The organism is Bradyrhizobium sp. R2.2-H, from assembly GCF_004346455.1.
Taxonomy (GTDB): Bacteria; Pseudomonadota; Alphaproteobacteria; order Rhizobiales; family Xanthobacteraceae; genus Bradyrhizobium; species Bradyrhizobium diversitatis.
The window spans coordinates 560,467-618,137 of record NZ_SMBR01000002.1 but is presented as its reverse complement, the minus strand read 5'-3'; the positions used below and the strand labels follow the sequence as shown (position 1 = coordinate 618,137).

The following is a 57,671-nucleotide window of genomic DNA, read 5'->3' as shown; positions in this document are numbered from 1 at the left end:
ACAGCGCGATCCGCGCCGTTGCGGAATGATCGGGCGATGCCAGCAGGTTCGGCATGCCGATCTGCACCAGCGCCACCAGCCCGAGCGTTGCCGCAAAGGACATCTGGAAACTCGGATGAACCAGCGCCTCCGGCGCGACGGCGAGCACGATCAGCGCGGCCACCGCCAGCGTCCGGAACGTGATGGCGCGGCGATCGACCATCACGGCGATCAAAACCACCGCCGTCATGAAGAACGATCTCTGCGTCGCGACCTCGGCGCCGGACAGCAGCAGGTAGAACGCAGCTGCAACAAGCGCCGCGGCTGCCGACCATTTCTTGATGGCGAAGCCAGCCGCCAGCCCCGGAATCAGCGCCAGCAGGGCGCGAACCGCGAAGAACACGACGCCGGCGACGACCGCCATGTGATAGCCGGAGATCGACAGCACGTGGCCGAGCCCCGAGACGAACATCGCGTCGTTGACGGGCGCGGTGATCGCGTCGCGCCGCCCCGTCAGCAGCGCGGTCGCAATCGCGCGATTGTCGCCTTCGAGCGTCGCACGGATGCGGGCATCGATCGCATCGCGCAGGCCCTGCATGAAAGCCGCGTAGCGCAGCCGCAAGCCGACGGCATCCGGCGGCGGCGCGGCCGTGATCGCGCCCATCACGAAGCCGGAGGCGCCGATGCCCTGGAAGAACATGTCGCGCGAGAAATCGTAGCTGCCGGGGCGCACCGGCGAGATCGGCGGCAGCAGCCGCGCCTTCAATTGCACGAAGCTTCCGACCTCGGGCGCAGTGCCCTTGCGCACCGACAGGCGCACGCGCTCGAGCTTGACGTCGCTGCGCTGCGCTTCCATCGCGCTGACGCGCAGTACGAAGCGATCGGTGCGCTCGCGGATGTCGCGCGCCTCCACGAAGCCGGACAGCGACACCGAATAGAGCGGCCTGGCCAGCACGGTGTGGGCGATGCGCGCCGTCTTCCAGGTCGCGACGGCAAAACCGGCCGCGACCGCCGCGATCATGATCGCCAGGGCAAACAGCCGGCTCCGTCGCAGCAGGACCGCGCCAAGCGCGAGAACGGCCGCCGTCGCGGCAACGACCCACAACACCGGCTCATGATCGGCGGCGAAATACAGCGCGATGCCGCCACCGAAGGCGACCGGCACCCAGGGAAGCAACCGGCCTGGGCCGGCCTCGGCGCGGGCCCATTCGCGCAGCGTTCCGACGATTGCCGGCCAGATGCCAAGGCCCGCCGGGACAAAGCCGCCGGCGGGCGCAGTGCGGCCGACCGGCCACGTCCCGGCAACTCCCTGGGAGCGTACTGGCCGGCCCGCCTCCGCCATTCCCCTGCACCTTACGATACGCGACGGGTACGGAGGCTACTGGAACGTGCGACTGCGCGAATGGCGATTATATACTTGACACCACAAAACGCAAGGGATAGATTCCTTGACATAGATCACGAACAAACCGCGACCCGAGAACAAACCATGTCTCAGTTCAACGCGCCGCACTTCCAGAGCCACGAAGCGGCCCGCGCCTATCTTGAGGCGATCCGCTGGGGCGCTGAGCGCGTTTGCCCGCATTGCGGCACGGTCGGGAAGTCTTACGAAAACAAGAAAAAGCCGGGCGTCTATCGTTGCGCCTCCAAGGAATGCCGCAAGGACTTCACCGTCACGACCAAGAGCGTGATGGAAAGCAGCCATATCAAGCTGCACGTCTGGCTACAGGCGTTCTATCTGATGGCGTCCAGCAAGAAGGGCATCAGCTCCCACCAGCTCCACCGTGCGCTTGGCGTGACCTACAAGACGGCTTGGTTTCTCACCCATCGCATCCGCGAGGCAATGCGCGCGGGCGGCCTGCTTGCCCCTATGGGCGAAGGCGGCAAGGTCGTGGAAGCCGATGAGACCTTCTATGGGTTTCTAGAAGGCCAGCCCAAGACGGGCCGCCGCGCGTGGTCGAATAAGAACGTCGTCTTGACGCTGGTGGAACGCGGCGGTTCTGCTCGCAGCTTCCACGTTGACGGCGTGCGCGTTGGCGATCTGATGCCGATCATCCGCGAGAACTTGAGCCGGGAAGCTCAGTTGATGACGGACGAGCACTATTCGTACAAGTACATCGCGGAAGCTGACGGCCTCGACCACTCGACCGTCACCCACAGCAAGGACGAATACGTCCGCCGTGAAGGTGACAAGGTGATCTCAACGAACACGGTTGAGGGCTACTACAGCATCTTCAAGCGCGGAATGAAGGGCGTGTATCAGCACTGTTCTGAGAAGCACTTGCACCGCTATTTGGCTGAGTTTGATTTCCGTTACAGCAACCGCGTTGCGCTCGGAATTGGCGACGGAGAACGTGCGGACCTTGCCGTCAAAGGCGCGGCTGGCAAGCGTCTGACGTACCGGCAAGCTAACTGAGCGCGATCTATCACGCGTAGCTCGCCGAATCTTGCGCAAACGTGCCAAAATAAATTCGACAAAACGACGCAAGACATTGCGCGACTAAGTATCTAGGGTTACAGGTGGAAGGCTTGAATATGTCAGCAATGCTGTCTATTTAGACTTCCTTAATGCAACTCACGGCGGATTGACGCGTTGCCGCTTGTTTGAGAAGACAACCCCAGAATGAGGGTGAAGCCATGTCGGACGGATTGAAGGTTGTAGTGTTTAAAGAGGCAGAGCAGTGGGTTGCTCAGTGCCTTGACCATGACGTGTGTGTCCAAGGCCCCGACCTTGAGACTGTGCGCTCGCGCATGCATGTAGCCCTCACTGCCGAAGACGACCTGGAATCGCTGCCGAAGGCTCCCGAACATTTTTTTAAGCTTTGGGACCGGAAGTCTGGCTTTAGCGAGAACGGCCGGACAGACGGCATGACCTATGAAATGGCCTTGTGCGCCTAGCCTATGAGCGCCTTCCCCTTTGGCGGGCATCCGCAACTAGGCGCTTACATAGATTGGCTACGTACCAACCATAACGGTACTGCTCAAAGTGGCTACGCCGTCGATCAAAGCGGCGCGCCACATTCCCTGACCAAATTGCGCCTGCCAAACGGCAAGTCTGTCGTCGTGGTGGGCGTTGGTCAGATGGAGTATTTGGTGCCTTCGATGGTTGGATACCTAGACCGTCGCTTAGGCGTTAAATCCCCCTGGTTTAGTGTTTAGCGCGGGCTTTCCCGGGCTTTTTCTTCTTTGGCTTACGAACCTTCGGCTTTTCCTTCAGCGGCTTGGCCGGGGTTATGAGCGCACCGTGAAGCGCATCCTCGAAGCGCTTCTGAGCTTCGGCTTCACTATACTGGTCGTCCGGCCGTGGTTTGCGCACAGGATTCCTTGCATTTTTCCAAGGATTTACCTATAGTATCGGCGTGACGCCGCATCAGTGGGCTAGACCGATGCAGCGCCACGCCTACACTATGGTGGTTGCATAACAACCTCCTTTCGGGGCTTACCGTGACCGCCCCGTTTCGCGCCGCTTATGCCCGGGGTCGCACCCAGACATTCCCCTCTGCATCAGTGTCACGGCCTCATGCAGACGGATTTCAGACGGCGGGCCTAGCCCGCCGTTTTGTTTTGCCACGGTAAGACAAGAGCCTCTTGGGAAGGCCTCGCTTCAGCGCGGATGTTGTCCGCGTTGCGAATGTTGTCCGGCAGGCCGGCCTTGTTGGCGACGAGCCGCCATTTCCGCCGAAACTCATTTCCGGAATACGGGCGGTCGTTTGCCTCGCAGATAATCATCGGACCTGATGTCGGCATGGCCGGAAGCTTTTCGAGCTCTTCCAGCACCATCGGCAACTTGGTTAGATCAACCTCATGCGGAATCTTCCGTTTGACCTTGTCTACAGTGGTGAAGCGCAAAATCAGCTTGTCGTCCACGTCTGACCAGCGCAGCCCGCGAACCCACTTTTCGTTGCCCCATACGATGGTCGAGGGCGTCGGATCTGAAAGCGGAATCCACTCGCCGATGACATCGACCTGACGCAGCTTCAATTCAAACTGAATGGCCTGCGCTAATGCAATCGACGGCCAACCGATCTCATGGGCCTTACGGCGTACAGCCGTAGCGTAGTCGGCCGTCATCGGCACCAAGCGCGCCTGCGCGGCCGGGAAGCGCAGCGTCCGCATAATGTGAGCGAAAGGGATGCAGCGGGCGTCGCCTAAGGTGGTTGCTCCGAAGCCCGACAGAAGTCGCAGCTTGGCCGCTAGAGCGTGGCCCATGGCGATCTTACCGCCTTCGGCCCACTGGTGGTAAAAACCCATGATCCTGTCGGCAGTCAGACCCTCGACTTCATAGTGCCCGAAGTCAGAAACGATCTTGTTGAGGTTGCCGTCGTACCCATTCCGGACCTTGTGCTTTAGCTTGAAATAGGGTGATCGCTCATCGGCGCGATAGCATTTCACTAGCCCGGCAATGGTCCCATCGAAGCAATGCTTGGGGGAGGAGTTTATAGTTAAGGAGGGGTTACCAATGACCGGCGACCCCGTCGTGATCCCCACGGCTGCTAGCGGAATTTTGAGTTCGTGAGCCAGCGCTTTGAACTGCGCAATCTTTTCCAGCCGCGCCCGAAGGGCGGCTTCTTCCTCTTCCAGAGAGGCAAAGGTGGGCTGGGGTTCGCGATCCATGGTTCCAGCTTATAGGCCGGCAACCACGGATCGGTCAAGAGCGCGGACAACAGTGGTGAGGCCACCTATAGCGGCTGTGGTGCCAAGTATATAATCGCCGCGCGAATAGCGGTACAGATCGGGAACAGGCGGCGTAGCGCGCTACTTTTCCTCTTCCATCGTCACCGCGACCGAAGCTTTGGCCGACAGCCGGACCTTGTTGCCTTCGACGTCGGCAACGAGGCCCTTGTCGATGAAATGATGGTGACCCTTGTGGCTGCCCTCGCCGCTGTCCTTCTTGGTCAGCTTGATGCGGTTGCCTTCGACGCGATCGACGGTGCCGACATGGACGCCGTCGGCGCCGATCACTTCCATATGTTCTGCGATGTTCTGCATGGTGGGCTCCTGTTGGACCCACCCCAACGCGCGGACGGAGTTTCGGTTCGCATTTTCTGTCATTCCGGGCTCGCGACTTCGTCGCGCTCCGGAATGACGACACCAATGGAATCGCGCGACCGCTAAATCAGCGGAGCCTGCGACGAGGCGTGGTGATTGACGATCTTCCAGTCGCCATCCTCGCGAATGAGGACCCAGCTCATCTTGACGACGAGATCGTCCCGCTCGCCGGCGAGATCGAACGCGATGGTCGCGGCCATGTTGATCAGATCGGGGCCGGCCTGCGCCGCCTGCACGTCGGAAAAGGCCGCGCTCGGCTTGCGCCACCGCGGCAGCCCGTTGAAATAGTCAGCGACGCCGCCCCTGCCCCGATAGAGTTTCGGGTTGGAGCCGAAGAAGAACGCGTCCTTCGCATAGAGCGACGACAGCGCGGCGGCGTCGAGCTTGGCAAAGCCGGCGCACCATTTCGCGATGACGGCGGAAACGATGGCGTCGGCTTCGCTGCTCATTGCGCATCAACCTTTCGCGACTTCCTTCGCGAACGTGTCGCGCAGGCCGATGGTGCGCGAGAACACCGGCTTGCCCGGCGTCGAGTCCTTGTCATGCACGAAGTAGCCCTGGCGCTCGAACTGCATCGGCGCGGTCGAATTGCTCTCCGCAACGGAAGCCTCGACCCGCGCCTCAGTGAGGATCTCCAGCGAATTCGGATTGAGGTCGGCCGCGAAGTTCGAAGCATCCGGGCTCGGATTTGCGAACAGCTGGTTGTAGATGCGGATCTCCGCCGGCTTCGAGGCAGCCGCCGGCAGCCAGTGCATGGTCGCCTTGACCTTGCGGCCGTCGGGCGCGTTGCCGCCCCTGGTCGCGGGATCGTAGGTGCAGCGCAGCTCCACCACCTCGCCCTTATCGTTCTTGATCACGCCGGTGCACTTGACGAAATAGGCGTAGCGCAACCGCACCTCGTTGCCCGGCGACAGGCGGAAGAACTTCTTCGGCGGGTTCTCCATGAAGTCGTCCTGCTCGATGTAGAGCTCGCGGCCGAACGTGATCTTGCGCGTGCCGGCGCCGGCATCGTCGGGATGGTTGATCGCCTCGAGCTCCTCGGTCTGCCCTTCCGGATAGTTCTCGATCACGACCTTGAGCGGCTTCAGCACGGCCATGCGGCGCTGCGCCGTGCGGTTAAGCTCCTCGCGGATACAGAACTCCAGCATGCCGACGTCGACGACGCTGTTGGCCTTGGCGACGCCGATGCGCTTGACGAATTCGCGCAGCGCGGCCGGCGGCACGCCGCGGCGGCGCATGCCCGCCATGGTCGGCATGCGCGGATCGTCCCAGCCCGCGACATGGCCGTCGCGGACGAGCTGGGTCAGCACGCGCTTGGACAGCAGCGTGTAGGTCAGGTTTAGCCGCGCGAATTCGTACTGGTGCGGCTTCGACGGCACCGGCAGCTTCTCGATGAACCAGTCGTACAGCGGCCGGTGATCCTCGAACTCCAGCGTGCAGATCGAATGCGTGATGCCTTCGATCGCGTCCGACTGGCCATGCGCGTAATCGTAGCTCGGATAGATGCTCCACTTGGTGCCGGTGCGCGGATGATGCGCATGCAGGATGCGGTACAGCACGGGGTCGCGCAAATTGATGTTGCCTGCGGCCATGTCGATCTTGGCCCGCAGCACGCGCGCGCCGTTCGGGAATTCGCCTGATTTCATGCGGCGGAACAGGTCGAGGTTCTCGTCCACGCTGCGGTCGCGGAACGGCGAGTTCTTGCCGGGCTCGGTCAGCGTGCCGCGCGAGAGGCGGATCTCCTCCTGGGTCTGGTCGTCGACATAGGCGAGCCCGTCACGGATCAGCTGTTCCGCCCATTCATACAGGCGGTCGAAATAATCCGAAGCGAAGAACAGGTTCTTGCCCCAGTCGAAGCCGAGCCAGCGCACGTCGGCCTGGATGGAATCGATATATTCCTGTTCCTCCTTGACCGGGTTGGTGTCGTCGAAGCGCAGATGGCAGCGACCCGGAAACTCCTGGGCGATGCCGAAGTTGAGCGCGATCGACTTGGCGTGGCCGATGTGCAAATAGCCGTTCGGCTCCGGCGGGAACCGGGTCACGATCTCCCTGTATTTGCCCTGATCGAGGTCGGCCTGGACGATGTCACGAATGAAATCGCGCCCAACCTCAGTCGCCACCGGTTCTGTCATCACGAAAATCCTGTAGGGAAATCAGCGGCCCTTCTGCCAAATTCGCGTGGCTGAGCCAAGGCCTAGCATCTCCGCCGTCGGGCTTTAGTTATGCTCCGGTCCTGCTATACACCACCGCCTCCAATGCATAGGCCCTGCCAAGAATGACCGATTCCGTCGTCACCCGCTTCGCTCCCTCGCCGACCGGCTTCCTTCATATCGGGGGGGCCCGCACGGCGCTGTTCAACTGGCTCTATGCGAAGAAGCACGGCGGCAAGATGCTGCTCCGGATCGAGGATACCGACCGGGAGCGCTCCACCGAGGCCGCCATCGCCGCCATCCTCGACGGCCTGAAATGGCTGGAGCTCGGCTGGGACGGCGAGGTCATCTACCAGTTCGCCCGCGCCGCCCGCCACCGCGAGGTCGCCGAGCAGCTGCTGGCCGACGGCAAGGCCTACCGCTGCTACGCCACGGCCGAGGAGCTCGCCGCCATGCGCGAGAAGGCGCGCGCCGAAGGGCGCACCCGCCTCTATGACGGCATGTGGCGCGACCGCGATCCCGCGACGGCTCCGAGCGACGTGAAGCCCACCATCCGCCTGCGCGCGCCGCAGACCGGCGAGACCGTGATCGAGGATCAGGTTCAGGGCCGCGTAGTCTGGCAGAACGAGAACCTCGACGATCTCGTCCTGCTGCGCGGCGACGGCAACCCGACCTATATGCTCGCCGTGGTGGTCGACGACCACGACATGGGCGTCACCCATGTGATCCGTGGCGACGACCACCTGATCAACGCCGCGCGGCAGAAGCAGATCTACGATGCGATGGGCTGGGCGCTGCCCAGCATGTCCCACATCCCGCTGATCCATGGCCCGGACGGCTCGAAACTGTCCAAGCGCCACGGCGCGCTCGGTGTCGATGCCTACCGCGCCATGGGATATCTGCCGGCGGCGCTGCGCAACTACCTCGTCCGGCTCGGCTGGAGCCATGGCGACCAGGAGATTTTCTCGACCGAGGAGATGATCGCGGCATTCGACCTCGCCAGTGTCGGCCGCGCTGCCGCCCGCTTCGATTTCGCCAAGCTGGAAAACCTCAACGGTCACTACATCCGCCATGCCGACGATCAAGCACTCGTGAAGATGTTCGAGGATGTGCTGGACCACGTGCCCGGACGCAGCGAGCTCAAGGCCAAGTTGAACGACACCACGCGCGCACAGCTCCTCAAGGCCATGCCGGCCCTGAAGGAGCGCGCCAAGACTCTGATCGAGCTGATCGACGGCGCCCATTTCATCTTCGCCGACCGGCCGCTGGCGCTCGATCCCAAGGCGCAGGCGCAGCTGACGCCCGAGAACCGCAAGCTGATCGGCCAGCTTCATTCCGCGCTGGAGAAAGTCGAGACCTGGAGCGGCGCCGCGACGGAGGCCGCGCTCCGCGCCTTTGCCGAGGAAAACAGTCTCAAGCTCGGCGCCGTTGCCCAGCCGCTGAGGGCGGCGCTTACCGGGCGGACGACGTCGCCTGGTATATTTGAGGTTTTGGACGTGCTGGGACGCCAGGAGAGCCTTGGCCGCCTCAAAGACCAGTCTACGACGTAAGTCGATCATGCGTGCGGCGATCTTGCAGCGCACACAGCAATAATATACCCATCTCCCCCGTACATTCTGGAACTTCCGGCCTGCCCCCATGATCTTCCCAGGGGCCTCCGGCTCCGGCCCGTTTCACCACACATCGGGGACCTACGATGGACGCAAAACCAAGCAACAAGACCGCTACGCTGACGGTAGGAAACAAGAACTACGAGCTTCCGATCCTCAGCGGCAGCGTCGGGCCCGATGTCGTCGATATCGGTAAGCTCTACGGCCAGTCCGGCCTGTTCACCTACGATCCGGGCTTCACGTCGACCGCGAGCTGCCAGTCCAAGATCACCTATATCGACGGCGACGCTGGCGTGCTGGAATACCGCGGCTACCCGATCGAGCAGCTCGCCGAGCATGGCGACTTCCTGGAGACCTGCTATCTCCTGCTCTACGGGAACCTGCCGACCGCCTCGCAGAAAAGGGATTTCGACCACCGCGTGACTCATCACACGATGGTGCACGAGCAGATGGCCCGCTTCTTCCAGGGCTTCCGCCGCGATGCCCATCCGATGGCGATCATGGTTGCGGCCGTCGGCGCGCTCGCCGCATTCTATCACGACTCGACCGACATCAACGATCCGAAGCAGCGCATGATCGCCTCCATGCGCATGATCGCGAAGATCCCGACCCTGGCGGCGATGGCCTACAAGTACACCGTCGGCCAGCCCTTCATCTATCCGAAGAACTCGCTGGGCTTTGCCGAGAACTTCCTGAACATGTGCTTCGCGGTGCCCTGCGAGGATTACAAGGTGAGCCCCGTGCTCGCCGACGCGCTCGAGAAGATCTTCATCCTGCACGCCGACCACGAGCAGAATGCCTCGACGTCGACCGTGCGCATCGCCGGCTCTTCCGGCGCCAACCCGTTCGCCTGCATCGCGGCGGGCATCGCCTGCCTCTGGGGCCCGGCGCATGGCGGTGCCAACGAAGCCGCGCTCAACATGCTCTACGACATCGGCACGGTCGACAAGATCCCCGAGTTCATCGCCAAGGTGAAGGACAAGAACTCCGAAGTCCGCCTGATGGGCTTCGGTCACCGCGTCTACAAGAACTACGATCCGCGCGCCAAGATCATGCAGAAGATGTGTCACGCCGTGCTCAAGGAGACCGGCCATGGCGACGATCCCATGCTGAAGGTGGCGATGGAGCTCGAGAAGATCGCGCTCAGCGACCAGTACTTCATCGACCGCAAGCTCTACCCGAACGTCGACTTCTATTCGGGCATCACGCTGAAGGCGATGGGCTTCCCGGTCTCGATGTTCACCGTGCTGTTCGCCGTCGCCCGCACCGTCGGCTGGATCAGCCAGTGGAGCGAGATGATCGAGGATCCGCAGCAGAAGATCGGCCGTCCGCGCCAGCTCTACACCGGCGTGACCAAGCGCGATTACGTGCCGATCGGCGATCGCAAGTAAGACCTGAGCCGGTACGGCTCACGAAACGGCGCCATCCCAGGATGGCGCCGTTTTTGTTCGTGACGGTGCTCGCAGAGCGAATGTGGGAGCGTACCCTTCACCCGTTGGCACGCTTCGCATTGCCCACGCGACGAGACCGGTTGTTGTCGCGCACTTGCTGCGGCGCCTTCGTACGGGCCTTCGAACAGAGCGCGCGTCGCCCTCTCCTCAACATCGACCAGAGAGCAGACCGAGCGCCGATCGACGACGTGTCTGCAGCGGCGGGCGCAGCGCCGTTGTTCGTGCCTTGCAAACTCGTGGACATCGAGGCCTGCTTTGGAATTGACGCCGGCCTCGCGGAGGGCTTCTTCCTCGGGTCCGCGCCGCTGTCTGCCTCAGCAGATGGCTAGTTGACAGTCCTTCGCAAAAGAAACTAGTGTGATTGCGACGGTTCTCCCTCGGGAGATCAATAGGGAATACGGTGCGGGGATGCCCCAACGCCGTGGCTGCCCCCGCAACTGTAAGCGGTGAGCCTTCGCCAAATGCCACTGGGCCCGCGGGCTTGGGAAGGCGGCGACAGGCAACGACCCGCGAGCCAGGAGACCTGCCGTCAGTCGTGGTCACACGCGAGCACATTGGGCGGGGTGTCCTGGTGGGTGTGGGTAGCCGTCTTTCGGGGCAGCGACCAGACTGCGTTCGCGGTGACGTGCCACGTTATCGCGAGCCAATCGATGACCTCCCGTACCATTGTCTCCCCGCGCCATCGCCGCGCGTTGCTCCGTTCAGTTGCATTCTCCTGTCTCGTGCTGTCGACCGAGGGCTGGGCACAGTCCGCAGGGCCGGCCCAATCGCTCGACCCCGTGGTGGTGCAGCCGCCAGAGAGGCAACCGAATGCCAGCAACAATCGAAGCAGGGACGCAATGCGCGCTGTGCGCTCACGCCAGCAACGCGGCGCGTCCGTCGACGCGCGGGCTCCGACCGCGAGCCCGGCCGGACCCGCGTTCGCCGCACCGACGCTCAACCTCACCGGAGCGAGCACGGCCGGCAGCCGGCTTGGGCTGACGCGCCTGCAGACGCCGGCCAGCGTGGAGGTGATCTCGGCTGAAACCATCGCCGAACGCGGCCAGCAGAGCATCCTGGACGCGGTGACGCAAAACGCCACCGGCTTCACCGCGAGCCCGGCGCCGGGCAACGGCGGCGTCTCGTTCAATACCCGCGGCTTTACGGGCCTCGGCTCCGTGATGACGCTCTACGACGGGACTCAGCTCTATATCGGCGCCGGCACGGTGACCTTTCCGTTCGACACCTGGTCGACCGAGCGTATCGAGGTGCTGCGCGGCCCTGCATCGGTGATGTATGGCGCGGGTGCGGTCGGCGGCGCCATCAACATCGTGTCGAAACTGCCGTTGTGGATCCCGCGCAACCAGGCCGAGATCTCGCTGGACACCAACATGGAGCGGCGGATTGCGGTCGACAGCGGCGGTCCGATCAGCAAGGACGTCGCCTATCGCATCACCGCCACCGGCAACATGTCGGACGGATGGGTCGATCGCGACAACACCTCGAACGTCGCGCTTCATGCCGTGGTCCAGGTCAGGCAGAACGAAGACGTCACCTGGACGCTGTCCACGGATTACGGTGATCGCAACCCGTCGCGCTACTTCGGCACGCCGCTGATCAACGGCAGGCTCGACGAGTCGCTACGCTTCAAGAACTACAATGTCAGCGACAGCCACATCCGCTACCAGGACAGCTGGAACCAGGTGAAGACCGACTGGCAGGTCGCCGATGGAATCTCCATCCACAACACGCTCTACTACCTGAATTCCAAGCGTCACTGGAAGGACGTCGAGAGCTACGCCTATGACCCCGCCACCGGCCTGATCAACCGCAGCGATTACATCGAGATCTTTCACGATCAGCAGCAGGTCGGCAATCGCATGGATGCGAAGTTCCGCGGGCATGTTTTCGGGATGGCCAACGAGTTCCTGGCAGGCTTTGACGTCAACAGCATCAATTTCACCCACATCAACAATTCGCCCTACGGCGGCTCGTCATCCGTCAACCCGTACAACGTCGTTTCAGGCGTGTTCAACAGCACGAACGCTACGACTCCCGGTTACGGCAGCGTGACCAACCAGTACGCTCTATTTGCCGAGAACAGGCTGTCGGTCACAGAGCAACTCTCCCTGATTGCCGGCATCCGTCAGGATGAGCCGACGGTCACGCGCACCGACTATCGGGTGCCCGCGAACAGCTTTGAAAAATCGTTCTCCTCGACGACCTGGCGCGCGGGTGCGGTCTATACGCCCGTCAAGGATCTCGCCTTCTATAGCCAATATTCCACCGCGGTCGATCCGGTCGGAGGGATCATCTCACTCTCGTCCGCCAACAGGAATTTCGATCTCTCCACCGGCAAGCAGATCGAGATCGGCGTGAAGCAATCGTTTTGGGGCGGCCGCGGCGAATGGACCTTGGCCGGCTACGAGATCGTGAAGAACAACCTGCTGGCCCGCGATCCCAACATTCCTTCGCTGACCGTCCAGGTCGGCCAGCAATCATCGCGCGGCGTCGAAGCAACGGTCGGATTTCTGCTCGATTACGGCTGGCGGATCGATGCCAACACCGCGTTCCTGCGCGCGAGGTATGACGACTTCGTGCAGTCGGTTGGCGGCGTAGCCGTGAACTATGCCGGCAACGTACCGGTCAACGTCCCGCAGACCGTCTCCAACATCTGGGCGACCTGGGCTTTTGCGCCGAATTGGTCGGCCTATGCCGGCGTGCAGATCGTCGGCAAGACCTATGCGGACAATGCCAACACGGTGACGCGCCCAGCTTATAATGTCGTCAATGCCGGTGTGCAGTGGAAGCCCGATCTCAACACCACCGTGTCGTTCCGCGTCTACAATCTGTTCGATGAGGTCTACACCACGTCGGGCGGCACCAACCAATGGCTGCTCGGCATGCCGCGCACGGCGCAGCTCGCGGTCAACGTGAAGTTCTGAGCGTGGCACGCTCCCTGAGACGCGTCCTCCGGCGGTGGCTGTATATCGGCCATCGCTGGGTCGGCATCGTCACCTGCCTGTTCTTCGCTATGTGGTTCATATCGGGCGTGGTGATGATGTACGTCGCCTTTCCGAGCCTTTCCGAGAAGGAGAGGCTGGCAGCGCTCCCTGACATGCAGTGGGCGAAAGTGGCGCTGTCGCCGGACGACGCGATGAAAGCGGCGGGCGCCACCCACTATCCGCGCGATCTCCGGCTGTCCATGCTGGCGGACGAGCCGGTGTATCGTATCACCGGCTGGGAGGGCAAGCGGCAGGCGATCTCTGCAGCCGACGGCCGCGTCATCACGGGTGTTTCCGAACAGCAGGCGCTCGCCGTCGCGCAACATCATCCCGCGAGCAGATCACCGCGTCTCGAGGAGATCGTCGATCGCGACCAATGGAGCGTAACGGCGCGTTACGATCCACTGCGCCCGCTCTACTTGATTGCGCTCGGCGACGATGCCGGCACCAGGCTCTATGTCTCCTCGCGCTCCGGGGAGATCGCGCTCGACACCAACCGCACCGAACGCACCTGGAACTGGCTCGGCTCGATCCCGCACTGGATCTACCCGACCGTGCTGCGCAAGGATGGCCCGCTGTGGCGGCTCGTCGTGCTCTGGATCTCCGGCATCTGCCTCATCGTCGGCGTCACCGGCATCTGGATCGGCATCCTGCGCGTGCGGCTGAAGCGGCGCTATGCGAGCGGCAGGATCACGCCCTATCGTGGCTGGATGGCGTGGCACCACGTCACGGGCCTGATCGCGGGCATCTTCGTGCTGACCTGGATGTTCTCCGGCTGGCTTTCGCTCAACCCCGGCGAATATTTCGCAAGCCGCAACACTAGCCGCGAGGTGCTGCAACGCTATGCCGCCCATGATGCGCCGACGATTGCGACGAAGCTGCCGACGCCGCAATCCCCCGCGGTCGAAGCGCGCTTCGTCTGGCTCGATGGCAGCCCGATGATGATCGTCGCATCGCGTGATGGCACGCAGAGGCCGCTGGATGTGACGTCGGGCCAGACGACCGCAATCCCGCAGGATCGCCTTTGGACCGCCGCAGCGAAGCTGCTGCCGCAAGCCCGCCTGGCGGAGCGCAGGGTGCTCGAAGAACACGACTCTTACTGGTACGCGCATCATCACGACCGCGAGTTGCCGGTGCTGCGCGCCGTGTTTGATGATGACGCAAAAACATGGTTTCACATCAGCCCTGTCACCGGCGACGTCATCGGCCGCGCCGACAACAGCCGTCGCACCTATCGCTGGCTGTTCAACGCGCTGCACAGTTTCGATTTCCGATTGCTTCTGATGCATCGCCCGGCCTGGGACATTGTGGTGTGGCTGCTGTCCATCCTTGGCACCGTCGTCTCTGTGAGCGGTATCGTCGTCGGCTGGCGCTATCTGCGCCATTGAAGCAAATCAGACTATCGGAAATGTCGGCTTCGGTTCATCAGCCGTTGATTGTGAGCCAATTGAGCTTCCGCTGGGCCGTCGCAAGCAGACAGTTGACGGCGTCCGCCTAACTCGTTCGCCGCCCCTTGCACATAGTCGCCAGCACGATGTCGGCGGCGAGCACGCTCGGCGATGTGTTGCCGGTGGACATGATCTGATCGAGCCGGGCGAAGGCCTCGACCTGCTGCCGGCGCAGCGGAGACTCCGTCAGCAAGTCCCGAAGCGCAGGTGCCAGTTTCTCCGGCGTGCAGTCCTCTTGCAAATATTCGGGAATGACATCCTTGCCGATGACGAGATTGGCGAGGATTACCGAGGAGACACGGATCGCGCGGCGCAGGATGAACGCCTCGATCGCGCCGACGCGATAGGCCGTCACCATCGGAATGCCCGACAGCGCGAGCTCGAGCGTCACCGTGCCGGATTTCGCCAGCGCCGCATGGGCGATACGGAAGGCGGCACGCTTCTCGTTCTCCCCGATCACGATCTCCGGCTTGACCGGCCAATTCGCGACGCCCTCGCGGATGGTGGCTTCAAGATGCGGCATGGTCGGCAGCATCAGCTCGAACGTGCGCCCCTGCGCCTGCAACCGGTCGAACGTCGCACCGAACACGTCGAGGTGATGCCGGATCTCGCTGCGGCGGCTGCCGGGCAGCACCAGCAGCACCGGCGGCGTGCCCGCGCGGCGCTTCTGCTCCTCTGCGTTCGGCCGCAGCGAGGACAATTGCTCGATCAGGGGATGACCGACATAGCTGCAGGGCGGCCCACCGAGCTTGCGGTATTCCTCCGGCTCGAACGGCAGCAGGCCGAGCACATGGTCGACATAGCCGAGCATGGTTCGTGCGCGGCCCGGCCGCCACGCCCAAAGCTGCGGCGAGACGTAATCGACGATCGGGATTCCCGGACTGCGCGAACGCACGCGCCGGGCGACGCGATGGGTGAAGTCGGGGCTGTCGATGATGACGAGGACGTCCGGCGCGGCCTCGGCCACGGCGTCAGCGGTCTTTCGGATCAGCCGCAGGATCTTCGGCAATTGCTGCACCACCGCGGCAAAGCCGACGATCGACAGCTCCTCGATCGGAAACAAGGATTCGAGCCCCTCGCGCGCCATGGTGCGGCCGCCGACGCCGACGAACTGCACGCCGTCACCGAGCCGCTGGCGCAGCACCTTCATCAAGGCGCTGCCGAGCCGGTCGCCGGATTCCTCCGTGGCGATCAGGAAGATCTTGCGCATGGGATCGCGCCCCTGCATCACGCGGGCAAGCCGATGATGAAGAGATATTTTGCGTCGGCAAGCGCGATCATCGCTTGCGGCTCCGCAGCGATGGTGTTGCCGGCGATGACGGCGATGCCCGCAAGGCCGGCGGCCGCGACGCCCTCGATCGTGCGCGAGCCGATCGTCGGCAGGTCGAAGCGCAGATCCTGGCCGCTCTTCGGCGCCTTCACCAGCACGCCGCGGCCCGTGGCGGCGCGGATGCGGCCCTCCTCACGCAGCCGCGCGACGCGGGCGAGCAGCGCGTCGGTGCCCTCGATGTCCTCGACCGCCACGACATGGCCGTCGATCACCACCGCGGCCTGGCCGATGTCGAACGGACCGAGCGCGGTCAGCACCGCGCGCCCGCGCTCGATGTCGGCCTTGCTGTTGTCGCTCGGCCATGCGCGGCTGATGCAGCCCTCGGGCATCAGGAGATCCGGTGCGACGTCCTTGATGCCGACCATGCGAAAGCCGTCCTGCTCGAGGATGCGGCCGACACCGGACAACAGATGATCGTCGCCGCCGCGAAAGGCGCGGATGACGTTGCCGAGCAGGCGCAGCGTCTTGACGTCGAAACGGATCTCCGACAGCGAGGGCCGCACCAGCGTCCCGATGAAGATCAGGTCGCGGCACCCCTCCTCGCGGAACAGCCGCATCGCGCGGCCGAGCTGGCCGACCGAGATCCAGCGATGGCGGTACTTCTCCACCCGCTGGGGATCGCAGGCCCCGCGTAGCGGAAACAGCACCGGCGTGATGCCGTGCGCGGCGAGCGACTCGGCGACCGCGAACGGCATGGCCCCGCCGCCGGCGACGATGCCGACCGGCGACGAAATCTCCGGAGCCGCCGATGTCATGTCCGCGGCCATCCCGAACTCACTTCGCGATGGCGGGAAGACAGAGCGGGCGCTTGCCCTTGCCGATGAAGTCGAGGATTTCGGCGATCGCGGGGTCTTCGCCAGCGAGCGGACGCGCCGCCTCCAGACGCTCGGCGAACGTGCCAGCCCCGTGGAAGAGCTTCTGGTAGAACGCGCGCACGGTCGCGAGCCGCTGCTTGGTGAACTTGCGACGCTTCATGCCGATCAGGTTGAGGCTCTCCAGCACCGCATATTGGCCGTTGACCAGCCCATAGGGGATGACGTCGTCGCGCACACCGCAGACACCACCGACCATGACATAGGAGCCGATGCGGGTGAACTGGTGCACCGCAGACAGGCCGCCGATGTAAACGGCATCGCCGATCTCGCAATGCCCGCCGAGTGTTGCTGACGTCGCGAAGATCACGTTGTCGCCGACCACGCAGTCATGGCCGACATGGCTGTTGTTCATGAAGTAGCCGCCGCTGCCGACGCGCGTCAGTCCGCCGCCCTTGATGGTGCCGACATTCATCGTCGCACCTTCCCGGATGGTGCAGCCAGAACCGATCTCGAGCCGGGTCGGCTCACCCTTATAACTGAGATCCTGCGGGGCGCCGCCAAGCACCGCGAACGGCGAGATCACGCAGCCATCGCCGAGCGAGGTGTGGCCGATGACGGTGACTTGTCCGATCAACCGGCAATTCGCGCCGATCACGACGTTCGGGCCGATGATGCAATAGGGTCCGATCTCGGTGCCCTCGCCGATCACGGCGCCGTCCGCGATCCGTGCGGTGGGATCAATCTTGCTCATCAAGCCAATCTTACTCGTCAAGAAGGTCTGGTTATATGTTGAAGTCGCTTGGTTTTCCGGTGGTTAGCGCGACTTTGCCCGATCTGTCCAGTGACGTATCATCTCGGCGTATTTCAAGTGCCGGATGAAGGGGTCGGGCCGGATCATCAACACGTTCATGCGGAGCTTCAACTATCGTGGTCAGGGCTCTGGTCCTTCTGCTTGTGCAGCTCGCCGGTACATCGATCGTGTCCGAGACGGTCGAGACCGGTGAACGCCGGCTCATCGATCTCGGCACGTTCGAGTGCCGCGACATCACCAGGAGCACGGTGCTTCAGCGGGTCTGTTACGATCGCGCGCGGCAGGATCTCGTCGTCGCGAGCCACGGCGCCTATGACCGCTATTGCGGCGTGACGGCCGACACGGTCGAACGCCTCCTGGGCGCGCCGTCCATGGGCCAGTTCTTCAACCAGAATATCAGGCGCGGGACGGCCGGCAGCCGCTACGATTGTCCCGCCTGAAGTGCCTGCGGGAGCACTTGGCCGCTCAGTCCGTCAGCATGGCGCCGACGTCGGCCTCCGCGACGACCTGCCCGTTGACCTTGGCGTCGCCGTGAAACCACCACATGGCCTTGCGGCGCCCGAGCGAGCGCATGTGATATTCGATGGTGTCGCCGGGCAGCACCGGCTTGCGGAACTTGCACTTGTCGATGGTGAGGAAATACACCGCCCGCGGCTTCTCGGTGCCTTCGACCGACTTGATGCCGATCACACCCGCGGTCTGCGCCATCGCCTCGATCATCATGACGCCGGGATAGACCGGCCGCTCGGGGAAATGCCCCTGGAACGCCGGCTCGTTGAAAGTGACATTCTTGATGCCGATGCCGCTGTAATCGGCGCGGATGTTGATCACGCGGTCGATGAGCAGCATCGGAAAACGGTGCGGCAGGGTCTGGAGGATCGCGTTGATATCCACCAGCTCGAACTTAACAGGTGATTCCGCCGTCATTCCCGTCCCTCGTCCTTCGGATCGGCCTTGCTGTCGCGTACCAGGCGCTCCACCGCGATGATCTCCTTGAACCACTGCTTGGTCGGCTTGGCGAAATGCCCGCCCCAGCGACCGCCCGGCGGAATGTCGTCCTTCACCGCGCTCATGGCGGTGACCTGAGCCCCGTCGCCGATCTTGAGGTGATTGTTGATGCCAACCTTCGCTCCGAGCGCCACGTTGTCGCCGATGGTGAGGCTGCCGGCGAGGCCGATCTGGGCCGCCAGCAGGCAGTGCCGGCCGATCGTCACATTGTGGCCGATCTGGACCTGATTGTCGATTTTGGTCCCCTCGCCGATCACGGTGTCCCGCAAGGACCCGCGGTCGATCGTCGTGTTGGCGCCGACCTCGACATCGTTCTGGATCAGCACCCGTCCGGTCTGCGGCACCTTCAGATGGCCCTCGGGGCCGAAGAAGATGAAGCCGTAGCCGTCCTGGCCAATCGAGCAGCCGGGATGGATCAGCACGTTGTTGCCGATCAGGGCGCACTGGATCGCCGTGCGGGCACCGACATTGCAGTCCCGGCCGATCTTGACGCCGGGGCCGATCACCGCTCCGACGCCGATCACCGTGCCGCTGCCGATCTCGGCGTCCGGGCCGATCACGGCCAGGGGATCGACGATCACGCCGTCCTCGAGCCGGGCCGAGGGATCGATGATCGCCGAGGGCGCGATACCGTCATTGCCGACCCAGGATTGCGGCCGCAGCGCGTCGCCGTGCCATTCCCGCGCGATCCTGACGAAGGCGCGGAACGGCTGCGCCACCCGCAGCACGGCCACATGTCCGGGCACCTCCGCCTCGAAACGCGGACTGACCAGGCAAGCGCCAGCCCTGGTTGCCTTGAGCTGATCGGCATATTTGAGGTTGTCGAAGAATGCCAGATGCATCGGGCCGGCTTCGTCGAGCGACGCGAGGCCCGTAATGACATGGCCGCCCCTTTCGGGGTCGACCAGCTGCGCCTTGGTCAGCGTGGCGATATCGGCCAGCGCTGTGGCAGGCGGTTTCGTGAAGAAGATCGGCTGCGCCATTCCACCCCGTCGCGGTCCGGCTTCGGCATGAAGCGGTCTGGCCGCATCATGCCTCATGTCTTGGATTGGCACGATCCCTTTCGGAAACCGGCTCCAGTGATCCGGATCGTGCCGTGCTGATCGAACTAGAACGTGGTGCCGCCGCCGAACCGGAACTCCTGCGTGCGGTCATACTTGCCCTTCGTGAGCGGCACGGCGTAGTCGAACCGCAGCGGACCGAATGGCGACTGCCAGATCAGGCCGACACCGACCGACGTGCGGACCACGCTGCTGTCGTCAAACACGAGGCCGGTGCAGGTGCCCGCTGATGACGGATTGATCGTCGACGGGATACAGCCGGGCGCATTGACCTCGTTGGTCGTGGTCCAGCTCGTTGGCCCCTGGTAATCAAAGAGGCCGCCGGCATCGGCATAGACCGCACCCTTCAGACCCACTTCCTTGGGCAGGAACCAGAACGGCATCTGCAGTTCGAGCGAAGCACCCCAGTACTTGGTGCCGCCGAGCGCGTCCTGGGTGCCGAAGGGATTCAGGTCGCGCGGGCCGATGCCGTTCGGGGCAAAGCCACGGACGAGGTTCGGGCCCATCTGGAAGTGGTCGAGCATGCGCAGGTCGCTGCCCACCTTGGTCAGAATACCGCCCTGGAGACGGACGATGCCGACAATGTCCGACACCAGCGGAGTGTAATACTTTCCGTCCGCCACGGTCTTCAGATAGGAGACGTCGCCGCCGACGCCGGCGAAATCCTGCCGGAAGTCGATGAGCAGACCGTCGGTGGGGTTCTTGTTGTTGTCCAGCGTGTTGTAGGTGAGCGTATAGCCGAGCGCTGAGGTCAGGGTCTTGCCGTTGGCAAGCTCCTTGCGCACCGGCAGCGAGGCTTCGCCATCGTTGTAGCAGCCCAGGCCGTTCGTCGACGCAAGGCTGATGCCGTTGGCATTGGCAAAGGCCGGGCTCGGGTTGAACAACGGATTCGCGCTGCCATCAGGCAGGAACTGCACGTTGTTACAGTTCGCCAGGTAGCTCGGCAGCGTGATTTCCTGCTGGTAGATCGAATAGCGCAGCTGGAGCGCCAGATCTTCACGCAGCGAGAAGCCGAGGCGCGGCGAGAAGCCGAGCGTCTTGGTGCCGTAGGAGATGTAGCTGTTGGCCAGCTGCTCGCGCTGATAGAGGTCGAGGCCGAGCGCGACGCGGTAGTCGAGCAGGTACGGCTCGACGAACGACAGCGAGTAGCCGCGGGCGTACTGGCCATAGGTCACCGACGCCTTGGCGAACAGGCCGCGGCCGAGCAGATTGCGCTCGGAGACCGACACTTCGGCCAGCGCGCCGTCGGTGGTGGAGTAACCGCCCGAGATCGAGAAGTCGCCAGTCGATTTCTCTTCCATGTCGACGATCAGGATGACGCGGTCGCTCGACGAGCCCGGCTCGGTCGTGATCTTCACGCTCTTGAAATAGTCGAGGTTCTTCAGGCGCCGCTCGGCACGGTCGACCAGCGCGCGGTTGTAGGCATCGCCTTCCGAGATGTCGAACTCGCGGCGGATCACGTAGTCGCGCGTGCGGGTGTTGCCGCGCAGGTTGATGCGCTCGATATAGGTGCGCGGGCCCTCGTCGATGTTGAAGACGACGGACACCGTGTGCGCCTCGAAGTTGCGGTCGCCGCCGGGCCGGACCACGGCGAAGGCATAGCCGCGGCGCGAGGCCTCGATCTGCATCTCCTCGACCGACTTCTCGACCGATTCGACGTTGTAAAGCGAGCCGACATTGACGCGCGAATAGGCGCGCATCGAGGTTGGATCGAAGTTCGGAATGCTCGAGCGGAAGTTGACCGCGCCGACGCGGTACTGCGCGCCTTCCTCGATCTTGAAGGTGACGTTGAAGCCCTTCTTCTCCGGATCGTATTCGGTGAGCGCGGCGACGACCTGGACGTCGGCGAAGCCGTTCTTGAGGTAGAAGCGGCGGATCAGGTCGCGGTCGGCCTCGACGCGGTCGGGATCGTAGATATCGCCGCTGGCGAGGAAGCTCAGCAGGTTCGATTCGCGCGTCTTGATGACGTCCCTGAGGCGATAGGACGAGAACGCGTTGTTGCCGACAAACTCGATGGACTTGACGCCGGTCTTGGCGCCCTCCTCGATCACGAAGATCAGGTCGACGCGATTGTTCGGCTGCTCGATGATCTCGGGCGTGACGCGCACGTCGTAGCGGCCGGACCGGCGATAGATTTCGGCAATTCGCAGCGTGTCGGACTGCACCATGGCGCGGGAGAAGGTGCCGCGCGCCTTGGACTGGACTTCAGCTGAGAGTTGCTCGTCCTTGATCTTCTTGTTGCCCTCGAAGGCGAGGCGCCCGATCACCGGATTTTCCACCACGGAGACGATGATCTGGCCGCCGGGGCCGCGGTTGATCCTGACATCCTGGAACAGGCCGGTCTCGATCAACGCCTTGAGGCCGTCGTCGACGGCAGCCTGATCCAGACGGCCGCCCGGACCCGGCCTGAAATAGGAGCGGATCGTCTCCACCTCGACTCGTCGATTTCCTTCGACGGAAATCGACTGGACGGTCTGAGCGAATGCAGACGAAGACACGAAAACAGCCCCAACCGGGGCAATCACCGGCGCGCCGAACATGATCAGGGTTGCGAGCAAGCCCCCCCGGAGTCGCAGTCCAAACTTCATCGCGCAACGCGCCCTTATCATTCCCTGCCAGACCCAACCCCAACGCCGGTCTGGAGATTCCCCAAGTTCAGGCCGCTTGTAGCCAATTTCACCGACGGCGCAAACGGCCGAAAGCGCCGTGATTTCAATTTCATTCCGGGACGTTGCTGATCAGCAACGCCACAAAAAAGCCTCTATCAGGAAGCGGCCATCCGCAGGATGTCGTTGTAGGTCGCAAACACCATCAACATCAGCACCAAGCCCAGCCCGATTCGGAACCCCATCTCCTGGGTTCGCTCGGACAGGGGCCGGCCACGGACCACCTCGGCCGCGTAGAACATCAGGTGGCCACCATCGAGCAGCGGGATCGGGAACAGGTTCAAAAGGCCGATCGAGACCGACAGCACCGCGCAGAGATTGATCACGAACTGGAACCCGGCGCTGGCCGCCTGCCCCGACATCTTCGCGATTCCCAGGACACCGCTGACCTCGTTCGGATTGCCCTGCCCGACGAACAGGGAGCCCAGGAACTTGAAGGTGCTGGTGATGATGAACCAGACCTGCTCGACCCCGATCTTGAGCGCCTCAGCGACGCCGACCGGCGCGGTCGAGGCCTCTCCGGCCTGCGACTTGTGCTCGATACCGAGCACGCCGAGACGATGGCTGTTGCCGAACGGATCCTTGCGCTCCAGCAGCGCCGGGGTCGCGGTCAGCGAGACGATGGCGCCGTCGCGCTTCACCTGGAACGCAAGCGCCGAACCCGCGTTCATCGCAACGATTCGCTGCATGTCGGCAAAGCTCTCGATCGGCTTGCCGTCGATCTGGATGACGACGTCCCCGACCTTGAAGCCGGCCGCAGCCGCCGCACCATCGGCGACGACGCCATCGACACGCGCGATCGTGCTCGGCTTGCCGTAATAGAGGGCCATGCCGGCGAAGATCAGCGCGCCCAGGATAAAATTCGCGATCGGTCCGGCCGCGACGATGGCCGCGCGCGGGCCGACCTTCTTGTGATGGAAGCTGCCGGCGCGCTCCTCGGCCGTCATCGCCGCGAGCGTCTGTGACGACGGTGTCGAGGCCTCGCTCTCGTCGCCGAAGAACTTGACGTAGCCGCCGAGCGGGATTGCCGAGATCTTCCAGCGCGTGCCGTGGCGGTCGTTGAAACCGACCAGTTCAGGTCCGAAACCGAGCGAGAAGGTCAGCACGCGAACACCCGCCCAGCGCGCGACCAGGAAATGGCCAAGCTCGTGGAAGAACACGACGATGGTCAGGACGAACAGGAAGGGAACTGCGTAACCGAGGAGCCCATGGCTCAACGTATTGAAACTATGGACGAAAAAGTCGATCATCGATTTCCCTCACCCAGCGCCGCAAGGCCCTGGCACCGAACCAACTAGGATGCCTTTAAGGCAATTTGAGGCAATAGGGCGGCAGCCCTATTTCGCGCAACATGGTCAACGGAAATTGCATCGTCGGCGGACGTCAGGGGCGCCTGGTTCCCACCTTTGATCCAATCGTCAAGGGTCGCCTCGACCAGCCGGGCAATCGCGCCGAACCGGATCTTGCCGGCGATGAAGGCGGCGACCGCAACCTCGTTGGCGGCGTTGTAGACGGTGGTCGCCCCCTTCCCTGTCCGGAGCGAATCGTAGGCCAGCCGCAGTCCGGGGAAGCGCTCGAAGTCCGGCGCCTCGAAGGTCAGCTGACCGATCTTGGCGAGGTCCAACTTCGCCGCCGGTCCCTTGATGCGATCGGGCCAGCCGAGGCAATGCGCGATCGGGGTGCGCATGTCGGGCGCACCGAGCTGGGCCACGACGGAGCAGTCGGAGAACTCGACCATGCCGTGAATGATCGACTGCGGATGAACGAGGACATCGATCTCGTCGGGCGCAAGCGCGAACAGATAGGATGCCTCGATCACTTCGAGCCCCTTGTTCATCATCGAGGCGGAATCGATCGTGATCTTCTGGCCCATGCTCCAGTTCGGATGCTTCAGCGCCTGCTCGAGCGTGGCCTGCTCGATGTCGGCGGGCTTCCAGGTCCGGAACGGACCGCCCGAGGCCGTGATGATGACGCGGACCAGTTCATCGCGATTGCCTGAGCTCAGCGCCTGAAACAGCGCATTATGCTCGGAATCGGCCGGCAGAATGCAGGCGCCAGCCTTTGCCGCGCGCTGCATGAAGAAATCGCCGGCGCAGACCAGACACTCCTTGTTGGCGAGCGCGACATGGGCACCGCGATCGACAGCCGCCAGCGCCGGCTTCAGTCCCGCAGCACCGCTCACGGCCGCCATCACCCAGTCGGCCGGACGCGCGCCCGCCTCGATCACCGCGCTCTCGCCGGCGCCGCATTCGGTGCCGGTGCCCGCCAGCGCGGCCTTGAGTTCGGCGAGCTTGGAGGTGTCGGCAATCGCGACATAGCGCGCGGAGAATTCCCTGGCGAGCTTGGCCAGCGCCGCGACATTGCCGTTCGCCGTCAACGCCTCGACACGATAGCGCTCGGGCGAGGCGCGCAGCAGGTCCATCGTGCTGTCGCCGATCGAGCCGGTGGCGCCGAGAACCGTGACGCTGCGGACGTCGGACGCCGCAAGCCTGTTGTTACGCAATGGGACCGCGCTCATATCCTCACCAAACCATAAGACCGCTTCCGGCGCTATGCACACCGTGGCGGAGAAAGCCGATAATCCATGCCGCCAGGATGGCAGCGACGAAACCGTCCAGGCGGTCCATAAGCCCGCCATGGCCGGGAATTAAGTGACTGGAATCCTTGACCCCGAAGCGCCGCTTCACCGCGGATTCGAAGAGATCGCCGAGTTGCGATACCACCGACAGGACGGCGCTGACGAGCAGCAGTGGAACCACCTTTCCGATGCCGCAGGCAGCAAAGCCGGCCGCAACCGCAAGGCTCGCCGCAAAGCCGCCGAGCGCTCCGGACCAGGTCTTTTTCGGGCTCACGCGCGGCCACAGCTTCGGCCCGCCGATGCTGCGGCCGGCAAAATAGCCGCCGATGTCGGTCGCCCACACCACGAGCAGCACGAACATCAGCGCGGCGAAACCGTTGACGAGATCCTGCCGCAAAAGGATCGAAGCCAGTAGCGCCGCCGACGCATAGGCAAACCCGGTCGCCGCCCAGAGGAACTTCCTCCGCGCAATCAGCGTCACGATCGCGCCGCCGATGAAGCCGCTGATGACGGCCGTCTTGAGGGCGCCGAAGGCCGTGCAAAATCCCACGATGGCAATGACGATCGTCCCCGCGCCCGTCAGCGCGACCGAGCTCGCGCCCACCACCATCAGCCATTCGGCGAACAGTCCGATCGAGACCAGGGTGACGAGAAGGGCCCAGAGCCAGCCGCCGGCATAGGCGAGCGCAATCGCGAGCGGCGCCAGCACCAATCCTGCGAGGACTCGCAGCACGAGATTGCTCGGGGCAGCCTGAGAGCCCGCCGGTGCGGCGTCCGGTTCGCTCACGAGGCGGTTTTCGCGACCAGGCCGCCGAAACGGCGTTCGCGCCTGGCAAATTCGGCAATCGCGCTTTCCAGCGCCGCCTTGTCGAAGTCGGGCCAGTGGATCGGCACGAACACGAGCTCGCTATAGGCGGCCTGCCACATCAGGAAGTTGGACAGGCGCTGCTCCCCGCTGGTGCGGATGATGAGATCGGGATCGGGAATGGCGGGCGCGTCGAGATGCGCCCCGAGCGTCTCGGCGTCGATCGTGGCTGGGTCCCGCTTGCCCTCAGCGACTTCGCGGGCAAGCCTCTGCGCCGCTTTCGCGATCTCCTGCCGCGAGCCGTAATTGAAGGCGACGACGAGCGTCAGGCGCGTGTTGTCGCGTGTCAGCTCCTCGGCCTCGTTGAGGAGCCCGCAGATGTCGCTCTCGAGCCCTTCGCGCTCGCCGATGATGCGAACCTTGACGCCGTCGCGATGCAGGCTCGCCAGATCGTTGCGGATGAAGCGCCGCAGCAGGCCGAACAGGTCGCCGATCTCGCTCGCCGGTCGTGACCAGTTCTCCGACGAGAACGAGAAGATGGTGAGATAACGAATGCCGAGCTCGTGCGAGGCGCGCACCACACGGCGCAGCGCGTCCACACCGCGACGATGCCCCTCCGCGCGCGGCAGTCCGCGCGCGGCCGCCCAACGGCCGTTGCCATCCATGATGATGGCGACATGCGCAGGCACCTCGGACCGGTCGGGCCCTTCCGTTGCTGGCGCGGCGGCGTTGGACATTATGGCGGCCTCAAAGCATGATCCGGAAAAGTGCGAAGCGGTTTTCCGAAAAGATCATGCGCAAACAATAACCTAAAGCGCGATGACCATTCATCGTGCTTTAGACGGTGAGGATTTCTTTTTCCTTGGCGGCCAGCAACTGGTCGATCTCGGCGATGGTACCGTCGGTCGCCTTCTGCACCTCGTCGGCGTGACGCTTCTGATCGTCCTCCGACATCTCGTGATTCTTCTCGAGCTTCTTGAGCACGTCGAGACCGTCGCGGCGGACATGGCGCGCGGCGACCTTGGCAGCTTCGGCGTATTTGTGCGCGACCTTCACCAGCTCCTTGCGCCGTTCCTCGTTGAGCTCGGGGATGCGCAGGCGCAGCACCTGGCCCTCGGTCGCGGGCGACAGGCCGAGATTGGAATCGACGATCGCCTTCTCCACCGCCTTGACCATCGACTTGTCCCAGACCTGCACCGAGATCAGCCGCGGCTCCGGCACGCTGACGGTGGCAAGCTGGTTCAGCGGCATGTGGCTGCCATAGGCCTCGACCTGAACCGGATCGAGCATCGAGGCGGAGGCGCGGCCGGTGCGCAGGCCGCCGAGCTCGTGCTTGAGGGACTGGACGGCGCCCTGCATGCGGCGCTTCACTTCGTTGAGGTCGAAATTACCCGTGGGCATCACGTTTCTCCTTCAAAATCCCGGCGACCGCTCCGCGCCCTTCCCTCGGGGCCCGCAAGACGAGCCGTCAGCCGGCGACGATGGTTCCGTGGCCGACGCCACGCAGAATCGCGCCGATCGACCCCGGCTCCGCGATCGAGAATACGATGATAGGCAGCGATGTCTCGCGGGCAAGCGCGAAGGCGGTCGCATCCATCACCTTGTAGCCGCCCTCGATCGCCTGCGAGTGCGTCAGACGGTCGAACCGCGTGGCGGTCGGATCCGTCTTCGGGTCGGCGGAGTAGACGCCGTCGACATTGGTCGCCTTCAGGACCGCCTGCGCCCCGATCTCGGCGGCACGCAGCACCGCGGTCGTGTCGGTGGTGAAGAACGGATTGCCCGTCCCGCCGCCAAGCAGCACGATCCGGCCCTCGGCCAGGTATTTGTGTGCCGCAGTGCGGGTAAACAACTCGGAAATCTCTGGCATGACGAAGGCCGACAGCGTCCGCGCCGGCGTACCCTTGCGCTCGATCGCCGCTTCCAGCGCGAGGCAGTTCATCATGGTGGCGAGCATGCCCATGGTGTCGCCGGTTGTGCGCGACACCCCGCGGGAGGAGACCTCGACGCCGCGGACCATGTTGCCGCCGCCGATCACGACCGCGACCTCGGTGCCGAGATGGCGGGCCGCGATCAGATCGTCCACAACCCGGTCGACGGTCGGTTGATCGATGCCAAAGCCTTGCTGTCCCGCGAGATATTCGCCGGACAGCTTGATCACGACGCGACGGTAGACCGGATCAGTCATGAGCACCTTCCTTGTCCGGGCGCCGCTTCCGGCGGCACGCCGGAAGGAACGTTCCGGCGCTTACTTCTTGCCGCTGGCCGCGGCGACCTCGGCCGCGAAATCGCTTTCCTGCTTCTCGATTCCCTCGCCGAGAGCATAGCGCACAAAGCCGGCGATCTTCACAGCGCCGCCGACCTTGCCCTCGGCCTCCTTCACCGCCTGCGCCACCGACTTGCCGGTGTCGTGGATGAAGGCCTGCTCGAGCAGGCAGACTTCCTTGTAGTAGGTCTTGAGGCCGGACTCGACGATCTTCTCGATCACGTTCTCGGGCTTGCCCTGCTGGCGATACTTGTCGGCGAGCACGTCCTTCTCGCGCTTGACGACCGCCGGATCAAGACCGGACGGATCGAGCGCCAGCGGGTTGGCGGCGGCGACATGCATCGCGATCTGGCGGCCGAGCGCGGCGAGCTCGTCGGCCTTGCCCGGCGATTCCAGTGCCACGATCACGCCCATCTTGCCGGCGCCGTCGATGACGGCCCCGTGGACATAGTGCGACACCACACCCTGGCTCACTTCGAGCTGGGCGGCGCGGCGCAGCGTCATGTTCTCGCCGATGGTGGCGATCGCGTCATTGATGGCGGTTTCGATCGTGACGTCGCCGACCTTGGCGGCCTTGATCTTCTCGACGTCGGCGCCGACGTCGAAGGCAACCTGGGCGATCATCTTGACGAGGCCCTGGAACTGGCCGTTGCGCGCGACGAAGTCGGTCTCGGAATTGACCTCGACCACGACGCCCTTGGTGCCCTTGGTGAGCGCGCCGATCAGGCCCTCGGCCGCGACCCGGCCCGACTTCTTGGCAGCCTTGGACAGACCCTTCTTGCGAAGCCAGTCCTGCGCCGCTTCCATGTTGCCGTCGTTCTCGGTCAGTGCGGCCTTGCAGTCCATCATGCCTGCGCCGGTCGACTCGCGCAGATCCTTGACCATCGCCGCTGTGATCGTTGCCATCGTTGAAATCCTTTGTGCCTGCCGGTTTGCCGCAGCGTGGCATCTTAGCGCCCCGCCGCGGTCCATCTCAGCAATTTGCGTCAACTGAAATGGTGGCCGGATCCTATCCGGCCAACCCATCGCTCTTTTTGACTATTCCGCTTCCGCGGTCAGCGCCTTGGCCTTGGCCACCCAGGCGTCCGCACGGCTCGGCAGACCGACCTCTTCGCCGATCGTGTGCGCGGTGTCGTGGTCGAGCTCGGCGAGCTGCCAATAGTGGAAGATGCCGAGGTCGTTGAACTTCTTCTCGATCGCACCCGACACGCCCGGGAGCTTCTTGAGGTCGTCGGCGGTGCCGCGGGGACCCGCGAGGCCCTGGAAGCCGCTCGACGAGGGCGCCGGCAGCTCCTCGGCGACCGGCTGAGCCGCGGCGCCGATGTCGATGCCCGAATCGCCCTGGGCGCGCGAGATGCCGTCGATCGCCGCACGCGCGATGAGATCGCAGTACAGCGAAATGGCGCGGCCCGCGTCGTCATTGCCAGGCACCACATAGGTGATGCCCTTGGGGTCCGAATTGGTGTCGACGATCGCGGCGACCGGGATGTTGAGCCGCTGGGCCTCCTGGATCGCGATGTCTTCCTTGTTGGTGTCGATCACGAAGATCAGGTCGGGCAGACCGCCCATGTCCTTGATGCCGCCGAGCGAACGGTCGAGCTTGTCGCGCTCGCGCTGAAGCGTCAGGCGCTCCTTCTTCGTGTAGGAATTGGCTTCGCCGCCCGAGAGCACGTCGTCGAGGTGACGCAGGCGCTTGATCGAGGCCGAGATCGTCTTCCAGTTGGTCAGCGTGCCGCCGAGCCAGCGCGAATTGACGAAGTACTGCGCGCAGCGCTTGGCCGCGTCCGCAACACCGTCCTGCGCCTGGCGCTTGGTGCCGACGAACAGGATGCGGCCGCCCTTGGCCACCGTGTCGCTGACGGCCTGGAGGGCCTGGTGCAGCATCGGCACGGTCTGGGCGAGGTCGACGATGTGAATGTTGTTGCGGGTGCCGAAAATGAACGGAGCCATTTTCGGATTCCAGCGGTGAGACTGGTGACCAAAGTGCACGCCAGCTTCGAGCAGCTGACGCATGGTGAAATCGGGTAGCGCCATCGTTCTAATTCTCCGGTTGGTTCCTCCGGAAACGTGTGAGCAAAACGGAGCGTTCTCGCCCCGGTTGCCACCGGACGGCCTTGCGAGCCATGTTTCCGTGTGAGATGGCGCGCTATATAGCGCCATTTCGGCCAGAAGCAAGGAAATAAGGGGCCGTCCGCAAGCTCCTGTCGCTTCCGGTCGTCCCTACCCGTTCAGCCTCCTAGCATTTCGGCTGGCCAGGCGGACAGGTCTTTGGTGGCGGGCCGGCTGGCCGTGCCGGCGGATGCGGCGCCGCACGCGGCGGCGCGGCCGCCATGGGAGGCGGTGCAGGCCGCGCGACCGGAGGTGGCGGCGGCGCGGGCCGTGCCATCGGAGGCGGAGGTGGCGCAGGACGCGCCATCGGAGGCGGCGCCGGTCGAGCAACGGGCGGCGGTGGCGCCGGTCGGGCCACGGCCACGGGCGGAGGCGCAGCGCGCGGCGGCGGGGGTGGCGCGACTCGCGGCGGAGGCGGCGGCGTCGGCTTCGCCAAGGCCTGAGGATGCGGTGGCGGTGCGACAGGCCTGGCGGCCTGCGGCGGCGGTGCGGGCCGGTGATCCCGAACTCCGGACGGCCCCCGCGCCGCCACTGGCGGCGGTGGCGGTGCCGCGGGTTTGACCGTGGGCGGGACAACCGGCTTGCCGTGGGCCGCGCTCGGCGGCAAAGCGCCCGACTGGGACCCGGCCGGCCTGCCGCGCAGGTCAACCTCAGGTGGCGTCGTCGGCCCCGGCGGCCTGGGCAGGCCTGCGGACGGCGGCGTCGAGCTTCCGGGAGCCGGTGGGTGGTTGGGCGCCGTAGCGGTTGCCGCGTTCGGTGGTGCCGGCGGGGCGTTGCCGGCGGGCGGCGTCGCGGTGGCAGCGGATCTGCCATGAGGCGGAGCAGCGCCGGGCGCGCCCCCTGCCCCGGCCGGAGGCGGTCCGCCCGGAGTTCCCGGCACCGGCAGCGTGTTGGCCTGCGGCAGCTTGGTGGCCGCCGGTGCTCGAGGTGTCGCAGCAGGGACGTTGCCGGCGGGTGCCGTCGCTTCCGGACTGGGCGTGCCGCGCGGCATGACGGCGCCGGGCGCCGGGCCCGCCGGGGGACCGCCAGGAGTTCCCGGCAGGGTATTGGGTGCCGGCAAGGTATTGGCTTGGGGCAGCCTGGCCGCAGCCGGCGGCTGCGCTGTCGTGGCAGGAGCGACATTGGTTGGAGCCGGTGCCGCGATACCCGGTCTCACCGTCGGCCGGATCGTCGCGCTCGGCGGCATCGGCGCCTTGCCCTGCTGGATCAGTGCGGCGCGCTGCACGACTGCCTGCGGCACGGCGGCACCTGCCGGCGTGGCGCGGCCGGCAACCGCCGGGGCCAGATTGCCCGGACCGGGCGCCGGCCCCGCGGCCGGCGGCGGCGCGGGCGGACGGTTGATCACGGTGTTGATGACCGTGGTGTTGTGGATGTTCTGAAAGATGATGTTGTTCGGCGGCGGCGCGACATAGACCGGCGGCCTGACGAACACCGGGATCGGCACGAACACCGGCTGCGGCAGCACGAACAGGCCGACCACAGGCAGCGGCGGCGGCAGCACGACGAAATCCGGCGGCGGCGGCGGCAGATAATAGACCGGCGGCGGCGGTGGCGGCGCGAAGCCGAAATCGGGATCGCTGAAATACAGCACCGGACGGTCGACATAGATGACCTCTTCCGGCGGCGGTGGCGGGACGTCGTAGTCCAGCATCGTGAAAGTCGGCGGCGGCTCGAGCGGCGCAGTCAGGATCGCCAGCCTGCGCCGGGCATCGCCTGCATGCGGCCCCCGCGGGTAGCGGCGCAGATACGACCAATAGGCGTCCGGCGTATCGGCGCGATAGGTTCGTCGCCAAGTGATCGCCTCGCGGCGCGCCGCCACGATCGCCATGACGCGCTTTGCGAGCGGGTCATTCGGATAGGCCGCGAGAAACTCCTCATAGGCCGCCAGCGTGTCGCGCTCGAGCGCGGCGGCATAGGCATCCTGCACGCCGAGATCGCGGATCGGCTTGTTGCGGATCGCGGCGACCTGGTCGGGCGTGGTCTCCGGCGGCGGCGCGTCGGGCCCACGCTCGAAGAACGAGAATTGCGCCGATATCTTCTGCTCGTTCCAGGGCACCTGCGCGCCCTTGGAGGCCTCGTTGACCCGCAGGCGGACGCGGTCGAACACCTCGGGCAGCGGCAGGCCGCCGGTGCGGATCATCTCGGCGAGCGACTGGGCATAGATGCCGTAAGGCCCCGGTTCCTCCGGCGCCACCGTGCCGGGCGCGGCGTTGAAGGCTATCAGCATGTTCGCCTCGGGCTCGACCAGCGCCAGGCCGCTCGCGATCGGCTGACCGCCTTCGATGAAGGGCTGCGCGCGCGCCGCGTCGAGCACGACGATGCCGGCCTTGAGCGGAACGGATGCGAGCTGGCGCGCATAGTCGCTGATGCGCAGGGCTTCGGTCGGTATGTCGGTGTCGCGGGTGATGCTGGAATCGACCGGGATGAAATAGTTCTCGCCGGCAAGCTGCACGCCGTAGCCGGCGAGATAGATCATCGCGACCGTGCCCGGTCCCGACGCCTGGGCCTTCTGGATGAAATCGCGCAAGCTCTTGCGCAGCGTGTCGCCGTCGAGATCGCGCGCGCCGACCACGTCGAAGCCCGCCGCCTGGAGCGTCTGCGCGATCAGGCCGGCATCGTTGGCCGTCGTCGCCAGCGGCGATTTGGCGTAGGCGCCGTTGCCGACCACGAGCGCGAGGCGCTTTTCCGGCTGCTGGGCGCGCGCCGGTTCCGGTACGCCCGCGGCGAAGGCCAGGATCGGCAGCAGAAGGCAGATGAAGGCTCTGAGCGTCCCACGCATGGCTTGCTCGCCCGCTATTGTTGTCGAGGTCCGGCACGCATGAGGCGCGCAGCCGGCTGAACGGCGGTTGAACGAAAGGCTTGAACGACGAAAAGCTTGGATTGAGGCGGTGCCATGGCCGCCCCGTCGCCGGCGTCAGCCTCACCGCGACGATCTCGCGACACGGCCCCTCGCCCGCGGATCACTCGGCCAATTTCAATTCGGCGACGGTCGCCCGCGCGGCCGCCTCATCAACGGAGACCGGCCCCGGATTTTTATACGCCGACGTCATCGCGAGGGGGAGCCCGTATCCCAGCAGTCCGGTGCTCGCATTGGCGATCACCGCATTCTTGCGGTTGCGGTTTCGGGCTCAGCCCTGGGCGACCAACTCGACGCTTCCCGTCCTCAGCCGATAGATACCGCCGACAACCTTGAGCTTGCCCTGCTCGGCCGCTGCGTTGAGGATCGGGGCGGCCGATTTCAGCTTGGCGACGTTGTCGAGGACATTCTGGCGAATGGCGTTGTCGAGCGCATTCCCGCTCTGCTGAGCCGCCGTCTTCACCGCCGGCGCGATCGCGGAGACCAGCGTGGGGATGTGCCCTGGCAGCGGCTTGTCGTCCTTCAGCGACTTGATGGTCGCATCGACGGCGCCGCAATTGTCGTGGCCGAGCACCAGGATCAGGGGCGTTCCGAGCACCGCGACGGTGTATTCCATGCTGGCGACGGTTTCGTCCCCCGCAAAGTTTCCGGCGACGCGGCACACAAACAGGTCTCCGCGTCCACTGTCGAAGGCATATTCGGGCGCGATACGAGAATCGGCGCAGCTCAGCACGGCCGCGTAGGGATTCTGGCCGCCGACCAATGCCTCGCGCTCATGCTTGAAGTCGTGGCGGCGCGACACGCCCGACACGTAACGCGCATTGCCTTCCATCAGCCGCTTCAGCGCCGCATCGGGCGACAGCACGTTCTGCGGTTTCGGCGGCGCCTTCTTCTCCTTGGCGAAGGCGGCCCCGCCGAACGCCGCCGCCGCAAGCGCCGACGTGGCAAGGAGCATCATGGAGCGTCGGGAGGGAGCAACAGGTTGATGCAGATTATCGGAGCATTTGTCGCACATGGTTGTTGTCCTTCCAGGTTTCTCGTCAAACGAGATCGTCGAGCCGACAACTGATAGCTGCGCTCGAGCGACTTCGAAACCACACGCGGCCCAAATAGTTAAGCTTTGGTTTGCGGCGGTGCCGGCGACCTCAGAGCTGCTGCACGTCCACCACGCCCGCGACCGCCTTGATCGCACCGGCGATCTGCGGCGAGACCTTGAAGCGGCCGGGCAGCTTCATCTCGACCTCGGTCTCGAGGTCGAGCATCATCACCAGCGAGACCTCGCCGTCGCCGTTGGAGCGCGGTGCAATGCCGGGACTGCCGACCTTCGGCGCGCCACCGTTCGAGGCCGCCATGTCGGGCCCGGCCAAACGCTTGGCGATCGAGTCCAGCGGCTTGGTGTCGCGCAGGAAGATGCGCAGGCCCTTCTGCGTCTTGGCCGCGGCGTCATCGAGCGGCTCGGCATGCAGCACGCGGGCGCGCACGTCCTCGCCCTGAAGCTCGGCGCCCAGTTGCAGCAGCACGGCCGCGCCCGGCTCCAGCACGTCGCGATATTGTGCAAGGCCTTCCGAGAACAGCACCGCCTCGAAATGGCCGGTGGGATCGGACAGCCCCATGATGCCCATCTTGTTGCCGGTCTTGGTGCGCCGCTCCATGCGCGAGACCACGGTGGCGGCGACCTTGCCGGCGGTGGCGCCGGTCTTCACCGCGCGCGAGAATTCGGCCCAGCTCTGCACCCGCAGCCGCTTCAGCACGGTCGCGTAGTCGTCGAGCGGATGTCCCGACAGGAAGAAGCCGATCGCGTCGTATTCGCGGCGCAGCCGCTCCGCCGGCAGCCACGGCTCGACCTGCGGCAGCATGATGGTCGGCGCGTCCGCCGACATGCCGAACATGTCGTTCTGGCCAATGGTCGCGGCCTCGTGGGCGCGCTGGCAGGCGGCGAGGATCGAGTCGGCACCGGCAAAGACACGCGCCCGGTTCGGCTCAAGCGTATCGAAGGCGCCGGCGGCAGCGAGACTTTCGATGATGCGCTTGTTGATCGCGCGCGGCGAGACCCGGGCAGCGAAATCGGCGAGCGAGGTGAACAGGCCGCCTCTGGTCCGCTCCGCGATGATCTGCTCGATCGCCTGGATGCCGACGCCCTTGAGCGCTGCGAGCGCGTAATAGATGGTCTTCTCGCCGACCTCGAAGGTCGCGCCCGACCGGTTGATGTTGGGCGGCTCGACCTTGATGCCGAGACGCTGCGCCTCGGAGCGGAATTCGGAGAGCTTATCGGTGTTGTTGAGATCGAGCGTCATCGACGCGGCGATGAACTCCACCGGATAATGCGCCTTCATGTAGGCGGTGTGGTAGGACACCAGCGCGTAAGCCGCCGCGTGGCTCTTGTTGAAGCCGTAGTCGGCAAACTTCGCCAGGAGTTCGAAGATGGTCTCGGCCTGCCCCTTCGGCACGCCGTTCTTCACCGCGCCCGCGACGAAGATGTCGCGCTGCTTGTCCATTTCGGCGCGGATCTTCTTGCCCATGGCGCGGCGCAGGAGGTCGGCGTCGCCGAGCGAATAGCCGGACATCACCTGCGCGATCTGCATCACCTGTTCCTGGTAGATGATGACGCCGAAGGTCTCTTTCAGGATCGGCTCCAGCACCGGATGCAGATATTCCGGCTCCTCGTCGCCGTGCTTGCGCGCGCAGTAGGTCGGGATGTTCGCCATCGGGCCCGGGCGATAGAGCGCGACCAGCGCGATGATGTCCTCGAAACGGTCCGGGCGCATGTCGATCAGCGCCCGCCGCATGCCCTGGCTTTCAACCTGGAACACGCCGACGACGTCGCCCCGGGCCAGCATCTGGTAGCTCTCAGCATCGTCGATCGGCAGCGTGGCGAGATCGACATGGATGCCGCGCGGCTCGAGCAGTTTGACTGCGACGTCGAGGACTGTGAGCGTTTTCAGGCCGAGGAAGTCGAACTTCACGAGCCCCGCCGGCTCGACCCATTTCATGTTGAACTGGGTCACCGGCATGTCGGATTTGGGATCGCGGTAGAGCGGCACGAGCTCGCTCAACGGGCGATCGCCGATCACGATGCCCGCCGCATGGGTCGAGGCGTGGCGCGTCAGGCCTTCGAGGCGCTGCGCGATGTCGAAGGCGCGCGCCACGATCGGATCTTCATCGCGGAACGCCTGGAGCTTCGGCTCGCTCTCGATGGCGGCAGCCAGCGTCACCGGTGCCGCCGGATTCTGCGGCACCAGCTTGGTCAGCTTGTCGACCTGGCCATAGGGCATCTGCAGCACGCGACCGACGTCGCGCAGCACGCCGCGCGCCTGCAGCGTGCCGAAGGTGATGATCTGCGCAACCTGGTCGCGGCCGTAGCGCTCCTGGACGTACTTGATCACCTCGCCGCGGCGGTCCTGGCAGAAGTCGATGTCGAAGTCCGGCATCGAGACGCGTTCGGGGTTGAGGAAGCGCTCGAACAGCAGGCCGAACTTGATCGGATCGAGGTCGGTGATGGTCAGCGCCCAGGCGACCAGCGAGCCGGCGCCGGAGCCGCGGCCCGGCCCGACCGGAATCCCTTGCGACTTCGCCCATTTGATGAAGTCGGACACGATCAGGAAGTAGCCCGCATATTTCATGCGGGTGATGACGTCGAGCTCGAAGGCGAGCCGCTTGGCGTAGGTCTCTTCCGTCGTGCCCTGTGACAGGCCGTGGACGCGCAGGCGGTTCGCGAGCCCCTCCTCCGCCTGGCGCTTCAACTCGGCGGCCTCCACCGCAGCCGCATCCGAGCTCGACGCGGCGCCGACGGTGAAGAACGGCAGGATCGGCTTGCGCGTCATCGGCCGGAACGAGCAGCGCTCGGCGATCTCCACCGTCGAGGCCAGCGCCTCCGGGATGTCGGCGAACAGCACCGCCATCTCGGCGCGCGTCTTGAAGCGATGATCCGGCGTGAGCTGCTCGCGTTCGGTCTCGGCGATCAGCCGCCCGCCGGCGATGCAGAGGAGCGCGTCATGCGCCTCGTAATCGTCGGTCGCGGCGAAATACGGCTCGTTGGTCGCAACCAGCGGCAGTCCCTTGGCGTAGGCGATGTCGATCAAGCCGCTTTCGACGCGCCGCTCCTTCTCGGTGTTGTGGCGCTGCAATTCGACGTAGAGGCGGTCGCCGAACAGGCCGGCCAGACGCTCGCAGCGCTGCGCGGCGAGCTCGGCATGACCGCCGGCGAGCGCCAGCGAGATCGGCCCGTCCGGTCCGCCCGTCAGCGCGATCAGCCCTTCGGTCTCGCCCCCGAGCCAATCGAACTTGATGAACGGAGCATGGCTGTCCGGCGATTCCAGGAACGCGCGCGAATTCAGCCGCATCAGGCTGCGATAGCCGCGCTCCTGCGCTCCCAGCAGCACCACCCGCGACGGCCCCATCGCGTTGCGCGCATTCGGATCCTGATCGCCGAAATCGATGGCCAGCTCGCAGCCGACGATTGGCTGGATGCCGGAACTCGCCATCTTGTCGGAGAACTCCAGCGCACCGAACAGATTGTCGGTGTCGGTCAGCGCCAGCGCGGGCTGGTGGTCCTTCTTCGCAAGCTCGGCGAGCTTGGCGATCTTGATCGAGCCCTTGAGCAGCGAATAGGCCGAGTGAACGTGAAGGTGAACGAATCCGGCGCTCGGCATGGTCGCGTGACGGCCTCTTGCAGATGAAATGGAGCGGTCGCCAACGCCGGGAGATGTCAGGCAGATCAAACGAGGATCCTGCATCGCCCGGCCGACTCGCCTCGCAATGGTGGGGCGTCACTGCTCCAGAGTCCACGCCGGAGCGGCCGATCGGCCAAGTCGTCCCGCTTTTCCCCAAGCGGCAGCGGCACGCTCGCCGGCCTAGAGCTGGGGGATCACCTGCGCCCAGATCGCGATCATCCCGACGAACAGTGTGATGGACGCCAGTGCGGCGGCTTCTTCCACGAAAACCCTGAACATGGCCTGCTCCCTTGTTGGAACGTATGAAGAACATTGTTCTTCTTTTGTTCAGGGGAGTCAAGCGGTCCGAGACCGCGCGAAACGGGATGGTTAACTCGCTGAATGTACAAAATAAAAAAAGCCCCGGCCGAAGCCGGGGCTTTCGTCAGCCGCTCGCGTTGAGCGAGCTGTCTTAGTAGCGAGCCAGCATCGGACCGCCGAACTTGTAGTTCAGGCGGACGAGGCCCATGTCGACGTCCTGCTTGATGCGGTCGACTGCACCACTGGCGAAGGTGACATTTTGGTCGCCGAGGAAGATGTGGTTGTACTCGACGCCGACTGTCCAGTTCGGAGCGAAACCGAACTCCAGGCCTGCACCAACCGTGCCGCCCCAGCGGGTCTCGTCCGCGTTGTCGATGTTTGCTCCCGTGGCAACGCTGTAGACGTCGTACTTGTTGCTGACAACAGCCGCACCACCCTTCACGTAGAGCAGGACGTTGTTCCAGGCATAGCCAACCTGACCGGTGATGAGCCCAAATGCGTCCATCTTGGTCCGGTTACGATTGCCGGGGGCGATCAGGCTGATGTTGTCGCCGGAGAAGTCGGCCCAGTTGCCCTGGCCTTCCACACCGAAAACGAACTGGCCGGTCTGAAAGCGGTAGCCGATCTGGCCACCGACCGTGCCGCCGGTCGAGTTGTGCGAACCTTCAGGACCGAAGTTGACGAGGTCCCACGACGTATCCGCCGAACCGCCACCGCCGTTGACGCCGATGTAGAAACCGCTCCAGTCGTAAACGGCAGCGATCGCCGCCGGCGGAGCTTTGGTGTAGGGCCGCGCCGCGAGGTCAGCAGCCATCGCCGGTGCAGCCGCGCTGAGCGCGACGAGGCTGACAGCGGCAAGCAACAAACTCTTCTTCATTTGATTCCCGTTCCAGTTTCTTCAGTAGGCCCCCGGGCCGTGCGCAATGTCTTAGCAGTGGACGACGGAATTGCTGTAACCGCGACGCAACAGTTTAGTCGAAAGGACCTCGCTCGTTAACGAATGTTTATCAGCGGGTGTGCGGAAACCCTATGAAACAAGTGTTTTCACGAGTTCCAATGTCGACTAGAGGACATAAGCTGCATGTGCGCGTAACGGCACCGCGCGCACATTCGCGTGATTGGAGAATCGAAATGCGCGATCGAGTTCCCTTGCCTATTGTCGCCACATTTTCGCTCGCATTCGTCACATTTGCATTCGCATCTGGTGCAAGCACACCGGCGCACGCATTCGGCAAAAATCATCCATTCTGCCTCACCGGTGATGAATGGCCGGGACTGAGCAATTGCAGGTTCGACACCTACGCGCAGTGTCAGGCGAGCGCATCCGGTCGCGCGCTGACCTGCATCGCCAATCCGTATTTCGTCGGACAGAGCGACGATCCATACGCGTATCAAAATCGTCCGCGCGCACAGACGCCGGGCTACTTCCTGCCACGCTGAGATGCGCCGCGCCCACCTCGCGCTCATCGCGATCGCCCAGCTCTCGGCCGGCGGACTTGCGCATGCACAGACCTACGATCCGAGCTATCCGGTCTGCATGCAGATCTACGGCCCCGTCGGCTATTTCGACTGCAGCTACGCATCGCTTGCGCAGTGCCGCTATCTCGCGGTCGGGCGCTCCGCGAGTTGCGTGGTGAATCCGTATTTTCCGTCGCACAAACCGGCGTCCCCTCACCGCCCGAGACGCCCCGCCGTTCGCGCCGGATGATCAAAGCCGTTCGGCTGATGCCGGGCATCCCGTGACGGAGCCCGTTGCATCCCCTCAGCTCTGCCAGGGCGTGCTGCGGATGCGCGTGCACGCGTTCGGCTTGCGGAAGCCCGGATCGTGATCTTCGATGTAATCGAAGTTGACCGTCCCGAACGTCGTCTGCGGTTTCTTCAGCGCTGAGCAGGTCTGCACCTTCAGGAACTCGTTCTTGAAGTCGCCGCGCGGGAACGCGGAGATCACCTGGTCGCGCTGCTCCGGCGTGTACTCGTCATATCCGATGCCGACGACGTCGACCAGGACGCCTGCGTTGGTGAGCGCGATCTCCGGTCTCATATATTGCGGAATGCCGGGGGTGGTGTGTAGCGCGATCGCTTCCCACACCAGGTCGGCTTGCGGCTCGGCAATACCGCGGGCCCGCAGAAAGTCGCGCGCGGCGTCGGCGCCGTCGACCTCAAACCGCATGGTCTCGGTGTGGTAGTGATCGACGAGACCGAGGTCGTGAAACAGCGCCGCGACATACAGCAGTTCGGGATCGAACTTCAGCTTCTGACGCAGCCCCTTGATCGCGCCGAACACGTAGACGCGAACCGAATGGTTGAACAACATCTCGCCTTCGTAGCTGCGCACCAGCTCGGCAGCCTCGCGCGCCAATTGACTGTCGGGAATTTTGACGCCGGAAATCACCCTCGTCATTTTCAGGCTCCTGCTCTCTGTTTCGGCTGATGCCATTCGCCGTCAGGCGGCACTCTCGAGCACGGCCTGCGGCGTTTTCCGGAAGCTGATCGACATGCGATTGTACGCATTCATCAGGCTGATCGCGATCGTGAGATCGACGAGCTCGCGCTCATTGAAGACCTTGCGGGCGGCTCGAAAGGCATCATCCGGAACATTGGTCTCGGCGACGCGGGTAACCGTCTCGGCCCATGCGAGGGCGGCGCGCTCGCGTTCGTCGAAGAGATTGCCGGCCTCCGCCCACGCCTGGACCAGCGCGAGCTTTTCGGTCTTCACGCCGGCCTTGAGCAGGTCGCGCGTATGCATGTCGAGGCAATAGGCGCAGTTGTTGATCTGCGACACGCGGAGATAGACCAGGGTGACCAGCGTCGCGGGAAGCCCGCTTTGCATGACATAGCCGTAGACACCACCCAGCGCCTTCGCGCCTGCCGGAGCAACGTGGTTGTAGTCGAGACGTTCACTCATCTGCTTGCTCCTTGATGATCGGAGGGATGAACACTCCCCGTTACCCCCTTAGGTGTCCCTGCTCTGGTCTACGAAAAAGTACCAAAAATGTGCAAAAATCGTGTACCATGCAGGCATGACCAAGCCGCTGCGCCTGGAGCTGGATCGATCTGCGAAGACGCCGTTGGCCGAGCAGATCCACAGGGGAATCAGGGCCGCCATCGAGAGCGGCGTGCTCGCCCCGGGCGCGCGCTTGCCCTCCTGGCAGGATCTGGCCGCCCAGCTCGGCGTCGCGCGCGGCACCGTGCGGGTCGCCTACGAAAAGCTCTCATCCGCCCAACTGATCGTCGCAAGGCGCGCGACTGGAACGCATGTCGCGGACCGGCCACGGTTTCCGGTGCGGCGGGACAAGGCCCCGGCCCCAGGCTCGTTCATGGAGATGTACCAGGAGCTCACGGCCGGGCCGGCGATCTTCCAGATGGGCGTGCCTGCGCAGGAGACCCTTCCTGCGACGTTGCTGGCGCGGATACGCGCGCAGGCGGTCCGCATCGAGATGAGCGCACCGGCGATCTATCCTGATCCGCGCGGTGAGCCGGCGTTGCGGCGCGAAATCGCGGCCTACCTTGCGCTGGCGCGCGGGATCGAATGCGCGCCCTCCCAGATCATCATCACCGGCGGATTCAGCGGAGGCCTTGGCCTGACGCTTCGCGTCCTCGGCCTCGAGCAGAAGAAGGCCTGGATGGAGGATCCGGGTTTTCCCTTCACCCGGCACGGCCTCAAGCTCGCACGAACATCGATCGTGCCGATCCCCGTTGACGCCGACGGCATCGATGTCGATTTCGGCCTGAAGCATGCTCCTGATGCGGCACTGGTGGTCGTGACGCCAGGGCAGCAGGCGCCGCTCGGAGCGACATTGTCGCTGGCAAGACGCTCACGCCTGCTCGACTGGGCCACGCGAAGCAAGGCGTGGGTGATCGAGGATGACTATCTGAGCGAGCTTCAGCTCAAGGGCCGGGCGACACCGGCGCTCGCCTCGCTCGACCGCGCCGGCCGCGTCATTCACATCGGCTCTTTCAGCAAGACCGTGACTCCTGCGCTGCGTCTGGGCTTTGTCGTTGCACCGGCCGCTCTGGCGGCGCGATTTGCCGAAGTTGCGGCGTGCCTCGCGCCGGCGCCTGGACCCGCGGTGCAGCTCGCGCTGGCCGATTTCATCAGCGACGGCCATTATCTGCGGCATCTTCGGCGCACGAAACGGGTCTACGCAGCACAAGCCGATGGCTTGCTGAAATACCTGCGCCCGCGCACTGCCAACGTTGCGATTGCCGGATTGGCGGCGGTCCTGCGGTTGCCGGAGGGAGCACCCGATCTGGCCATCGCCAGGGAAGCGGCACCGCTTGGCCTCGCGCCTACGCCGCTATCGCTCTGGTCTGCGTCAAAGGACACAGCGCGCCCAGGACTGTTGCTCGGTGTCGCAATGTCTCCTCCTAAGAAGATCGAGGCGTCCTGCGATCGGCTCCTTCGGATCATCGATCGACTGACGTGATCAACGCGCGTCGGCAACGACGGAGGTGCACTCCCTCTCCCGCTCGCGGGAGACGTGAACACCCTGCGGCGACGTGCTCAACACTCGTCGAGCAGATTGCGAATTTTGGCGGCCAGTTCTTCGATCGCGAAGGGCTTCGACAACAGATGCTTGCCGGCGTCGAGCATGCCGTTGTGAACGATCGCATTGCGCGTGTAGCCGGTGGTAAACAACACCTTCAGGCCGGGATGTCGTTTCGACAATTGTGCCGCGAGTTCAGCGCCGGTCATCTCGGGCATGACGACATCCGTAAACAGCAGATCCGGAACGGTGCCGTCTTCGATCGTCCTGATCGCCTCCATGGCGCTCGCAGCTTCGATGACGGTATAGCCGAGCTCGCGCAGGCTTTCGGATGAAATGCTGCGAACGCGCTCGTCGTCTTCCACGACGAGAATCGTCTCGTTCTGATGGCTTGCGCCGGGATGGATGACCCCGCGCGACGAGTCCGGGATTGCCTCCTCGCCGATGAAACGTGGAAGGTAGATCTTCACGGTCGTGCCAACGTCGACTTCCGAGTAAATTTTGACATGGCCGCCCGATTGCCGCACGAAGCCGTAGACCTGACTAAGTCCAAGGCCGGTGCCCTTGCCCACGACCTTGGTCGTGAAAAACGGATCGAAGACCTTTCCCAGCATGTCCTCCGGAATTCCTGTGCCGTTGTCCGTAACAGCAATGAGAACATACTGCCCGGGCGCCAGTGCATATTCGCGGGCATATTTTCGATCTATCGACGCGTTGCTGGTTTCGATCGTCAGCCTGCCGCCTTTCGGCATCGCGTCGCGCGCATTCACTGCGAGATTGATGACCGCGCTTTCCAGCTGGGCGGGGTCGGCCTTGACACGCCAGAGACCCGCAGCGAGGACCGTTTCAAGGTGGACCAGTTCGCCAAGCGATCGCTCGAGCAACTCGCTCATCTCGCCGACCATCCTGTTGATGTCCAGGACCTCCGGCGCAAGAGGCTGCTGACGCGAGAACGCGAGCAGCCTTTGCGTCAAGGTGGCCGCACGGTTTGCGCCGTCGATGGCACCCTCGAGGAAGCGGTCAACGTTGACCTCGCCCTTGCTGAGCCGCCGCTTTGCAAGATTCAGGCTACCCAGTATCACGGCCAGCATGTTGTTGAAGTCGTGGCCGATTCCTCCCGTCAATTGCCCGACGGCTTCCATCTTCTGCGATTGCCGCAATTGCTCCTCGGCCTTCATGCGCTCGCCGATCTCATCGGCGACACGCTGCTCAAGCTCGGCATTGAGCGCCTCGAGCCTGGTCAAGAGCCGGGCGTTGTCGATGGCCGTAGCGGCATGACCGGCAATGCCGAGCAATGCGGCCTCATGCTCTTCGTGGAATTGACCTACCTCCGCATGACCGAAGAAGAGCCCACCGAGTACTTCGCCGCTTCGCGAGATCACGGGGACCGCCAGGTAGGAGCGGACCGGTAGATGCCCCTGGGGCATGCCTTTGCGCGGCGCGTTGTTGCCATAGCGCGGGTCCTGCAGAATGTCCTCCGACCGCACCACGCCGGTCCCCTTGAACGTCGGCTCGAACACGGCCGTATTGCGCGGCATCGGAAAGTTCTCGAAAGCGGATCGCGGCGCGCCGGACAACGCATACAGCATGTAGCTGTCGCCGTCCGCCGCCACGACGTTGTAGAAAAAGGCCCCGAATTGCGCGCCGGTCAGCTCGACGCCGGCATCCGTCACGATCTGAACGATCTTCTCGAGATCACGTTCGCGGGCAACCGATGCCCCTGTATCGTTGAGTATCCTGAGATGACGTTCCGTTTTCTTCTGCGCGGAGATATCCAGCACGGTCCCGATGAAGCGGGTAGCCTGGCCGTTGGAAAAAATTGCGTGGCCAGTTGCGGCGATCCAGCGCTCGACGCCGTCCTCGATCCCGACGGTTCGGTATTCGATGTTGTAGCTCGCCGGAGAATGAGGTTTCAGAGCGGCCGATACAGCCTCATGGGCGCGCTGCCGGTCCTCGGGATGAATGCCCCTGAGGAATGATCCTTCATAGCTGACATCGGCGTCAGGTGGGAGGCCGAACACCTCCTTGCAGCGGCCGTCCCATCGGAGAATGTCGTTGAGCGGATCGTAGTCCCAGGTGCCGATGCCCGCTGCCTTGTTGGCGAGGACCAGCCGTTCGGCAGATTCCCGGGCTGCCTGCTCCGATCGGACGCGCTCGATGTGCGCCCACGATCGCTCCGTCACCTCGGTGAGCAAGGCAAGCTCTCGCGGCGTCCAGAGATGCGGGCCCCGGTGATGTATCGCCATCAAGGCCGTCAGTCGCCCTTCCTTCACCAAGGGCATGCAAATGGTCGAACCTATGCCGATGCGCTGGAAAGCGGCGGCTTCCTCCGGCGCGATCTCCTTCAGATTGTCGTTGATGACAAGGGGCCTGCCGGCGCTCAGCTCTCGCACCGCCTTCTCACCGAAGTCGGCAAGGCTATAGTGCCCCAGGATGTGCATCGCGCCGGGGGCTGCCCAGTCCCCGCGTATGGTGAAGCCGTCTTGATCAGGATCCATGTCGGCATAGGCGCAGTTCGAGACGCGGAGATGCTCACCGACCATCCGCGTCGTCACCGCCATCACGCCGTCGGCATCGCCGACCTTGGCCGTCTCCTTGTTGAGGGCGTCCAGGAAGAGCAGCCGGGCTTCGTTTTCGCGCACGGCCGTTTCCGCACGGCGGCGTTCGACCGCAGTGCGCGTGCGCTCGGCGACGTCGCGGATGAGGTCCAGCTCATCAGGGCTCCATTCGCGCGGCGCGGCATTGTTGAGGTACAACAGCGCCACAACCCCGTCGGGCTCCGAGATCGGCATGTTGACGAGTGCACGTGCAGAGATCGCCTCGAGAGCACGGGCACGGTCGCCGACGCGAGGGTCTTTCTCGGCATCGGCGCAGACGACCGTTTCGCCCCGCTTCAGGTCTTCGATGTAACTGCCATAGTCGCGAAAGCGCAGCACGCCGGCCAGGCTCGAGATCCCGGGAGCGTTCCAGTCGCGGGCGATCGTGATGGTTTCGGCGGAGGTATCGACGGTGCCGTAACCTGCCCGGCTGACATTGAGGCTGCGGCCGAGCAGCTCAGCCGCGGCATAGGCGAGATCGTCGGGGTTGCCGATTTCTCGAATGTAGTCGCCGAGGGTCGCCAAGACGGCATTACGGTCGGCCGAGAGCAGCCCGGTCGCTGTCGTCATCGGTCTTCCCCGGACACTTCCCTGCCTCCACTCAATAGGCTGATGAAACGGTATTCCGCGTTGCGCAGTTCAATTCGATCGGGGCAGCCCGACCTGACGTCGATGTCGATTGACCGACCAAATAACCCCCCGGTGACACTTGGGTTCCCCGGGCCCTTGGGATCGGGCTGAAGGCGATTCATTGCGCTCGGAACGAGATCTGCAGCGGTCGTATTCGAAAGCCTGAATGGCTTCGAAGACAGACGCTCTATTGAATCGGTGTCCGTCCTACACCGGCGTATAGATCACGAGCTTCAGCGCGGGATCGTCGTTGGCCTGGAAGCTGGTGTGCTCGAAGTGCAGCACGCCTTTGGTCGGATGGTTCATGGTCTTGCGGCCCGAGATGGTGCTGCGGATATCGTGTGCCTCCCACCATTTGACGAATTCCGGACTGCCCTGGCGCAGTCGCGTGAGCAACTCCGTGAAGGCGGGATCGCCGGCCCAGACGTCGTGGGTCGCGCGAAACATCGCCACCATGGCCCTGGCGACATCCGCCCAGCCGGCGCCGTAGGATTTTCGCGTCTGCTTGTTGGTCATCATGAGGAGCAGCGTGTTGCGATCCTGCTCCGGCAATCGCCCGAAGGCGAAGACGTCCTCGGCCGCCTCGTTCCAGGCCAGCACGTCCCAGCGGCGCCCGGTGATGTAGGCCGGGTGGTGCAGGCTCTCGATCATCCGCCGGATCGGTGGCGGCACGATTTCGCGCGTGAACGGGCGCTTGTCTCCGTCGCGCGCCAGCGCCCTCAGGTGCGCGTGCTCGGTCTTGCTGAGGCGCAGCGCGCGGGCCAGTGCGTCGATCGTGGTGACGGACGGGCTGACCGTGCGGCCCTGCTCGAGGCGGATGTACCAATCGACGCCGATGCCGGCGAGCTGCGCGACCTCCTCGCGGCGCAGCCCCGCGGTACGCCGGCGCCGGCCCATCGGAAGCCCGACGGTCTTCGGCGACAGCTTTTCGCGGCGGGATCTCAGGAAGTCGCCGAATTCAACCCGGCGTGGATCGGCCATGACGCGTGTCCTGCAATGGAGGGCCCAACGAATACTAGGATAATACCAGGCCTTCCTGTCCGCTCCAAGGCAGCGCATAGGGCTTCACCCGACCTTGAGGTGAACATCATGAAAGCTGCCGTGCTCAAATCCTTTGGATCGCCGCTCGTGATCGAGGACGTTCCGGACCCAACCATCGGCACCGGCGAGGTGATCGTCGACGTCGTCGCCACGCGCGTGCTGTCCTACATGAACGAGGTCCTCGACGGGACGCGCAATTATGCGCTCGACCTGCCGATCGTGCCGGGCCCCGGCGGCATCGGCCGGGTCCGCGCGATCGGTCCGGACGCGACCAGGCTTGCCGTCGGCGACTGGGTGTTCTGCGACCCGACGGTGCGCTCGCGCGATGACTCCGTTGCACCCGATATCGCGCTGCAAGGCCTCACCGCCGCCGGGCCCGGCGGCATGCTGCTGCAAAAGCACTTTCGCCATGGCTCCTTCGCCGAGCAGATGCGCCTGCCGACCGAGAACGTCAAACGCCTCGGTGCAATCACCTCGGAGGAAGCGACGCGCTGGTGCGCGCTGGGCACGCTGCTGGTGCCCTATGGCGGCTTCCTCGCCGCAGATCTTCGGCCTGGCGAGACCGTGCTGGTGAGCGGCGCCACCGGCAATTTCGGCAGCGCTGCGGTATCCGTTGCGCTCGCGATGGGCGCGGCCTGCGTGGTGGCGCCGGGCCGCAACGAAAAGATCCTCGCCGACCTCGTCCGTCGCTTCGGCGACCGCGTGAAGCCGGTCAGGCTCACCGGTAACGAGAACGATGACCGCGAGAGCATGAGGCGCGCCGCGACGGGCCCGATCGACTGCGTGTTCGACATCATGCCGCCTTCGGTGAGCCCGACCGTCGTGCGGGCGGCGGTCATGACGGTGCGCGCTTACGGCCGCGTCGTGCTGATGGGCGGCGTCGGCATGGCGGGCGGCGCGGGCCTCGAGCTGCCCTACCCCTGGATCATGCGCAACTGCATCAGCATCCACGGCGTCTGGATGTACCCGCCGGATGCGGCGAGCCGCCTGATCGCGCTGGTGCGCGCGGGGCTGCTCAGGCTTGAGGAGTACGAGGCGACGGTCTTCGACCTCGACCACGCGAATGAAGCGGTAGAACACGCCGCCGCCAATGGCGGACCGTTCAAAATGACCGTGATCCGCCCTTGAGCCCTGGGGCGGCGGCCGAGCCCCGTCGCCGATTCCTTTCGTCAGTCCCGCCAAGCACTTGGCTACTGTGCATGGGGTTGTTTTCGTAGTTTTGCTAGTCGAGCTCGACCACCTGGCCATTCGAGAGCGAGACTCGCCGGTCCATGCGGCCGGCGAGCTCCATGTTGTGGGTCGCGATCAGCATCGACACCCGCGTCGCCTTCACCAGCTGCATCAGCGCCTGAAACACGTGATCCGCCGTGTGCGGGTCGAGATTGCCGGTCGGCTCGTCCGCGAACAGCACGCGCGGCGCGTTGGCGACCGCACGGGCGATCGCAACACGCTGCTGCTCGCCGCCGGACAGTTCGGCCGGGCGGTGGGTGATGCGGTCGCCGAGGCCGAGATAGCCCAGGATCTCCTTGGCGCGCTTGACGCTCTCGGACTTCTTCAGGCCGCGGATCATCTGCGGCAGCATGACGTTCTCTAGCGCCGAGAACTCCGGCAGCAGCCGGTGCGACTGGTAGACGAAGCCGATGTCGGTGCGGCGAAGCTGCGTACGCTCGATGTCGGGCAGCTGCGAGGTCGGCGCGCCCGAGACATAGACCTCGCCGGAATCGGGCGCTTCGAGCAGCCCCGCGATATGCAGCAGCGTCGACTTGCCCGAGCCCGACGGTGCCACCAGCGCGACCGACTGGCCTGCCCACAGCGCCAGATTGGCGCCATCGAGGATCGTCAGCGGCACCTCGCCCTGCAGGTACTGCCGCCTTATCTCGTGGAGATAAATGACCGGTACATCTTCCGCCCCCTGCTGCTGCTCCATCAGCCCCTCACTCGTACCGCAGCGCTTCGACGGGATCGAGGCGCGCGGCACGCCACGACGGATAGAGCGTCGCCAGGAACGACAGCGTCAGCGCCATGACGACCACCGCCGTGGTCTCGCCGACGTCGATTTCAGCGGGCAGCTTCGACAGGAAGTAGAGTTCCGGCGAGAACAATTCGGTGCTGGTGAGCCAGGACAGGAATTGCCGGATCGATTCGATGTTGAGGCAGATCACGAGGCCAACGCAGAAGCCGACCAGCGTGCCGACCACGCCGATCGAGGCGCCCGTGATCAGGAAGATGCGCATGATCGAGCCCTGCGAGGCGCCCATCGTGCGCAGGATCGCGATGTCGCTGCCCTTGTCCTTCACCAGCATGATCAGGCCGGAGACGATGTTGAGCGCGGCGACAAGCACGATCATCGTCAGGATCAGGAACATCACGTTGCGCTCGACCTGGAGCGCGTTGAAGAAGGTCGAGTTGCGCTGCCGCCAGTCGACCAGGAATACCGGCCGACCCGCCGCCTCCGTCACCGCCTTGCGAAAGGCGTCGATCCTGTCCGGGTTGGTGGTGAACACCTCGATCGAGGTCACGTCGTTGCTGCGGTTGAAATAGGCCTGCGCCTCGGCCAGCGGCATGAACACGAAGCCGAGATCGTATTCGGACATGCCGATCTCGAACACGGCGACGATCTTGTACGGCTTGATCCGGGGCGTCGTGCCCATCGGCGTGACCGCGCCCTTCGGCGCCACCAGCGTGATGCTGTCACCGGCATGCAGCGAAAGCTGGTCGGCGAGGCGCCGGCCGATTGCGACGCCCTGCCCGTCGTCGAAGCCTTCGAGCGAGCCCTGCTTGATGTTCTTGGCGATCGAGGTGAGGTTGTTGAGATCGTCGGAGCGGATGCCCCGCACCAGGACGCCCGAGGCATTCCATGGCGACGACGCCAGCGCCTGACCATCCACGACGGGCGCCGCGAGGCGAATGCCCTCGACCTGGCTGATGCGCTCGGCGACGTCCTTCCAGTCGGTCAGCGGCGATTCCAGCGGCTGGACCAGGATGTGACCGTTGAGGCCGAGGATCTTGTCGAGCAGCTCTTTGCGGAAGCCGTTCATCACGGCCATCACGATGATCAGCGTCGCAACGCCCAGCATGATGCCGAGAAAGGAGAACCCGGCGATGACCGAGATGAATCCCTCCTTCCGCCGCGCACGCAGATAGCGCGCCGACAGCATCCACTCGAATGGCGCAAAAGGCGCAGTTTGCACGGTTTCGGTCATGGTCTCATCCATCGCTCGATAATCCCATGATTCGGGGTCAATTGTGGCCGGATTGGCGGCCGCGATCTCGGGCGATGAACAATATTCAGCCGACCAGCCTTATCAGCCCACAAGTCTTGCGACCGCGTCGGCAGGCGACATCGTCTCGCGCGCGCCGTCGCTGCGTCGTTTGATCTCGACCTTGCCGTCGGCGAGCCCCTTCGGCCCGATCATGATCTGCCAGGGGATGCCGATCAGGTCGGCGGCGGCGAACTTGGCGCCGGCGCGCTGATCGGTGTCGTCGTAGAGCACGTCGACGCCCTTGGCCGTGAGCTCCGCATAAAGCTTCTCGCAGGCCGCGTCGACCGCGGGGTCGCCCTGCTTGAGGTTCAGGATCGACACGCGGAACGGCGCGACGGCCTCCGGCCATTTGATCCCGGCATCGTCATGGCAGGCCTCGATGATGGCACCTAACAGGCGCGAGACGCCGACGCCGTAGGAACCACCATGGATCGGCACGTCGACGCCGTCGGGACCTGCCACCAGCGCCTTCATCGGCTCGGAATATTTGGTGCCGAAATAGAAGATCTGCCCGACCTCGATGCCGCGGGTGTTGACCCGCTTGTCCGCGGGCACTTCCCGCTCGAAGCGCGCGGCGTCGTGAACGTCCTCCGTCGCCGCATAGACCGAGGTCCATTGCTTGATGATCGGCGTCAGGTCGCCGTCATAATCGACATCCTCGCCCGGCACCGGCAGGTCCAGCACGTCGCGATTGATGAAGACGCCGGATTCGCCGGTCTCTGCCAGCACGATGAACTCGTGGCTGAGATCGCCGCCGATCGGGCCGGTCTCGGCGCGCATCGGGATCGCCTTCAGCCCCATCCGCGCGAAGGTGCGCAAATAGGCCACGAACATCTTGTTGTAGGCGACGCGCGCCGCGGCCTCGTTGAGGTCGAACGAATAGGCGTCCTTCATCAGGAACTCTCGGCCGCGCATCACGCCGAAGCGCGGGCGCTGCTCGTCGCGGAATTTCCATTGGATATGATAGAGATTGAGCGGCAGGTTCTTGTAGGACTTGACGTAGGCGCGGAAGATCTCGGTGATCATTTCCTCGTTGGTCGGTCCGTACAAGAGCTCGCGCTTGTGGCGGTCGGCGATACGCAGCATCTCCGGGCCATAAGCATCGTAGCGGCCGCTCTCGCGCCAGAGGTCCGCGAGCTGGAGCGTCGGCATCAAGACCTCGATCGCGCCGGACCGGTCCTGCTCCTCACGCACGATCTGTTCGATCTTCTTCAGCACACGGAAGCCGAGCGGCAGCCAGGCATAGATGCCGGCCGCCTCCTGCCGGATCATGCCCGCGCGCAGCATCAGCCGATGCGAGACGATCTCCGCCTCTTTCGGATTTTCCTTCAGGATGGGCAGAAAGAACCGCGACAACCGCATGGTAATACTCTGGGAATCAGTGATCGTCCGCAGTGAAACCGGATTGAGAGCGAAAATACAAGGCCGGGAATGAGGAAAAGCCGCTAACGCGGCGAAATTCCTTGTCATTTTTCCGTCGACTTCAGGTTCAGCTTGAAGCGCTGCTTGCGAAGGCGACGTTCGAGGGAGGGCCGTCACGAGAGCCGGCAGCGGCAGCCCGAGCCGACCGAGGCACGTGAAGGCCAACTCGCGCCAGCCAGATCAGCGCGTTCAACCCGACATCCGCACGACCGTGGCTTGCGCGTCTCAAGGGAGACGTGCGCCGCCACCGGTGAAGCGGCGAGCGCAGGCATCAGGGTCAGGTAGGTTCGCTCCGATAAATTCAGTCTCCCGGGAACCCGGATCGGCCTCACTTCATCTTCATTCCCGAGTGATCCGGCATCTTCTTCATGTCCATGTGACCCGAGTGCCCCGCATCGCCCGGAGCCTGCGCGCCGACGCCCTGGACGTCGAGAGAGACGGCGACCTTGCCGGCCTTCTCGAATTGCAGCGTCACGGGCACCTTGTCGCCCTGCTTGAACGGCGCCTTCAGCTCCTGGAGCATCAGGTGATAGCCGCCGGGCGCGAGCTTCACCGTCTTGCCGGGATCGATCGCCAGTCCCTTGTCGAGCTGGCGCATCTTCATCACGCCATTGTCCATGGCCATCTCGTGGATCTCGGCCTTGCCGGCGATATCGGCGGACACGCCGATCAGCCTGTCCGCGGCGGTTCCCTTGTTCTCGATGATCAGATAGCCGCCGGCGACCTTGGCGCCGCCCGGCGTCGCACGGCTCCACGCCTGCGAGATGACGAGATCGCCGGCCTTGACGTCGTCGGCGATCGCCGGCGCTGCACAGAGTGCAAGAGCGAACGCAGCGAGCAGCACATCCTTCAGCCTTGTCTTCATATCGGTATTTCCTTTGCAGATTGATTTTCAGTGTTTGGAGAGCTGCTGCGCCGACCATTTCTCCAGGTCGGACATTTCGGCGGAGCCTTCGATCGTCGTGATGCTCCCGTCCCGAGAGATGAGCATCGTCCTGGGGATGTCGCCCTGCCAGGCAGGATCGATCTCGAACCGCAAGCGCTCGACAAAGCCGTCGTTGAAGATGAAGTTCTCGGTCGACGACAGCCCCGCCTTGTCGAGCATCGATTGCGTCGCGGCCGGCAGGTTCGGCACGAGGTCCGCGCTGACCGTGACGACATCGATTTCGGGATGGTCCTTCGCAAACTTCCCGAGCAACGGCAACTCGACTTTGCAGGGCCCGCAGGTCACGCCCCAGAAATGCACGAGCGTCGGACGGTCGGCATGCCCCTTGAGCAAGCTTTGCCAGGTGCCTCGTTCGAATGGCTTGAGCACCGGAGGTGCCCCGAGCGCAGACGCTGAAGCGATCAGGATACCCAGACCTACAATAGCTGCAAATCGACGTCTCATCGTTGGTCCTCGATCGCTGTGAGCCGGTAGCCATCCGCTTTCGTCATCCATGACAGGTAGACCTGTCCGCCATTCGAGACGAGCAAGGGATGGTCGGATGTGTCGGTCGTGCTCGATATCGCCGTCGGTGGCGACCAGGTCTCGCCATCGTCATGCGAGATCGTCATCTGGACCGCGGTCTTCTCGCCATCGAATTCCTTCCACACCATCACCGTCCCCGCCGGGCTCGCGAGCACGAAGGGGCGCGTCGGACTACGATCCGGCCGCCCCAACGCCATCGGCGCAGAGAACGTGCGACCCTCGTCGCGCGAGTGGGCGTAGAATAATCCCTTCCGCGCTTTCCCGTTCGTGTACCAGGCGACGTGATAGGTTCCATTCGGACCGATGGTGAGGCTCGGCCCGTGGTGCGGGCAGGCATTGATCTGCCAGTCGTCGTTGCTGACCCGATGGATTTCCCCTGGCGTCGAGACGTCGGTGAACGTCATGATCGCGTGATCGCGCACGCCCCCCTCGAAGATGTTCCTGAAGATCACGGCCGGCCGTCCCGGGGCCGCGAACGCTATTCCCAACCGGCAGCACTCGCAGGTGCCGTCCCGGGCGAGATGGGCCTCGGTGTAGGTGGCGCCGCCATCGCGAGACGAGGCAAAGAACAGCGCTGCTCCCTCGTACTTCCGCCCCGCCTCTCTTGCGGGAACACGATTGCGCTTGTCGAGCCAGGCTGCGAAGACCGTTCCGTCCTGATCGAGCGCCAGCGCTTCGAAACGCTGGCTCTCATTGCTTGCGGTGATGGGTTTCAGCTCCGCGAAGCTCTTTCCGCCATCGGCCGAACGCGTGTAGAGCACCTGGCCGTTGAAGGCTTCGTCCCTGAAGATCGAGAACGCAACGGCAATGCCGCCCTTGCGATCGACCTCGATCTTCGGCCGCGCATCCGGTCCCCAATCGAGGTTCAGCCGCTTCGTCGTGACCTGGACGGGGATCGAGAAATTGCGGCCCGCATCCTGCGAACTCGCGACCGAGACCTGCCCTCCCGCCATCCAGACCAGCCACAGCGTTCCGTCCGGAGCGAATGCGGGCGTCGCCTTGGTTGCACAGCGCAGCGTCGGCTCCTCGCACGCCGCTTCGGACGCATGCGGAGCACGCATCTGCCCAAGCGCCGCACCTTGCAGCAATGCGAGAGCGACGATCCCGAGCAGGCCAGTTCGGATCATGGCCCTGTTCCCTTCGAGAACCCCGATCATTTGAACGCCACCTTCATACCCGCAACGAAGGCGCGCGGCGAGCCGGCATAGATCGATCCTGTGGTGTTTGCGAGCACACTCGCAGGATTTTGAAGGCCAGCCGCCGTCACCGTGTTGGCGATGTTGTTTGCCGAAGCGATGTAGGTCCGGTCGAATACGTTCCTGACCTCGAGAAACAGGTTCAGCGATCTGAAGGTGTCCGACACCAGATCGGTCTTGTAGTGAACGTTCAAATTGACCAGCTCATAGCCGGGTGCCTTCAGCAAATTCGCATTGTCCATGTAGAAGGAGTCCTTCCACTGCAGTTCGACAAAGCCTCCGAGGCCCGCAAGCGGCCCGGCGAACTCGTCATATCCAATGCGCGCCGTCAGCTCGTTGGGCGAGATGCCGGGAATCTTGTTGCCTGCCCGGTTGAAGCTGAACACCGCGCCATTGGTGATGTTTTCGACATACTCGGTGTAGACCTCGTCGAGATAGGTGTACGCCGCCGTGAACCGCCAGCCCGGATAGAACTTCCAGTCAGCGGCCAGCTCGATGCCGCGGTGCTCCGACCGTGGCGCGTTGAACGAATAGGATATGCCAGCAATCGGAGTCGCCTGACTGACGATCTCGTTGCGGAAGAACTCGTAGAAGCCGGTCGCGCTGAGCTTGAGCGTGTTGTTCGGCGTCCAATCGAAACCGAGGTCGTAACCTAGATTCTTCTGGGTTTGGAGCTGCGTATTGTTGCCGGACAAACCCGTCGGAAGGACGAAGAGGTTCGAAACCTGCGGAGTGCCGTATCCCGTGGCAACTCGTCCGCGGAAGAGCCATTCGTTGTTGAGATTGTACAGCAGCGCCAACTCCGGCGCAGCATTTTGAAACTGCCGGTCCGCGGTCGTCAGGGTCGTTGTGGTGATGCCGGTGGGACCTGCGTACGCATACGCGGTGTTTGTCCCCTTCAGTAGGGTGGTCTCCCAACCAATGCCGGCGACCGCCGTCAGCGAGGTCGTCAGCCTGAGCTCTTCCCTGGCACGCACACCATAATTGGTCGTTTCGCTGAAGAGATTGCTCGAGAGCCTGCCGAGCGTGGCATTGCCCCCCGGCATCACATATCGCGTATCACTCGACGCCGTCAGGGTATTGTAGAAGGCGCCGAAGAACGTGGTTGACTCCATCCCGAGGATCTCGCCGCGCTTGGTGAGATCGCTCATGTAGTTGTACGACGGAAAATCTCCGATCGAGCTGGTCTGTCCAGTTGGCTGGCTGATGTTCCTGTCGTCGAACACGAACTGGTTGCGCCACGTCATCGTGTTGTCGAAATCGTGCTCCCACCGGCCGCCGACGATGGTCCGCCGGTCGTTGCGGCCGAGGCCGGCCTGCAGAGCCGTCTCCGTGCCGGTCCCGCCAGTTGCGTTGAAGCCGTTGTTGAACAGCCTGACCGTCCCGCATCCCGGCGCGGCGGTGGCACCAGTAGCACATCCCTGCTGGAACGGGTTGAGGTCGTACTGGTTCAGCGACTGCCGGATCGGCAATCGCGTGCTGAGGTCATTGTTGATGATCTTGACCGTGAAGCGGTCATCCGGCGTCGCCTTGAGCGTGCCGAGGAAGTTGACGGTCTGCGTGTTGAACCAGCTGTTGCCGATGTAGCCATCGCCCCGCACGTCGCTCGCGAACAGCGAGCCCTCGAAATTCCCGACCTTCTTGCCGGCGGCGAGGTAGTTGTTGAGATAACCGTAGCTGCCGCCGTCCACGCCATATTCGACGCCGTCAATCGTGCCGCCGGGCCTCGTCCGGAAATTCAGCGCGCCGCCGGTCGCGTAGTTGCCGTAGAGCGCCGACGACGGGCCGCGGATCACGTCGATCGCGCCATAGGCGTGCGGATCGATCAGGTCGCTCCGCGACAGGCCGTCCGGCTGCGTCACCGGAAAGCCATCGTCGAAGATCACGAGATTGCGGATGGCGAAACCGTTGCGGGCGTTGGATCCGCGAATCGAGATTCCGAAATCACGGGGACCATTGCCCTGCTTGATCGAAATGCCCGGACTGTCCCGCAAGACGTCGCTGACCGAAAACGCCGGGCGATTGTCGAACTGGCTGCGATCGATGGTCGTCGCGGTCTGGCCGGCCGGCGATTGATTGAGATCAGCCCGCGCCGCGCCGGCAGACGCGGCCAAGTTTTGGGCCGGCGCGCTGGCGGTCGCGTTCTGCGCAACGGGTCTGGCTGCGCGTCCCGCCGAAGCTGAGCGCAGTCGCGATGGCCGGGCGGTAGGTTTGGGACGCGAAGGCTGCGGCGCCTCAACCGTCACCGCGGGAAGCGATTCCGAGGCGCCTTGGGCCAGCGCGTCTGAGCCGATCGAGGACACCAGCCCGCAAAGCACGGGCAGGCTCGCGCGGCTGATCGCACGAATGCGTAACATCTCTTGAATTCCTGACATCCGGCACGTCGGCCGGTCCATTACACACGCCATTGGCACGGCAACAGCGCACGCCAATGGTTCGGTTTGTCGCTACGTCAGGAAAATCGAGGGGGTGCGCGAGCCTGGGCGCTCGAGCCCTTGTAAACAGGGATGGCGGGCACATCCGCCGCAAGCCACACCACGCGTTCGGCGCGACGGAAGGGAGTGGCGAGGGCAACCTGCGGAGGCGAATCGAGCGTCGCGTTGGCCTGGGCCAGGCAGCACAGGGCGCATGCGCCGGCATGCGCGGTCGGCGTGCGGGTCGGATCGTTCGGACCGCCCTGCTCGCTCGCGCTGTGGCAGATGACGGCGGCGGAAAGCGGATCGGCCATAGCCTGGCCGGCCGCCCAGCACGCGGCAATCGGCGCCAGCACCTGCATCACCAGGGCGAGCAGGACGATGGGTAGGAATTTCTGTAGCCGTGCGCGCATCCGCCGAACCATTCGTTCGTCAGCCAACTAAACACTGCAGTCAGGGCCGAGTCGAGATCAGTTCCGCCGCCGTCTTGGCCCAGCGCAAATTTCTCGAAGACTGTGGTCGGCGCGCTCCAGCACCGGCGCCGGTCCGCGATTTAAGGCAGGGCAACCATCCCGCCTGTCCACAAATTTCTTATACTTGTCATATATTTAGATGACTTCGAGCTCGATCGTTTCGTTAATTGCTCGAATTTTGAACATTCGTTGCCGAAAATGATGACAAGTGAGAAAAGTTGATCTAGCATCCCCCTTGCTCAGGCTGGCCGCGAGGCGAAGTCTGGTGGTCCAAGTCTCGGGAGGAGCCCCTGGCGCGCAAAACGCAGCGTCGCCCCGTCAATCAAGAGCAAATCTTAGAATCGGGGATAATAGGGTCGACACAATTTTCGAGCGGGGCCAGGGCCCCGCTCTTTTTTTACCCGCGCGGCTGAACTGCCGATGAACATCGCCTCTCATCCAATCCTGGACACCGCGCGGCCGCATCACGCTCCGCCCGTTTACCAACGTCTGTTCGAGCTGCATGCGGAAGCGCAGGCGATGTTCCGCTCGAAGGCAGCGAGTTGGCGAGGGATCGACGCTCGCATTGACGATCCTCGACTTCGCCGGTGAGCGCCGCACGATACTTACGGCACGCCGCGTCGTCAGAAATGCGCTCCGCGATCCGCTCGACGTAAATGGACGCCGGAGATCGCGCAGGCCTGGGATAGATTGCTCGCGGATATCGACGCATGCGCCGCCGCTCCGGCCCGAC

Annotated in this window: 47 protein-coding genes and 1 riboswitch (1 of these 48 running past the window's edge); of the genes, 11 read left to right on the top strand and 36 right to left on the bottom strand. The window is 64.3% G+C overall.

Going from position 1 to position 57,671, the window contains the following annotated elements; genetic code table 11:
• Nucleotides 1-1,321 carry the 5' portion of a ComEC/Rec2 family competence protein gene (locus EDE08_RS07005; RefSeq protein WP_131868215.1) on the bottom strand. It extends 959 nt beyond the left edge of the window, so the window shows 1,321 of its 2,280 coding nt (coding positions 1-1,321); it begins with the start codon at nt 1,319-1,321; its stop codon lies off the left edge, out of view.
• A 147-nt stretch (nt 1,322-1,468) separates the two neighbouring features.
• On the opposite strand from EDE08_RS07005, the gene EDE08_RS07000 reads away from it, so the two are divergent.
• On the top strand, nt 1,469-2,395 hold the full coding sequence (locus tag EDE08_RS07000) for an IS1595 family transposase (protein ID WP_131868214.1): 927 nt from the start codon (nt 1,469-1,471) through the stop codon (nt 2,393-2,395).
• A gap of 221 nt (nt 2,396-2,616) precedes the next feature.
• Entirely contained in the window at nt 2,617-2,877 is a 261-nt protein-coding gene (locus EDE08_RS06995; RefSeq protein WP_131868213.1) for a hypothetical protein, read from the top strand.
• A 648-nt stretch (nt 2,878-3,525) separates the two neighbouring features.
• On the opposite strand, the gene EDE08_RS06990 is transcribed toward EDE08_RS06995, so the two are convergent.
• The 4 genes from EDE08_RS06990 to EDE08_RS06975 form a co-directional block, all read right to left on the bottom strand.
• Nucleotides 3,526-4,593: a site-specific integrase gene (locus EDE08_RS06990; RefSeq protein WP_131868212.1), complete on the bottom strand. Its 1,068-nt coding sequence runs from the start codon at nt 4,591-4,593 to the stop codon at nt 3,526-3,528.
• A 141-nt stretch (nt 4,594-4,734) separates the two neighbouring features.
• A complete protein-coding gene (locus EDE08_RS06985; protein WP_024341296.1) occupies nt 4,735-4,968 on the bottom strand; it encodes a DUF2171 domain-containing protein in 234 nt (77 codons plus the stop codon).
• Between the two features lie 122 nt (nt 4,969-5,090).
• On the bottom strand, nt 5,091-5,477 hold the full coding sequence (locus tag EDE08_RS06980; RefSeq protein ID WP_131868211.1) for a YybH family protein: 387 nt from the start codon (nt 5,475-5,477) through the stop codon (nt 5,091-5,093).
• A 6-nt stretch (nt 5,478-5,483) separates the two neighbouring features.
• On the bottom strand, nt 5,484-7,160 hold the full coding sequence (locus EDE08_RS06975) for a glutamine--tRNA ligase/YqeY domain fusion protein (RefSeq protein WP_131868210.1): 1,677 nt from the start codon (nt 7,158-7,160) through the stop codon (nt 5,484-5,486).
• A 143-nt stretch (nt 7,161-7,303) separates the two neighbouring features.
• Between EDE08_RS06975 and gltX the strand changes: the two genes are divergently transcribed.
• The 4 genes from gltX to EDE08_RS06955 all read left to right on the top strand — a co-directional run bounded on the left by gltX (nt 7,304) and on the right by EDE08_RS06955 (nt 14,611).
• Nucleotides 7,304-8,728: a glutamate--tRNA ligase gene (gene gltX / locus EDE08_RS06970; protein WP_131868209.1), complete on the top strand. Its 1,425-nt coding sequence runs from the start codon at nt 7,304-7,306 to the stop codon at nt 8,726-8,728.
• A 146-nt stretch (nt 8,729-8,874) separates the two neighbouring features.
• Nucleotides 8,875-10,179 carry a citrate synthase gene (gene gltA / locus EDE08_RS06965; protein WP_131868208.1) on the top strand — a complete coding sequence of 435 codons (1,305 nt, stop codon included), beginning with the start codon at nt 8,875-8,877 and terminating at the stop codon, nt 10,177-10,179.
• A gap of 410 nt (nt 10,180-10,589) precedes the next feature.
• Nucleotides 10,590-10,784: riboswitch (cobalamin riboswitch) on the top strand.
• Nucleotides 10,785-10,889: 105 nt separating this feature from the next.
• Complete coding sequence (locus EDE08_RS06960; RefSeq protein WP_131868207.1) at nt 10,890-13,163, top strand: TonB-dependent receptor; 2,274 nt, start codon at nt 10,890-10,892, stop codon at nt 13,161-13,163.
• Between the two features lie 2 nt (nt 13,164-13,165).
• Nucleotides 13,166-14,611 (top strand): PepSY domain-containing protein, encoded by a 1,446-nt coding sequence (locus tag EDE08_RS06955; RefSeq protein WP_245524715.1) that lies wholly within the window; start codon nt 13,166-13,168, stop codon nt 14,609-14,611.
• 106 nt (nt 14,612-14,717) lie between these two features.
• On the opposite strand, the gene lpxB is transcribed toward EDE08_RS06955, so the two are convergent.
• From lpxB to lpxA, 3 genes are read right to left on the bottom strand one after another with little or no spacing between them, the layout of a single operon-like run.
• A complete protein-coding gene (lpxB, locus tag EDE08_RS06950) occupies nt 14,718-15,902 on the bottom strand; it encodes a lipid-A-disaccharide synthase (RefSeq protein ID WP_131868205.1) in 1,185 nt (394 codons plus the stop codon).
• Nucleotides 15,899-16,756 (bottom strand): LpxI family protein, encoded by an 858-nt coding sequence (locus EDE08_RS06945; protein WP_165935736.1) that lies wholly within the window; start codon nt 16,754-16,756, stop codon nt 15,899-15,901. Before EDE08_RS06945 ends, lpxB begins: the two co-directional genes overlap by 4 nt.
• A gap of 19 nt (nt 16,757-16,775) precedes the next feature.
• Nucleotides 16,776-17,567, bottom strand: a complete 792-nt coding sequence (gene lpxA, locus EDE08_RS06940; RefSeq protein ID WP_131868203.1) for an acyl-ACP--UDP-N-acetylglucosamine O-acyltransferase — start codon at nt 17,565-17,567, stop codon at nt 16,776-16,778.
• A 176-nt stretch (nt 17,568-17,743) separates the two neighbouring features.
• On the opposite strand from lpxA, the gene EDE08_RS06935 reads away from it, so the two are divergent.
• On the top strand, nt 17,744-18,067 hold the full coding sequence (locus EDE08_RS06935) for a KTSC domain-containing protein (RefSeq protein WP_131868202.1): 324 nt from the start codon (nt 17,744-17,746) through the stop codon (nt 18,065-18,067).
• Nucleotides 18,068-18,092: 25 nt separating this feature from the next.
• Here the strand turns inward: EDE08_RS06935 and fabZ are convergent, their stop codons facing one another.
• The 16 genes from fabZ to EDE08_RS06860 all read right to left on the bottom strand — a co-directional run bounded on the left by fabZ (nt 18,093) and on the right by EDE08_RS06860 (nt 38,821).
• Entirely contained in the window at nt 18,093-18,554 is a 462-nt protein-coding gene (gene fabZ, locus EDE08_RS06930) for a 3-hydroxyacyl-ACP dehydratase FabZ (protein ID WP_024341283.1), read from the bottom strand.
• Complete coding sequence (lpxD, locus tag EDE08_RS06925; RefSeq protein ID WP_131868201.1) at nt 18,551-19,618, bottom strand: UDP-3-O-(3-hydroxymyristoyl)glucosamine N-acyltransferase; 1,068 nt, start codon at nt 19,616-19,618, stop codon at nt 18,551-18,553. The genes fabZ and lpxD overlap by 4 nt, the downstream gene beginning before the upstream one ends.
• A gap of 125 nt (nt 19,619-19,743) precedes the next feature.
• Nucleotides 19,744-22,284: an outer membrane protein assembly factor BamA gene (bamA, locus tag EDE08_RS06920; protein ID WP_131868200.1), complete on the bottom strand. Its 2,541-nt coding sequence runs from the start codon at nt 22,282-22,284 to the stop codon at nt 19,744-19,746.
• 176 nt (nt 22,285-22,460) lie between these two features.
• Nucleotides 22,461-23,612 carry an RIP metalloprotease RseP gene (gene rseP / locus EDE08_RS06915; RefSeq protein ID WP_131868199.1) on the bottom strand — a complete coding sequence of 384 codons (1,152 nt, stop codon included), beginning with the start codon at nt 23,610-23,612 and terminating at the stop codon, nt 22,461-22,463.
• A 44-nt stretch (nt 23,613-23,656) separates the two neighbouring features.
• Nucleotides 23,657-24,880, bottom strand: a complete 1,224-nt coding sequence (gene dxr / locus EDE08_RS06910; protein ID WP_124158107.1) for a 1-deoxy-D-xylulose-5-phosphate reductoisomerase — start codon at nt 24,878-24,880, stop codon at nt 23,657-23,659.
• 4 nt (nt 24,881-24,884) lie between these two features.
• Entirely contained in the window at nt 24,885-25,727 is an 843-nt protein-coding gene (locus EDE08_RS06905; protein ID WP_131868198.1) for a phosphatidate cytidylyltransferase, read from the bottom strand.
• On the bottom strand, nt 25,724-26,482 hold the full coding sequence (locus tag EDE08_RS06900; RefSeq protein ID WP_131868197.1) for an isoprenyl transferase: 759 nt from the start codon (nt 26,480-26,482) through the stop codon (nt 25,724-25,726). The genes EDE08_RS06905 and EDE08_RS06900 overlap by 4 nt, the downstream gene beginning before the upstream one ends.
• Nucleotides 26,483-26,582: 100 nt before the next feature.
• Nucleotides 26,583-27,146 (bottom strand): ribosome recycling factor, encoded by a 564-nt coding sequence (frr, locus tag EDE08_RS06895; RefSeq protein ID WP_061879517.1) that lies wholly within the window; start codon nt 27,144-27,146, stop codon nt 26,583-26,585.
• A 67-nt stretch (nt 27,147-27,213) separates the two neighbouring features.
• Nucleotides 27,214-27,930 carry a UMP kinase gene (gene pyrH, locus EDE08_RS06890; RefSeq protein WP_061879549.1) on the bottom strand — a complete coding sequence of 239 codons (717 nt, stop codon included), beginning with the start codon at nt 27,928-27,930 and terminating at the stop codon, nt 27,214-27,216.
• Nucleotides 27,931-27,990: 60 nt separating this feature from the next.
• Nucleotides 27,991-28,914 carry a translation elongation factor Ts gene (tsf, locus tag EDE08_RS06885; protein ID WP_131868196.1) on the bottom strand — a complete coding sequence of 308 codons (924 nt, stop codon included), beginning with the start codon at nt 28,912-28,914 and terminating at the stop codon, nt 27,991-27,993.
• Between the two features lie 132 nt (nt 28,915-29,046).
• Nucleotides 29,047-30,042 (bottom strand): 30S ribosomal protein S2, encoded by a 996-nt coding sequence (locus EDE08_RS06880; protein ID WP_131868195.1) that lies wholly within the window; start codon nt 30,040-30,042, stop codon nt 29,047-29,049.
• A gap of 202 nt (nt 30,043-30,244) precedes the next feature.
• Nucleotides 30,245-32,896 carry a caspase family protein gene (locus tag EDE08_RS06875; RefSeq protein ID WP_131868194.1) on the bottom strand — a complete coding sequence of 884 codons (2,652 nt, stop codon included), beginning with the start codon at nt 32,894-32,896 and terminating at the stop codon, nt 30,245-30,247.
• A gap of 181 nt (nt 32,897-33,077) precedes the next feature.
• On the bottom strand, nt 33,078-33,218 hold the full coding sequence (locus EDE08_RS38235; protein ID WP_165935737.1) for a hypothetical protein: 141 nt from the start codon (nt 33,216-33,218) through the stop codon (nt 33,078-33,080).
• A 27-nt stretch (nt 33,219-33,245) separates the two neighbouring features.
• The gene (locus tag EDE08_RS06870) at nt 33,246-33,989 is read right to left on the bottom strand and encodes a carbonic anhydrase (protein ID WP_131868193.1); all 744 of its coding nucleotides are present in this window, start codon (nt 33,987-33,989) and stop codon (nt 33,246-33,248) included.
• A 130-nt stretch (nt 33,990-34,119) separates the two neighbouring features.
• On the bottom strand, nt 34,120-37,623 hold the full coding sequence (gene dnaE / locus EDE08_RS06865) for a DNA polymerase III subunit alpha (RefSeq protein ID WP_131868192.1): 3,504 nt from the start codon (nt 37,621-37,623) through the stop codon (nt 34,120-34,122).
• Nucleotides 37,624-38,095: 472 nt separating this feature from the next.
• Nucleotides 38,096-38,821, bottom strand: a complete 726-nt coding sequence (locus tag EDE08_RS06860) for an outer membrane protein (protein WP_061879523.1) — start codon at nt 38,819-38,821, stop codon at nt 38,096-38,098.
• A 254-nt stretch (nt 38,822-39,075) separates the two neighbouring features.
• Here EDE08_RS06860 and EDE08_RS06855 point away from each other — a divergent pair, with 254 nt between their 5' ends.
• Both EDE08_RS06855 and EDE08_RS06850 read left to right on the top strand, forming a co-directional pair.
• Complete coding sequence (locus EDE08_RS06855) at nt 39,076-39,384, top strand: DUF3551 domain-containing protein (protein ID WP_131868191.1); 309 nt, start codon at nt 39,076-39,078, stop codon at nt 39,382-39,384.
• 1 nt (nt 39,385) lies between these two features.
• Nucleotides 39,386-39,652 carry a DUF3551 domain-containing protein gene (locus tag EDE08_RS06850; protein ID WP_131868190.1) on the top strand — a complete coding sequence of 89 codons (267 nt, stop codon included), beginning with the start codon at nt 39,386-39,388 and terminating at the stop codon, nt 39,650-39,652.
• Between the two features lie 54 nt (nt 39,653-39,706).
• Here the strand turns inward: EDE08_RS06850 and EDE08_RS06845 are convergent, their stop codons facing one another.
• Both EDE08_RS06845 and EDE08_RS06840 read right to left on the bottom strand, forming a co-directional pair.
• Nucleotides 39,707-40,345, bottom strand: coding sequence for an HD domain-containing protein (locus EDE08_RS06845; RefSeq protein WP_131868189.1), 639 nt, complete (start codon nt 40,343-40,345; stop codon nt 39,707-39,709).
• Nucleotides 40,346-40,387: 42 nt separating this feature from the next.
• Entirely contained in the window at nt 40,388-40,849 is a 462-nt protein-coding gene (locus tag EDE08_RS06840; protein WP_061879527.1) for a carboxymuconolactone decarboxylase family protein, read from the bottom strand.
• Between the two features lie 115 nt (nt 40,850-40,964).
• Here EDE08_RS06840 and pdxR point away from each other — a divergent pair, with 115 nt between their 5' ends.
• Nucleotides 40,965-42,371 (top strand): MocR-like pyridoxine biosynthesis transcription factor PdxR, encoded by a 1,407-nt coding sequence (gene pdxR, locus EDE08_RS06835; protein ID WP_165935738.1) that lies wholly within the window; start codon nt 40,965-40,967, stop codon nt 42,369-42,371.
• A 77-nt stretch (nt 42,372-42,448) separates the two neighbouring features.
• Here pdxR and EDE08_RS06830 read toward each other — a convergent pair whose 3' ends face one another.
• Both EDE08_RS06830 and EDE08_RS06825 read right to left on the bottom strand, forming a co-directional pair.
• Entirely contained in the window at nt 42,449-45,598 is a 3,150-nt protein-coding gene (locus EDE08_RS06830; RefSeq protein ID WP_131868187.1) for a GAF domain-containing hybrid sensor histidine kinase/response regulator, read from the bottom strand.
• A 267-nt stretch (nt 45,599-45,865) separates the two neighbouring features.
• Entirely contained in the window at nt 45,866-46,639 is a 774-nt protein-coding gene (locus EDE08_RS06825; protein ID WP_131868186.1) for a helix-turn-helix transcriptional regulator, read from the bottom strand.
• 108 nt (nt 46,640-46,747) lie between these two features.
• Here EDE08_RS06825 and EDE08_RS06820 point away from each other — a divergent pair, with 108 nt between their 5' ends.
• Nucleotides 46,748-47,827 (top strand): zinc-binding dehydrogenase, encoded by a 1,080-nt coding sequence (locus EDE08_RS06820; protein ID WP_165935739.1) that lies wholly within the window; start codon nt 46,748-46,750, stop codon nt 47,825-47,827.
• Between the two features lie 94 nt (nt 47,828-47,921).
• On the opposite strand, the gene EDE08_RS06815 is transcribed toward EDE08_RS06820, so the two are convergent.
• The 8 genes from EDE08_RS06815 to EDE08_RS06780 all read right to left on the bottom strand — a co-directional run bounded on the left by EDE08_RS06815 (nt 47,922) and on the right by EDE08_RS06780 (nt 56,878).
• Nucleotides 47,922-48,626, bottom strand: coding sequence for an ABC transporter ATP-binding protein (locus EDE08_RS06815; RefSeq protein ID WP_131868184.1), 705 nt, complete (start codon nt 48,624-48,626; stop codon nt 47,922-47,924).
• Between the two features lie 7 nt (nt 48,627-48,633).
• Entirely contained in the window at nt 48,634-49,914 is a 1,281-nt protein-coding gene (locus EDE08_RS06810; protein ID WP_131868183.1) for a lipoprotein-releasing ABC transporter permease subunit, read from the bottom strand.
• A 90-nt stretch (nt 49,915-50,004) separates the two neighbouring features.
• Nucleotides 50,005-51,324 carry a proline--tRNA ligase gene (proS, locus tag EDE08_RS06805; protein WP_131868182.1) on the bottom strand — a complete coding sequence of 440 codons (1,320 nt, stop codon included), beginning with the start codon at nt 51,322-51,324 and terminating at the stop codon, nt 50,005-50,007.
• 388 nt (nt 51,325-51,712) lie between these two features.
• Nucleotides 51,713-52,249: a copper chaperone PCu(A)C gene (locus EDE08_RS06800; protein ID WP_131868181.1), complete on the bottom strand. Its 537-nt coding sequence runs from the start codon at nt 52,247-52,249 to the stop codon at nt 51,713-51,715.
• Between the two features lie 27 nt (nt 52,250-52,276).
• Entirely contained in the window at nt 52,277-52,774 is a 498-nt protein-coding gene (locus EDE08_RS06795; RefSeq protein WP_131868180.1) for a TlpA family protein disulfide reductase, read from the bottom strand.
• Nucleotides 52,771-53,982 (bottom strand): sialidase family protein, encoded by a 1,212-nt coding sequence (locus tag EDE08_RS06790; protein ID WP_131868179.1) that lies wholly within the window; start codon nt 53,980-53,982, stop codon nt 52,771-52,773. Before EDE08_RS06790 ends, EDE08_RS06795 begins: the two co-directional genes overlap by 4 nt.
• Before the next feature lie 26 nt (nt 53,983-54,008).
• Nucleotides 54,009-56,408 (bottom strand): TonB-dependent receptor family protein, encoded by a 2,400-nt coding sequence (locus tag EDE08_RS06785; protein WP_131868178.1) that lies wholly within the window; start codon nt 56,406-56,408, stop codon nt 54,009-54,011.
• Between the two features lie 95 nt (nt 56,409-56,503).
• Entirely contained in the window at nt 56,504-56,878 is a 375-nt protein-coding gene (locus EDE08_RS06780) for a DUF2946 domain-containing protein (RefSeq protein WP_207912907.1), read from the bottom strand.
• Nucleotides 56,879-57,671 lie beyond the last annotated feature (793 nt).

Excerpts from the sequence above, each read along its gene's own strand:
- EDE08_RS07000 (WP_131868214.1), top strand. The coding sequence starts at position 1,469 with ATGTCTCAGTTCAACGCGCCGCACTTCCAGAGCCACGAAGCGGCCCGC.
- EDE08_RS06995 (WP_131868213.1), top strand. The coding sequence starts at position 2,617 with ATGTCGGACGGATTGAAGGTTGTAGTGTTTAAAGAGGCAGAGCAGTGG.
- EDE08_RS06990 (WP_131868212.1), bottom strand. The coding sequence starts at position 4,593 with ATGGATCGCGAACCCCAGCCCACCTTTGCCTCTCTGGAAGAGGAAGAA.
- EDE08_RS06985 (WP_024341296.1), bottom strand. The coding sequence starts at position 4,968 with ATGCAGAACATCGCAGAACATATGGAAGTGATCGGCGCCGACGGCGTC.
- EDE08_RS06980 (WP_131868211.1), bottom strand. The coding sequence starts at position 5,477 with ATGAGCAGCGAAGCCGACGCCATCGTTTCCGCCGTCATCGCGAAATGG.
- EDE08_RS06975 (WP_131868210.1), bottom strand. The coding sequence starts at position 7,160 with ATGACAGAACCGGTGGCGACTGAGGTTGGGCGCGATTTCATTCGTGAC.
- gltX (WP_131868209.1), top strand. The coding sequence starts at position 7,304 with ATGACCGATTCCGTCGTCACCCGCTTCGCTCCCTCGCCGACCGGCTTC.
- gltA (WP_131868208.1), top strand. The coding sequence starts at position 8,875 with ATGGACGCAAAACCAAGCAACAAGACCGCTACGCTGACGGTAGGAAAC.
- EDE08_RS06960 (WP_131868207.1), top strand. The coding sequence starts at position 10,890 with ATGACCTCCCGTACCATTGTCTCCCCGCGCCATCGCCGCGCGTTGCTC.
- EDE08_RS06945 (WP_165935736.1), bottom strand. The coding sequence starts at position 16,756 with ATGACATCGGCGGCTCCGGAGATTTCGTCGCCGGTCGGCATCGTCGCC.
- lpxA (WP_131868203.1), bottom strand. The coding sequence starts at position 17,567 with ATGAGCAAGATTGATCCCACCGCACGGATCGCGGACGGCGCCGTGATC.
- fabZ (WP_024341283.1), bottom strand. The coding sequence starts at position 18,554 with ATGACGGCGGAATCACCTGTTAAGTTCGAGCTGGTGGATATCAACGCG.
- lpxD (WP_131868201.1), bottom strand. The coding sequence starts at position 19,618 with ATGGCGCAGCCGATCTTCTTCACGAAACCGCCTGCCACAGCGCTGGCC.
- bamA (WP_131868200.1), bottom strand. The coding sequence starts at position 22,284 with ATGAAGTTTGGACTGCGACTCCGGGGGGGCTTGCTCGCAACCCTGATC.
- rseP (WP_131868199.1), bottom strand. The coding sequence starts at position 23,612 with ATGATCGACTTTTTCGTCCATAGTTTCAATACGTTGAGCCATGGGCTC.
- dxr (WP_124158107.1), bottom strand. The coding sequence starts at position 24,880 with ATGAGCGCGGTCCCATTGCGTAACAACAGGCTTGCGGCGTCCGACGTC.
- EDE08_RS06900 (WP_131868197.1), bottom strand. The coding sequence starts at position 26,482 with ATGTCCAACGCCGCCGCGCCAGCAACGGAAGGGCCCGACCGGTCCGAG.
- frr (WP_061879517.1), bottom strand. The coding sequence starts at position 27,146 with ATGCCCACGGGTAATTTCGACCTCAACGAAGTGAAGCGCCGCATGCAG.
- pyrH (WP_061879549.1), bottom strand. The coding sequence starts at position 27,930 with ATGACTGATCCGGTCTACCGTCGCGTCGTGATCAAGCTGTCCGGCGAA.
- tsf (WP_131868196.1), bottom strand. The coding sequence starts at position 28,914 with ATGGCAACGATCACAGCGGCGATGGTCAAGGATCTGCGCGAGTCGACC.
- EDE08_RS06880 (WP_131868195.1), bottom strand. The coding sequence starts at position 30,042 with ATGGCGCTACCCGATTTCACCATGCGTCAGCTGCTCGAAGCTGGCGTG.
- EDE08_RS06875 (WP_131868194.1), bottom strand. The coding sequence starts at position 32,896 with ATGCGTGGGACGCTCAGAGCCTTCATCTGCCTTCTGCTGCCGATCCTG.
- EDE08_RS06870 (WP_131868193.1), bottom strand. The coding sequence starts at position 33,989 with ATGTGCGACAAATGCTCCGATAATCTGCATCAACCTGTTGCTCCCTCC.
- dnaE (WP_131868192.1), bottom strand. The coding sequence starts at position 37,623 with ATGCCGAGCGCCGGATTCGTTCACCTTCACGTTCACTCGGCCTATTCG.
- EDE08_RS06860 (WP_061879523.1), bottom strand. The coding sequence starts at position 38,821 with ATGAAGAAGAGTTTGTTGCTTGCCGCTGTCAGCCTCGTCGCGCTCAGC.
- EDE08_RS06855 (WP_131868191.1), top strand. The coding sequence starts at position 39,076 with ATGCGCGATCGAGTTCCCTTGCCTATTGTCGCCACATTTTCGCTCGCA.
- EDE08_RS06850 (WP_131868190.1), top strand. The coding sequence starts at position 39,386 with ATGCGCCGCGCCCACCTCGCGCTCATCGCGATCGCCCAGCTCTCGGCC.
- EDE08_RS06845 (WP_131868189.1), bottom strand. The coding sequence starts at position 40,345 with ATGACGAGGGTGATTTCCGGCGTCAAAATTCCCGACAGTCAATTGGCG.
- EDE08_RS06840 (WP_061879527.1), bottom strand. The coding sequence starts at position 40,849 with ATGAGTGAACGTCTCGACTACAACCACGTTGCTCCGGCAGGCGCGAAG.
- pdxR (WP_165935738.1), top strand. The coding sequence starts at position 40,965 with ATGACCAAGCCGCTGCGCCTGGAGCTGGATCGATCTGCGAAGACGCCG.
- EDE08_RS06830 (WP_131868187.1), bottom strand. The coding sequence starts at position 45,598 with ATGACGACAGCGACCGGGCTGCTCTCGGCCGACCGTAATGCCGTCTTG.
- EDE08_RS06825 (WP_131868186.1), bottom strand. The coding sequence starts at position 46,639 with ATGGCCGATCCACGCCGGGTTGAATTCGGCGACTTCCTGAGATCCCGC.
- EDE08_RS06820 (WP_165935739.1), top strand. The coding sequence starts at position 46,748 with ATGAAAGCTGCCGTGCTCAAATCCTTTGGATCGCCGCTCGTGATCGAG.
- EDE08_RS06815 (WP_131868184.1), bottom strand. The coding sequence starts at position 48,626 with ATGGAGCAGCAGCAGGGGGCGGAAGATGTACCGGTCATTTATCTCCAC.
- EDE08_RS06810 (WP_131868183.1), bottom strand. The coding sequence starts at position 49,914 with ATGGATGAGACCATGACCGAAACCGTGCAAACTGCGCCTTTTGCGCCA.
- proS (WP_131868182.1), bottom strand. The coding sequence starts at position 51,324 with ATGCGGTTGTCGCGGTTCTTTCTGCCCATCCTGAAGGAAAATCCGAAA.
- EDE08_RS06800 (WP_131868181.1), bottom strand. The coding sequence starts at position 52,249 with ATGAAGACAAGGCTGAAGGATGTGCTGCTCGCTGCGTTCGCTCTTGCA.
- EDE08_RS06795 (WP_131868180.1), bottom strand. The coding sequence starts at position 52,774 with ATGAGACGTCGATTTGCAGCTATTGTAGGTCTGGGTATCCTGATCGCT.
- EDE08_RS06790 (WP_131868179.1), bottom strand. The coding sequence starts at position 53,982 with ATGATCCGAACTGGCCTGCTCGGGATCGTCGCTCTCGCATTGCTGCAA.
- EDE08_RS06785 (WP_131868178.1), bottom strand. The coding sequence starts at position 56,408 with ATGTTACGCATTCGTGCGATCAGCCGCGCGAGCCTGCCCGTGCTTTGC.
- EDE08_RS06780 (WP_207912907.1), bottom strand. The coding sequence starts at position 56,878 with ATGCGCGCACGGCTACAGAAATTCCTACCCATCGTCCTGCTCGCCCTG.